Raw genomic sequence first — 56,811 nt, 5'->3', positions numbered from 1 at the left:
GGTGCTGGAGCGGGTCCGGGAGATCGCGGCGCTGCGCGCGGACCTCGACTTCGGCATCGACGGCATCGTGATCAAGGCGGACGCCGCCGCCGACCAGGCCGACGCGGGGCTGTCGTCGCGCGCGCCGCGCTGGGCGGTCGCCTACAAGCTCCCGGCCGTCGAGAAGATCACCCGCCTGGTCGGCGTCGAGTGGAACGTGGGCCGCACCGGCGTCATCGCGCCCCGCGCCCATCTCGAGCCCGTCGAGGTGGACGGCTCGGTCATCGAGTACGCCACCCTGCACAACGCCGCCGACATCGAGCGGCGCGGGCTGCTGCTCGGCGACCACGTCACCGTCTACAAGGCGGGGGACGTGATCCCCCGCGTGGAGGCGCCGGTGGCGCACCTGCGCACCGGCGACGAGAAGCCGATCGAGGTCCCCGAGGTCTGCCCGCGCTGCGGCGACGAGATCGACGTGTCGCAGCAGCGGTGGCGCTGCGTGCGCGGCCGCGACTGCCACGCCGTCGCGTCCGTCCGCTACGCCGCCGGCCGCGACGCCCTGGACATCGAGGGCCTCGCCGGGAGCCGCATCGACCAGCTCGTCGCGGCCGGGCTCATCGCGGACTTCGCCGACCTGTTCGCCCTCACCCGCGAGCAGGTCATCGGGCTCGACCGGATGGGCGAGACGAGCACCGCGAACCTGCTCGCCGCGATCGAGGCCGCGAAGGCGAAGCCGCTGAACAAGGTCTTCTGCGCGCTCGGGGTGCGCAAGACCGGCCGCTCCCTGTCCCGGCGCATCGCCCGCCACTTCGGCACGATGGACGCGATCCGCGCGGCGGACGCCGAGGCGTTCCAGGAGGTCGACGGGATCGGCGCGGACAAGGCCGAGGTCTGCGTCGAGGAGATCGCCGCGCTCGCGCCGCTGATCGACAAGCTCGTCGCCGCCGGGGTGAACATGACCGAGCCCGGCGCGACCGGCCGGCCCGCGGCGGCGCCGTCCCAGGACGGGACGGACGGGACGGACGCGGCGGCCGGGGCGGCGGAGGGCGCGGCGGACCTCCCGCTCGCCGGGCTGTCGGTGGTCGCGACCGGCGCGATGTCCGGCCCGCTCGACGGGCTGTCCCGCAACGAGGTCAACGAGCTCATCGAACGCGCCGGGGGACGGGCGTCCTCGTCGGTGTCGGCGAAGACGTCGCTGCTCGTCGCCGGGGAGAAGGCCGGGTCCAAGCGGGCCAAGGCCGAGAAGCTCGGCGTCGAGATCGTCACCCCGGAGGAGTTCGCCGACCGCGTCGCCGCCTTCCTCTGACCCGGACCGCCCCGGACCGTCAGCGGCCGCCGCCGGACCGGACGAGCCAGCTCAGCAGCAGCATCACGTCCAGCCGGCCGTCGAGCTCGGTGAACCGGCCGCCGGTCAGTTCGTGGATGCGGCGCAGCCGGTACCGGACGGTCTGCTCGTGGATGTGCAGCCGCTCGGCCGCGACGACGGCGTTGTCGCCGGACTGCAGGTACGTCAGCAGCGTCTCCGCCAGCGGCTGCCGCCGCTGGCGGGGCAGCTCCAGCAGCGGCCCGAGGACGGCGCCCGCGGTGGCGCCGACGAGTTCCTCGGCGGCGAGCGTCGCCAGCGACGCCACGTGCTCGGCGCAGCGGACGGGCTCGCCGCGCGGCAGCATCCCCCGCTCGATCAGCGTCAGCGCGTGCCGCGCCCAGCGCAGCGACACCGCGCCCTGCGCCACCGGCACGGTCGGGCCGATCGCGGCGGTGCCGAGCCGGTGCAGGGCGGGCCACAGCCGCTCCTGCCCGGGGCCGTCCGGGTCGGGCACCACCAGGAACGGGATGGGCGCGTCCCAGTCGGCCAGCACCGACGGCGGCAGGATCCGGGCCCCGGCGGGCGCGCCCGCCGGGAGCGCGACCAGTCCGATGCTCTTCGGCAGGTCCCAGCGCGCCGCGACCGCCAGCTCGGCGATCGCCTCGTGCGCGGGGGGCGGCTCGAGGATCAGCATGTCGCGGAGCCGTTCGCGGCGCCGCTCCCGCGCGGTCGCGAGCTGGCCCTGCTCGCGCGCGTAGCCCTGCGCGGCGGCGTCGGCGATCCGGGAGACCAGCATGAACAGCGAGTCGGTGAGGCGGCCCAGCGTCTCCCGCGACCAGCCGAGCCGGTAGGCGTCCATGATGAACCGCTGGCACGCGACCTGGCAGCTCACCCGCATCGCCGTCTGCAGCGCGTCCAGGCCGCGGCCCTGCCGGGCCTCGAGCTCGCCGAGGCGCGTGTACAGCTCGGTGAGCTTGCGGGGGTCGGCGTCGGGATGGTCGACCGAGTCGACGAAGAACGCGACCGCGTCGCGGACCGCGCGCTCGACCCGCTCGGCGTACTCGCCGTCGTCGCCGGAGTACTCGGGGACCTGCTCACGGATCTCCCGCTCCATCTCCCGTACGGCTTCCTGCACGTGCTGGCGCAGCATGCCGGGCAGTTCGTCGGGCAGGGGACCGACCACGAAGACCTCCCTCCGGGGACGGGCTCACCTTAGGCGTCCCGGGTGATCGCTGTCACCCTGGGGGCCGCGTCAGCCGTTTGCCCAGCCGTTGCGCGGGCTTCTCCACGAACCGGTACGCCAGCGCGGACGCCCCGAGGACGCCCGCGACCAGCAGCGCGCCCCAGCCGAGCCGCTCCGGTACCGGCAGCGACCCCGGGTCCTCCCCGGCGGCCGACCAGACCGCCTGGACCACCAGCGGGTGCAGCAGGTACATCGAGTAGCTGACCAGGCCCGACCACACGAGCGCCCGCGGCATCGTCCGGTGCCGCAGGGCGAGGCCCGCGAGGAACGTCAGCCAGGCCGCCGCGACGGCGAGCGACCAGTCGAGGCCGAGCGACTCCGGGTACCCGTGCTGCGACCAGGTGGGCGGCGGCCGCAGCCCCGCGAGCAGCGTCAGCACCGGCACCACCGCGATCATCGCGGCGGCGGGCCAGGCCCGCAGCCGGCCGTCCTGCAGCCCGCGGACGGCGGTCCCGGCGAACATCGTCGCGATGATGCACAGGCTCTCGACCCCGCCGATGCGGCTGTTGAGCACCAGCAGCGTCAGCGCCAGCGTCGCCACCACGGCGACCCCGATCCGCCGGACGGCCGGTCCGCCGAACAGCGCCGCGAGCCCGGCCGCGAGGACGGCCGCCGCGACGAGCGTCGTCCCGTCCGGCCAGCGGGCCGCCAGCAGCTGCGACGGCAGCACCACGCCGAGCAGGGCCGCCGCGATCCCGAACCCGAGCGCGATCCGCGCGCTGGCCCGCTTCACCCCGGCGACGAACATCGCCGTCACCAGCAGGTAGAAGATCATCTCGTACGAGAGCGTCCAGAACACGTTCACGACGTTCGGCACGCCGAGGAGGTCCTGCAACATCGTCAGGTGGGCGAGCGCCGCCGTCCACGGACGGTCGCCGAGCGCGGCGGGCAGGCCGTAGCCCAAACCCGCCACGGCGAGCGCCAGCGCGAGCGCCACCGACACCGCCCACGCCGGGTACAGGCGGAAGAACCGCCCGACCCAGAACGCGCGGACGCTGCCGCGCCGCTCCAGCGAGAACGGCACCACGTAGCCGCTGACGAGGAAGAACACGAAGACGCCGTAGCGTCCGAAGTCGAACCAGGGACTCGCGGTGGCGCGGACCTCGGGCAGCAGCACGTCGAGCGAGTGCTCGAAGACCACGACCAGGGCGGCGATCCCGCGCAGGGCGTCCAGCCAGCCCATCCGCGGCCGGTTCGCCGCGGGCGCGTCGATCCGAGTGTCCGGTGGGGTCAGAGTGTTCGCCGGCATCCCGGCCACCCTAGGTGCCCTTTCCCGGTGCTCCGCCCAGCGCCCCCTGAACGTTCGCTGAACGCCAGGTCGTCGCCTTGCGGCGTGTCGCCGTCCGGTTCATACCGGGATCGACCTGTCGATGGTGGAACGTCCCCGCGGGCGGGCGGCGGTCAGCCGGGGAGGACGCCCACCGCGCCGTACAGCAGGGGCGGGCCGGTCACGATGCGCGGCCGTTCGGGACGCCACCCCGCCGCGGGGGCCACGCCGGGCTCCAGCGGCACGAACGGCCCGAGCAGCCGCCCGACCTCCGCGGCGCCGCGCGGGTGCAGCGGGACGCCCGCGTCCCGGTACAGCCGCGCCGCCTCGGCCGTCGCGGCGGGCGCGAAGTCGCCGGTGGCGTGCGCGACGACCAGCGCGCTGCCCGGCGCGGCCGCCGCGGCCAGCGCGGCGACGGGCCCGTACGGGTCGGCCAGGAAGTGCAGGACGGACGCGAACACGAGCGCGACCGGCTCGGTGGGGTCGATCAGCCGGCGCACCTCCGCGCTGGCCAGGATCGCCGCCGGGTCGCGCAGGTCCGCCCGCAGCGCCGCGACGCCGTCGGCGGCGAGCCGGGCGCGGGCGTGCGCGATGACCAGCGGGTCGGCGTCGACGTACACGACGCGGGGGCCGTGGACGTACCGGGCCGCCATCTGGTGCAGGTTGTCGTCGGTGGGCAGCCCGCAGCCGAGGTCGAGGAACTGCCGGACGCCGCGCGCGGCGAGCGTCCGGACGGCGCGGGCGACGAACGCGCGGCCGTCCCGGGCCGCCGCGGCCGCGCCCGGCAGCACGTCCAGCAGCCGGTCGGCGAGATCGCGGTCGGCGGCGTAGTTGTCCTTGCCGCCGAGCAGGCGGTCCTGGACCCGGGCGAGGCCCGGGCGGTGCAGGTCGGGGACGGGGCCCGGCCCGCGCTCCGGTGGGGTCCCGGGCGCGGCGGCGGGCGCCCGCTCGTTCGCGGGGCCCCGGCCGGGGGCCCGTCCGCTCGTCGCCGTCCCTGGCATCACCTGTCGCCTTCCCCTGGGGAGCAAGTGCGGTGGCTGCCATCGACGGTAGAACGCCCGGGGCGGGTCGCGCGGGGCCCGGAGTCCGGGTGGACCGAAACGCCCGCGCCGGGTGTCCGGATCGGGTCACGCGCGTTTGTGCGGCGGTGCGGCGGGCCGGGAGAGACGAGTGCGGCGCCGCAGGTAGAGGCGGTCGCGGAGAAGGGACGAGCGCTGCGCGGCTGTGAGCGGAGGGTTCCACCGGATTGGCCGCTTCCGGCCATGACAGCGAGTTGACCGGCGGTGTGAAGGGTTGTCGAAATTCGCCGTCTGCCGCCCGCCCGTATGGCGCATCTCACCATAGGCCCCGCCGGGGCGGCGCCCCCGGCCGGGGCTCAGCGGCGGCAGCGCCCGCGGCGCCCGCGGCTCTCCTCGGCGGCCCGGCTCAGCTCCTCGAGCACGAGCGTCGCGCCGATCCCGGCCAGCCACGTGTCCTTCGCGAGCGGGATGCCGTCCTGGGTGGGGCGGATGCTCCCCTTCTCGTGCATCCCGGGCAGCCGCAGGTAGAGGCCGGTCAGGCCGCCCGCGAACGCGGTGAGCGCGGCGCCCGCGAGCGCGGTCGGGACGAACGGCGCCATCAGCGCGGCGCCGAGCGCCGCCTCGGCCGTCCCCAGCATGCGGGTGAACTTGTGCGGGTCCTTCGACGCCAGGAAGGGGTACGCCGTCTTCGCCGTGCCGTGGATGTAGTCCGCGGTCCCCGGGTCGCCCTTCAGCTTCGACAGCCCCGAGTTCAGGATGAACGCGCCCACGACCACGCGGGCCGGCATCTGGTGCGCGCGAGCAAGAAAACGCATCGTTCCCCACAAGGATCAGGTGAGTCCGGGCGCACCCTGTCATTCCCGCCGATTCCCACGGGCACCCGGAGGCGCGGTCAATTTTCGGCATCGCCGGCCCGCTACCCCGCCGGGCGCAGCCCGGCCCGGGCGCTCTGCTCCCGGCGGCGGACTCCCGGAGCATCCGCGCATCCGACGACGGCCCCCGTGCCGGCCTCGCACCATCGCAGGGTCGCACCGAGAGTGAGGAGTCGCGAGATGTCGGTACAGGAAGCCGTCCCGGGGAGGAGCCCCGCGGGACGTGCGTGGCGGCCGCGTCCGGCCGTCCGCAAGACGCTGCTGCTGGTGCACGTCCTCGCCTCCGTGGGGCTGGTCGGCGAGGTGTGGGCGCTCGTCATGCTCAACCTCGCGGCGACGGTGACGGCGGACGCCGCGCTGGTCGAGCCCGCGTACCGGCTGATGCCCGTGCTGGTGATGAGCGGCGGGATCCCGCTGAGCTTCATCGCGCTGGCCACCGGGATCGCGCTCGGCCTGGGCAGCAAGTGGGGGGTGCTGCGGCACCGGTGGGTGTTCGCGAAACTGCTGCTGCTGGTCGTGGTGATCCTGTTCGGGGCCCTGCTGGGGCAGCCCGAGGCGCTGGCGGAGGCGGCGGCCGCCGGGACCCTTCCGGACACCGCGCGCAGGTGGCGGGAGGTCGCGGTGGTCGCCGTCCAGCTCGCCATGCTGCTGGCGGCCACCGGCCTGTCGATCTTCAAGCCGCGCGGCCGAATGCCCTGGCCGCGCCGCCCCGACCGCCGCCCCTGACCCCGGCCCCGAGCGGCACCGCGGGCTCAGCCCGGTTCGTCGGCGAGGCGCTCCGCCACCGCGCGCAGCGCCTCGACGCACGCCCGCACCGCCGGCCGGTCGGCGTCCGTCCGCCAGACCACGTAGATCGCGCGGCGGACGGCCGGGCGGGTGGCGAGCATCCGCACCCCGGCGGGGACGGGGTCGCGGCCGAGCCGGGGGACCAGCGCGGCGGCCAGGCCGGCCGCCACGAACGCGAGCTGCGTGGAGTAGTCGGCGACGTTGCAGACGATCTCCGGGTCGGCGCCGTGCTCGCGCAGCGTGTGCAGCAGCTGCCGCTCGCAGGTGCCGCCCGCCGTCCACGCCGCCCACCGCAGCCCGCCCAGCTCGGCCAGGTCGACCGTCCGCCGCCGGGCGAGCGGATGCCCGGCGGGGAGCGCGAGGTCGATGACGTCCGACGCCAGGAGCAGCCGCGACACCGCGGCGGGCAGCGGCGTCGGCAGCGTGTCCCAGCTCTCCACCACCGCGACGTCGATGTCCCCGCGGTCCAGGGCGGGCAGGACGGTCTCGGCCTCGCCCTCGTCCAGGGTGGGCGACAGGCGCGGGTGGCGCTCCCGCAGCGCGGCGAGCGCCTGCGGCAGCACCGCGCGGGCCGCGGTGACGAACGAGCCGAGCCGTACGGGCCCGACCGCGTCCTCGCGCAGCCCGTCCAGCTCCGCGCGGGCGGCCGCGAGCTGGGCCAGCACCCGCGCGGCGTGCCCGGCCAGGACGTGCCCGGCGCCGGTGAGCCGGACGCCGCGGCCCCGCGGCTCGAGCAGCCGGTGCCCGGTCTCCCGCTCCAGCTTCGCGAGCTGCTGCGACACCCCGGACGGCGTCACGTGCAGGGACTCGGCGGCGGCCGCGATCGTGCCGTGGACCGAAACCGCGTGCAGGGCCCGCAGCCGTTCGATGTTCATCGTCACGGTAGGAATGCTACCGATTTGGACTTAAAAAGCGTTGCTTGTGCTAAATGTTGCGCTGCGGGAGCGTGGAGCGCGTGCGAAGGACCGACCCGCGGCTCCAGGTGATCGCCGGCGCCGCCTTCATCTCCGCCTCCGCGATCTTCGTCGGGCTTTCCGGCGTATCCGCCGCGACGGCCGCGTTCTTCCGCTGCGCGCTCGCCGTGCCGCTGCTGGTCCCGCTCGTCCGGTGGGAGCGGCGGCGGGCGGGCCCGGGGCGCGGCGGGGCGGCGCACGTCGCCGCCGGGCTCCTGCTCGGCGCGGACCTGGTCCTGTGGGGCGCGGCCATCGAGGGCGTCGGCGCGGGCATCGCGACCGTCCTCGTCAACGTGCAGGTCGTGGTGGTGCCGCTGCTCGCGCTGGCCGCGTTCCGCGAGCGCCCGTCGCGGGCGTTCGCGGCGGCGCTCCCGGTCATGCTCGCGGGCGTCGCTCTCGCGGCCGGCCTCGCCGACCAGGGGCCCCGCGCCGCCGACCCGGTGCGCGGGGCGCTCTACGGTGTCGGCGCCGGGGTCGCCTACGGCGGATACCTGTTCCTGACGCGCGTCGCCGGGCGGCACGAGCCCCACCGGGCGCGGCCCGTGCTGCTCGCGACGCTCGGCGCGGGCGCCGCGTCCGTCGCGGTCGGCGCCCCCTGGCACGGCGTCGACCTCGCCCCCGGCTGGGCCGCGTTCGGCTGGCTGGCCGCGCTGGCGGTGACCGGCCAGGTCTGCGGCTGGCTGCTGATCAACGCCGGGCTGCCGCGGCTGCGCGCCGAGGTCGGCGGGGCGCTGCTGCTCCTCCAGCCGGTGCTCGCCGTGCTGCTCGGCGCCGCGGTGCTGGCCGAGCGGCCCGCGCCGGCCCAGCTCGCCGGCTGTGCCCTGGTCGTCGCCGCCGTCCGGCTGGCCGGGCGCCGCGAGCCCCCGCCGCCGCAGGACGCGGTGCCCGCGGTCCCCGCCGGGACGGAACGGGCGGCCGCCGCGCGGCCCGCGCGCTAACGTCGGGCCCATGGAGTGGGCGGCGGAGCACGAGATCACGTCCGGCGCCGCGGCGGCGCTCGTGGGGGAGCGGTTCCCCGAGCTGCGCGGCGCGCCGGTCGAGCCGCTCGCGACCGGCTGGGACAACACGGTGTTCCGCGTCGGCGGCGACTGGGCGTTCCGGTTCCCGCGCCGGAAGATCGCCGTGCCGGGCGTCGAGCGCGAGATCGCGACGCTCCCCGCGCTGGCACCCCGCCTGCCGCTGCCGATCCCCGTGCCGCGCTACGTGGGCGGGCCCGGCGGCGGGTTCCCCTGGCCGTTCTTCGGCGCGCGGCTCCTCCCGGGGCGGGAGCTCGCCGAGGTCCGGCCGCCGGACGGGCGGCGCGCGGGGATCGCCGCCGCCGTCGGCGGCTTCCTGCGGGCGCTGCACGACCCCGCGCTCGTCCCTGCCGCGGGCGCCGGACTGCCCGTGGACCCGCTCCGGCGGAGCGATCCCGCCCACCGGGCCGCGGCGGCCGCCGAGCGGCTGGCCCGGCTCGCCGCGCTCGGCCTGTGGGAGCCGGACGCCGCCGTCCGCGGCTTCCTGGACGCTGCCCGCGACGCCGCACCGCCCGCCGGGGAGCCCGTGATCGTGCACGGCGACCTGCACGTCCGGCACGTCCTGGTCGGGCCCGCGGGGGAGGCCGCGGGCGTGATCGACTGGGGCGACGTCTGCCGCGCCGACCCGGCCGTGGACCTGTCCCTGGCGTACGCCGCGTTCACCGGCGGCGACCGTGCCGCGTTCCTGGACGCCTACGGGCCCGTGCCGCCGGACCGGGAGCGGGCGGCGCGGGTGCTGGCGCTGTTCATCGCCGCCGCGCTCGCCGAGTACGCCGCGTCCGAAGGGCTCGCGGCGCTGCTGGCGGAGTCGCTCGCCGGGATCGGGCGGGCGCTCGCGCACTGAGCCGCCGCCCCGGCGCCGCCGGGTGCGGTCAGGTGCGCATGTAGACGCGGATCGCGGTGCCGTCCGGGCCGGTGTGCACGCGCACCAGGTCGGCGAGGTGGTTGACGAGCAGAATCCCGCGGCCGCCGTGCGGGCTCATCTCCACCGGGATCCGCCCGGCGAGCGGATCGGCGATCGTCCCGGCGTCCCGCACCTCGCAGACGACCCGGCCGTCCTCGGCCCAGATCCGCGCGGTGCCCGTCCCGCCGCCGTGCAGGCAGGAGTTCGCGGCCAGCTCGTTGACGGCCAGCTCCATGTCGCCCGCCGCGTCCGGGGCGAGGCCGAGCCGCGTCGCCCAGGCCCACGCGAACTCCCGGACCATCGGCAGCGCGTCGAGATCGAAGTCGATGCGGTACGCCTCGGCGGGCGGCGGCAGCGGCCGGTTGTAGTCGCTGACGATCCGGTCCGGCGCGTAGTCGCCGCTCTCGCGCTCGCCGTCCGCGTCGATGAGCACCGGGTGCGTGGCGCGGGCGTCGGCGAGCGCGCGGTCGTCCAGCCGGGTCGCGTCGTACGGGCACAGTATCGTCACGCGCCGTCCCGCGAACGCGAGGTTGATCAGCGCCTCGTGCTGGGCGCAGGCCGGGTACTCGGTCTCCGACCGGCCCGGCCAGATCGGTTCGCCGATGATCCGCACCCGCGCGGCCCGGTGCCGGTCGGCGAAGTCGCGCAGCACACCGGGGATGATCCGTCCCGGGTTGCGCCCCGCCTCGGTCATGTCGAGCCAGGTGACGGACGCCGCCGCGGCGCCCGGGGCGTCGCCGCCGAGAGCGTCCCGCAGCGTCGCCAGCTTCTCGCCCGGCACCGCCACGGCGACGGGCTCGCCCTCCGCGACGCCGTCCCGGACGAACGGCACGGTCCCCGCGAGGTACTCCTCGTCGCTCCCGTAGAACAGGGCGGGGTGGACGAACGCGTCGGCGTCCGCGCCGCGGTCCGTCGCCGCCGTGCCCGTGAAACCCGTGCCCGTGAAACCCGTGTCCGCGGAGCTCATCGCGTCGCCGCCCCGCACGGCGCCCCCATCTCGTCCATCGGCCCGAGCGTACGCGCCCTGCGGCGGCGGTTCGGTATGGCCCCCGTCGATGATCTGCCCCCTGACTCGGTGAACGCCGTTCACCTAACGGTTACCCCGCAGCGAAACGCAAAAACGGGAGGTTTCGCATCATTTCCGCTACGTTACCTGCCGGAAGCGCGCTGTCGCCTCCGCCGGCTCCGGCAGCAGCGCGGCGTCCACGACGTCCGTCAGCCGGTCCCGCCTGCGGTGCGCGGCGCGCTGCCGCTCGGCGCCCGTCCCGCCGGCCAGCAGCCGCCCGACCCCGCGCGCGACGCTGTCCGCGTCGCCGCTGTCGCGCAGCGCGGGCGCCGCGCGGGCGAGCAGGGCGGCGGCCAGGTCGCGCTGCGCCGCGGGACGCCCGGTCCGCACGTCCAGGCCCGTCCCCGCGGTCCCGTCGCGGGCCGCCAGCCAGTACGCGGCGCGCAGCATCTCCTGCGGCGGGGCGGGCGCCGGATCGCCCGCGTCGACGGCGGCGGCGGCCGTCTCCACCAGCGCCCGGATCAGCCCGGCGAGCGCCGCCGCGTCCGCCGCCGTCAGCGCCACGTCGGCGACCCGCACCTCCACCGTCGGGAGCCGCGCGGACGGCCGGACGTCCCAGAAGATCGTCCCGGTGTCCATGAGCGCGCCGCACTCCAGGAGGGACGCGACCAGCTCCTCGTAGTGGGACAGCGACGCGAAGTAGGGCGGGGGCCCGGCCACCGGCCAGCGCGCCCACGTCAGCGCCCGCCAGCAGGCGTGCCCGGTGTCGCGGCCCGCCCAGAACGGCGAGTTGGCCGCCAGCGCCAGCAGCGTCGGCAGCCAGGGCCGCAGGTGGTTGCCGACGAGGACCGCGCGCTCCCGGTCGGGCATCTCGACGTGCACGTGGCACGAGCAGATGCTCTGCTCGTCGTCCAAACCGCGGTAGGTCGCGACGCTCTCGGCGTACCGGGCGCCCGCGGTGATCGGCGCCGGCACGAGGTCGCCCAGCACCGGCGTGCCGGTCGCGGCGAGCCGCAGCCCCTCCGCCGCGGCGGCGTCCGCCATCGCGGCCCGCATCTGCCGGACCTGCTCCTCGAGCTTCACCAAGTCGTCGCAGGGCGGGGTCTTGGCCTCGGCGAGGAACCCGACCAGCTCGGTGGACGCCCGCTCGCCCAAAGTCGCCGCGGCGCGGCGCACCACGTCGGCGGCGCGGGGGACGACCTCGCGCGTGCCGGGATCGACGACGAAGTACTCTTCCTCGATTCCGAAACGCGGCGCCATTCCCCCACCTCGGCTCGTGCGCGCCGCGGGCCGCCTGTCACGTCACAGCCGCGTCACCGCGACGGCACATCACTTCGACGTTACGTGACGGACGGCGGCTTGGCACGTGCCTTTTCGGTGTGTCAGGGCCCCGAGTCGACCCACAGGACCGCGAGAGCCGCGAGGTGCGTGATCACAACGATGCCCAGGCTCACGATGAACAGCATCTTCGCCGGGCCGTGCGGGAAGTACTTGCCCTGCTTCAGCGGGCCGAGTTCACGCTGCCGGGCGGCGATCCGCTCCTCGAGCGGCGGACGGCCGAACACCGCTACGCCCGGGGATCGTCGACGACGACGTCGCTCATGATGTCGACGGCGAGGGCGACCACTCCGCCGAGGGCGACCACCGCGGCCCCGGCGCCGAAGACCACCCAGCTCGGCCCCATGACGAGCCCCGCGCCGCCGATGGCGAAACCGATGAAGATGATGCTGACGGCGACCCAGGACTTCGGGCGCCCGGCGTGGCTGCCGCTCGACATGCGCGTTGTCTTCCCTCTAGCAGGTTCCGGTGGGGATTCGATCTACGTGGCCGAACTCTAGCAACGACCCTCCGCACCGGCGTTTCCGGGGTGCCCGTACCGCCCCGCGAGCCGTCACACGAGCCCCTCACACGAGCCCCTCACACGAAGGCGCCGTGGCCGGTCGCCGCGCGGCCGACGATCAGCGTGTTGATCTCCCGGGTGCCCTCGTAGGAGTACAGCGCCTCGGCGTCGGCGACGAACCGCCCGATGCCGTAGTCCAGGACGATGCCGTTGCCCGCCATCAGCTCCCGCGCCCAGCCGACCGCCTCCCGCATCCGGGTGGTGCAGTACGCCTTCGCGAGGGCCGAGTGCTCGTCGCGGTACAGGCCCGCGTCCTGGAGCTGCGCGAGCCGCACGACCATGCCGAGGGAGGCCGTCGCGTTGCCCAGCATCCGCACCAGCAGGTCCTGGACGAGCTGGAACTCGGCGATCACCCGGCCGAACTGCTCCCGCTCGACCGCGTAGCGGCGGGCGATCTCGTACGCCGCGAGCATCACCCCGACCGCCTGCCACGCGACGCCGCTGCGCGTCCGGCGCAGCACGGCGGCGGTGTCGCGGAACGTGCGGGCGTCCACCAGCCGGTCCTCCTCGGGCACCCGGCAGTCCTCGAGCACGATGTCGGCGTTCTGCACCGTCCGCAGCGCGATCTTGTTCTCGATGCGGGTGGCGGTGAACCCCGGCGTGTCCTTGCCGACCACGAACCCCTTCACCTGCCCGTCGTCGGCGTCGCGCGCCCACACGACGGTCAGGTCCGCGAACGTGGCGTTGCCGATCCACCGCTTGGCGCCGTTCAGGATCCAGTGGTCCCCGTCGCGGCGCGCGGTCGTCCGCAGGCCCAGTGCGACGTCCGACCCGCCCTCCGGCTCGGTCAGCGCGAACGCCCCGATCTTCTCCATCCGCCCCATCGCGGGCAGCCACCGGGCGCGCTGCTCCGGCGACCCGCACCGGCCGATGCTGCCCATCGCCAGCCCCGAGTGGACGCCGAAGAACGTGGCCATGGACGGGTCGACGCGGGCCATGTCCATCGCGAGGAACCCGGTCAGCAGGCTGCTGGGCCGCTCCCCGGGGCACTCCTCGTAGGGCAGGCCGGCGACGCCCAGCTCGGCGTACCCGGGGATCAGGTCGAACGGGAACTCCGCGCGGGCCCAGCAGTCGTTCGCGATCGGCGCGACCTTCTCCTCCAGGAAGGCCCGCACCCGCCCGACGATCTCCTGCTCGCGCTCGTCGAGGAGGTCCTGCATGCGATAGAGGTCACCGGGAAGGGAATCCAAGGTCATGCGGGCCACCTTCCCGGTGGCCGGGCTCCTAACCTGAGCCGCCGGGCGTCCGGCGCGCGCCCGCGGACGGGTCTCCCGGCCACCGGGACCCCGCCCGCGAACGCCCGGTATGCGCTCGCTTACCATCCAGGGCATGACGGTGCCGCCTGAAGAACTCGAACTGGCCGCCGCCTTCCCCCCGGCCGAGCGGGACCGGTGGCGGGAGATGGTGAAGGGGGTGCTGCGCAAGTCCGGCGCGGCGACCGACGACACGCCCCCTGAGGAGATCGAGGGTCTGCTGACCCGCGAGTCGTACGACGGCGTCCCGATCGGCGCCCTGTACACCGCCGAGGACGCCCCCGCCGGACGCCCGGGGCTCGCCCCGTACGTCCGCGAGGTGCGGCCCGACGGCGAGGGCCTCGCGGGCTGGGACGTACGGCAGCGGCACGACCACCCCGACCCGGCGGTCACCCGGGAGGCGATCCTCGCCGACCTGGAGAACGGCGCGACCTCGATCTGGCTGCGGCTCGGCGAGGCGGGCCCGCCCGTCGCCGCGCTGCCCGAGGCGCTGCGCGGCGTCCTGCTCGGGCTCGCGCCCGTCGTGCTGGACGCGGGGGAGCAGGCAGCCGACGCCGCCGAGGCGTTCCTCGCGCTGGCGGCGGAGCGCGGCGACGCCGACGCCGTCGCCGGGAACCTCGGGCTCGACCCGCTCGGCCTCGCCGCCCGCACCGGCACGGCCCGGCCGCTCGGCGCCGCCGCCGCGCTCGCCGCCCGCTGCGCCCGCGAGTTCCCGCGGCTGCGCGCGGTCGTCGCCGACGGCACCCCGTACCACGACGCGGGCGGCTCGGACGCCGAGGAGCTGGGCGCCGCCGTCGCCGCCGGAGTCGCCTACCTGCGGGCCCTCACCGACGCCGGGCTCGGCGTGGACGAGGCGTTCGCGCAGATCGAGTTCCGGCTCGCCGCCAACGCCGACCAGTTCTCCTCCATCGCCAAGCTCCGCGCCGCGCGCCGCCTGTGGACCCGCGTCGCCGAGGCGAGCGGCGCGGCGGAGGGGACGTCCGCGCGGATCCACGCGGTGACGTCCGCGGCGATGATGACGCGCCGCGACCCGTGGGTGAACATGCTGCGCACCACCGTCGCCGCGTTCGCCGCCGGGGTCGGCGGCGCCGACGCCGTCACGGTCCTGCCGTTCGACGCGCGCCTCGGCCTGCCGGACGACTTCGCCCGGCGCATCGCCCGCAACACGCAGACGCTGCTGCTGGAGGAGTCGAGCCTGGCCCGCGTCGTCGACCCGGCGGGCGGCTCCTGGTACGCCGAGCGCCTCACCGAGGACATCGCGCAGGCCGCCTGGGACCGCTTCACCGAGATCGAGCGGGCCGGCGGCCTCGCCGCCGCCCTCGAGTCCGGGCTCGTCGCCGGCCGCATCGCCGCGACGTGGGAGCGGCGCCGCAAGGACATCGCCCGGCGCACCGCGCCGCTCACCGGCGTCAGCGAGTTCCCGAACCTCGCCGAGCGGCTCCCCGAGCGGGAGCCCGCGCCGGCCCGTCCCGGCGGCGGGCTGCCCGTCGTGACGTACGCGCAGGACTTCGAGGCCCTCCGCGACCGCTCCGACGCGCACGCCGACGCGACCGGCGCCCGTCCCGCGGTGTTCCTCGCGACGCTCGGGCCGGTCGCCGTCCACACCGCCCGCGCGTCCTTCGCCGCGAACCTGTTCCAGGCCGGCGGCGTCGAGACCGTGGCCGGGCCGCCCGAGGAGTTCGCCGCGTCCGGCGCGCCGGTCGCGTGCGTCTGCTCCAGCGACAAGGTGTACGCCGAGCGGGCCGCGGACGCCGCCCGCACGCTGAGGGACGCGGGCGCGAAGCGGGTCTGGCTCGCGGGCAAGGGAACGTACGAGGGCGTGGACGCCAACGTGTTCGCCGGATGCGACGCGGTCGAGGTGCTGGAGACGACCCTCCACGATCTGGGAGTGAAGTGATGATCCCCGACTTCAGCGACATCGAGCTCGGGACGCCGCCGCCCGCGGCCGGCGCCGCCGCCCGGTGGCGCGCGGCCGTCGCCGAGGCCACCGGCAAGGAGCCCGAGGCGCAGACGTGGGACACCCCGGAGGGCGTCGACGTCCTGCCGCTCTACACCGCGGACGACCTCGGCGGCGTCGACTTCCTGGGCACCCTCCCCGGCATCGCGCCGTACCTGCGCGGCCCCTACCCCGCCATGTACGCGACGCAGCCGTGGACGATCCGCCAGTACGCCGGGTTCTCCACCGCGGAGGAGTCCAACGCCTTCTACCGGCGCAACCTCGCCGCGGGGCAGAAGGGCCTGTCGGTCGCGTTCGACCTCGCCACCCACCGCGGCTACGACTCCGACCACCCGCGCGTGGCCGGGGACGTCGGCATGGCCGGGGTCGCGATCGACTCGATCTACGACATGCGGCAGCTCTTCGACGGCATCCCGCTCGACCGGATGAGCGTGTCGATGACGATGAACGGCGCCGTGCTGCCGGTGCTGGCGCTCTACATCGCCGCGGCCGAGGAGCAGGGGGTGAAGCCGGAGGCCCTCGCGGGGACCATCCAGAACGACATCCTCAAGGAGTTCATGGTCCGCAACACCTACATCTACCCGCCGCAGCCGTCGATGCGGATCATCTCCGACATCTTCGAGTACACCTCGCAGCGGATGCCGAAGTACAACTCGATCTCGATCTCCGGCTACCACATCCAGGAGGCCGGGGCCACGGCCGACCTGGAGCTCGCCTACACCCTCGCGGACGGCGTCGAGTACATCCGCGCCGGGCGCGAGGCGGGCCTCGACATCGACGCGTTCGCGCCGCGGCTGTCGTTCTTCTGGGCGATCGGCATGAACTTCTTCATGGAGGTCGCGAAGCTCCGCGCCGCGCGGCTGCTGTGGGCGAAGCTCGTCAGGGGCTTCGATCCGAAGAACCCGAAGTCGCTGTCGCTGCGGACGCACTCGCAGACGTCCGGCTGGTCGCTGACCGCGCAGGACGTCTACAACAACGTCGCCCGCACCTGCATCGAGGCGATGGCCGCCACGCAGGGCCACACCCAGTCGCTGCACACCAACGCGCTGGACGAGGCACTCGCGCTGCCGACCGACTTCTCCGCCCGCATCGCCCGCAACACGCAGCTGCTGCTGCAGCAGGAGTCCGGGACGACCCGCGCCATCGACCCCTGGGGCGGCAGCGCCTACGTCGAGCGGCTCACCTACGACCTCGCCCGCCGCGCCTGGGGCCACATCGCCGAGGTCGAAGAGGCCGGCGGCATGGCGAAGGCGATCGACGAGGGGCTGCCGAAGCTGCGCATCGAGGAGGCCGCGGCCCGCACCCAGGCCCGCATCGACTCCGGGCGGCAGCCCGTCATCGGCGTCAACAAGTACCGCGCGGACGCCGAGGAGCAGATCGAGGTCCTCAAGGTCGACAACGCGTCCGTCCGGGCGCAGCAGCTCGACAAGCTGCGGCGGCTCCGCGAGGAGCGGGACGACGCCGCGGTCGGGTCGGCCCTCGCGGCGCTGACCGCCGCCGCCGACGCGGCGACGAACGGGAACCGCCCGTCCGGGCTGGAGCACAACCTGCTCACCCTCGCGATCGACGCCGCCCGCGCCAAGGCGACCGTCGGCGAGATCTCCGACGCCCTGGAGCGGGCGTGGGGGCGGCACGCCGCGCAGATCCGTACGATCTCCGGTGTGTACCGCGACGAGGCAGGGCCCGCCGAGGGCATCGAGCGGGCGCGCGCCGCGACCGCCGCCTTCGAGGAGGCCGAGGGGCGCCGCCCGCGCATCCTGGTCGCCAAGATGGGGCAGGACGGCCACGACCGCGGCCAGAAGGTGATCGCGACCGGGTTCGCCGACCTCGGCTTCGACGTCGACGTGGGCCCGCTGTTCCAGACCCCCGCCGAGGTCGCCCGGCAGGCGGTGGAGGCCGACGTGCACATCGTCGGCGTCAACTCGCTCGCGGCCGGCCACCTCACGCTGGTGCCCGCGCTGCGCGAGGAGCTGGCCGCGCTCGGCGCCGAGGACGTCATGATCGTCGTCGGCGGGGTGATCCCGCCGCAGGACTTCGACGAGCTGCGCGCCGCCGGAGCGTCCGCGATCTTCCCGCCGGGGACCGTCCTCGCCGACGCCGCGCAGGGCCTGCTGGACGAGCTGGCGGCGCGGCTGGGCCACGAGAAGGCGGGGGAGAACGGCGACCGGTGAGGCCCCTGGAGGACTACGTCGCCGGGGTGCGGGACGGTTCGCGCGCGTGGATCGCGCGGGCCATCACGCTCGTCGAGTCGGCCCGCCCCGACCACCGCGCGCTCGCGCAGCGGCTGCTGGTGGAGCTGACCCCGCACGCCGGCGGCGCCCGGCGCGTCGGCATCACCGGCGTGCCGGGGGTCGGCAAGTCCACGTTCATCGACGCGCTCGGCACCCTGCTCACCGGGCGCGGGCACCGGGTCGCCGTACTGGCCGTCGACCCGTCGTCCACCCGGACCGGCGGCAGCATCCTCGGCGACAAGACCCGCATGCAGCGGCTCTCCGCCGACGAGAACGCCTTCATCCGGCCGTCGCCGACCGCCGGCACGCTCGGCGGCGTCGCCAAGGCCACCCGCGAGGCGATGGTCGTGATGGAGGCCGCCGGGTACGACGTCGTCCTCGTGGAGACGGTGGGGGTCGGGCAGTCCGAGACGGCCGTGTCTGAGATGGTCGACGCGTTCCTGTTCCTGACGCTCGCCCGCACCGGCGACCAGCTCCAGGGCATCAAGAAGGGCGTCCTCGAGCTGGCCGACGTCATCGCGGTGAACAAGGCCGACGGCGACCACAAGATCGAGGCGAAGCGGGCCGCGCGGGAGCTGTCGGGCGCCCTGCGGATGCTGCGCGGCGACGAGCACGCCCGCGACATCCCCGTCCTCACCTGCAGCGCCCGCGAGGGCACCGGCCTCGAGCGGGTGTGGGACGAGATCACCGCCCATCAGGACGCCCTCCGCGAGAGCGGCGAACTGGACGCCCGGCGGCGCCGCCAGCTCGTCGGCTGGGCGTGGGCGATGGTCCGCGACCGGCTCCTCGCCGACCTGCACGCCGATCCGGACGTCCGCACAATCGCCCCCGAGGTGGAGCGGGAGGTCGCGGATGGCGCGCTCACCCCCGCGCTGGCCGCCGACCGCATCCTGGAGGCGTTCGCGCGGGGCCGCTGAGGTCCGGCCGCCGGGGACCGCGCGTGCGTCCGAAACCACGCGTTGTCACGAGGGCCCGGGTCCGGCGGGCTCCGATCCGGTACAACAGTCGGATGGACGTCATCGCGCTCGACGACCCGACGGACGCGCAGATCAGGCAGTGGCACGGGGTGCTGGCCGCCGTGCACGCCGACGATCCGGCGGCCGAGCCCGCGCCCGAGCCCGCCCACACGGCCGCGCGGCTGCTGGGCGGCGTCCCCGCGGGCCGGCAGCGGCTCTGGGCGGTGCCCGCCGGGGACCCCGCGGCCGGCGGCGGCCCGGACGGCGGCCTCGCCGCCGTGGCCGCCCTGCTGCTGCCCGGCGATCCGGGGACCGGACGGCCGGGAGAGATCGACATCCGGGTGCGGCCCGAGCACCGCCGCCGCGGCCTCGGCCGGCGGCTGCTGCGGGCGGCCGCCGCGGGCCTGCGCGCCGACGGCCGCACAAGCGTGATCGCGCAGGTGCTCGCGGGCACCCCGGCCGTCCCGTTCCTGGAGTCGCACGGCTTCGAGTGCGTACTGACGCTGCGCGGCATGGTGCTCGACCTCGACGGGCTCCCGGCGGAGCGCGTCGCCCGCCTGGTCGCGGACGGGCCCCCGGGGTACCGGCTCGTCCGCTGGCGCGGCGTCGTCCCGGACGGGCGGGCCGCCGCGCTCGCCCGCGCCAAGACCGCGATGGCCGACCTCGCCGAGTACGAGGGCGCCCCCTGGGACGCCGCGCGCGTCCGCGAGATGGCCGAACTGGTCGCCAAGCGCGGCGACGACCTGTACACCGTCGCGGCCCTCACCGGCGACGGCGCGTCGATCGCGGGTTTCACCGAGACGGTCGTCCCGGCCGGGGCGGCGGGCCGCGCCATGCAGTACGACACCGCGGTGGTGCCCGAGCACCGCGGCCGCCGGATCGGCATCTGGGTGAAGGCGGAGATGCTGCGCTGGCTCGCCGCCGAGCGTCCCGAGGTCCGCGAGATCGAGACCGACAACGCCGGCGACAACGTCCACATGATCGCGGTGAACGAGGAACTGGGCTTCCGGGTGGAGCGCGAGTCCATGGAGTACCAGGCCGCGGCGGCCGACCTTCCGTCCTGAACGGCCGGAAAATGCGTTGCCCGCCCCGCCGGGAATCGGCAGGCTGATAGCGGCTTCCGGGAAATGCCCGGAAGTCAGCAGAATTGCCGGACCTTTTCCTCGTAGTTCAACGGCAGAACGCCGCACCGTTAATGCGGATGCTCCAGGTTCGAATCCTGGCGGGGAAGCGGCAGGGGCAGGGGAGGTGTCGCATGCACGTGCTCGTCCTGAACGCGACGTACGAGCCGTTACAGAAGGTCGACCTGCGGCACGCCATCCGCATGCTGGTGCGCGAGGTGGCGGTCGTCGAGGAGGTCGAGGAGGGCCGGACGATCGGCGCGTTCCCCGTCCCGCGCGTCCTGCGCCTCGTCCGGTACGTCGCGATGCGCTGGCGCCACGGCCGCCGCCCGCCGTGGAGCAAGCGCGGCGTCCACCTGCGCGATCGCGGCCGCTGCGCGTACTGCGGGCGCCGCGGCGACACCGTCGACCACGTCCACCCGCAGTCGCGCGGCGGCGGGGACACGTGGGAGAACACCGTCCTGGCGTGTGGGAAGTGCAACAACCGCAAGGGGAACCGGACGCCGGCCGAGGCCGGCCTCCGGCTGCGCGGCACCCCCCGCGTGCCGCGCTGGGAGGAGCTCATGGGCCTGTGACGCCGGGCTTCCCGCTCCGGGCCGGGGCCGCGCGCCCCGGCCCGCACCCCGGATACCGTACACCTTTCGTTACGCTATGTAATTTTCGCATCAACTGAGACAAAATGGTCGTATGTGGTAGCGTGCCGCCAATCTTGAGGCGTGTTATCTAGGAGTGATCTGTGGCGGCCCTCGTTCCCTCCGGCGGCACGGAGCGTCCTGCCGGCGGACGCCCGACGGCTCGGCGCGCGCGGACCGGCGCGCTGGCGCTCGCGCTCGCGCTGGGCGTGACGGCCGTCCCGTCCGCCCGCGCCGCCGCCGTCCCCCGCGCCCCCAAGGATCCGGCGGCCAAGTACGCCGAGCTGAAGAAGCGCGCCGACAAGCTCTCCAAGGAGTACCGCGGCGGGCTGGTCACCCTCGAAGACGCCGAGAAGGGCGCCGAGAAGGCGCGCTCGGCCGCCGAGCGCGCCTCCGGCGACTACGACCGGGCCCGCTCGTCCGTCGCCGCGATCGCCTCCACCGCCTACATGACCGGGCGCTACGAGTCGATCCCGATCGTCACCGACGGCGATCCGCAGGCCGCGCTGCGCGCCGCGAGCGGCCTCGAGCACATCAGCCGCAACAACGGCCGCCGCGTCCAGGCGCTGCGGGCGCTGGACGCGCAGGCCGAGCAGGCCCGCGAGAAGGCGGAGGCGAAGCTCGAGAAGGTCGAGAAGGAGATCGAGAAGCTCGAGAGCCAGCGCGAGCGCGTCAAGAAGCTGCTCGCGAAGTACAAGCCCGAGACGCCCACCGCGTCGGCTTCGTCGGGCTCCGGTTCCGGGTCGGCCCGGCCGGACGGGGCGTCCGGCACCAAGTCGCCCGTCACCGGCAACTCGATGACCGCGCGCATGCGCACCGTCCTCCAGGAGGTCGACGGCAAGTTCGGGCCGTTCCCCACGATCGGCTGCATGCGCCCCGGCGACCCGCAGGACCACGGGTCCGGGCACGCCTGCGACTTCATGGAGAGCACCGGCGGCCAGATGCCGAGCTCGTCGGCCAGCGCCCACGGCGACCAGGTCGCCCAGTACCTCATCGACAACGCGAGCCGTCTCGGCATCAAGTACATCATCTGGAAGCAGCGCATCTGGGACTCGCGCAGCGGCGGCGGCTGGAGCCAGATGGAAGACCGCGGCAGCGTCACCCAGAACCACTACGACCACGTCCACGTCTCCGTCCTGTGACGCCGGACGCGCCGTGACGGCCGTGCCCGGGGACGCGCTCAGTCCAGCGGCACCGTCGCGCGGTCGCGGGCGGACAGCAGCGCCGCCTCGATGACCTCCAGGCCGGTGATCGCGTCGGCGAGGTCGACCGGCGGGGGAGCACCGTCCCGCAGCGTGCGCGCCACGGCGGCGTAGAAGTCGTGGTAGGCGCCCGGCGCGGTCGGCTCGGGCCGCTCGTCGCCCGGGACGCCGACGCGGCCGTACGACTCGGGCGGGGCGATGCCGTAGCCCGGATCGTTCGGGACGAGCCCGGCGCGGAGCGCGTCCTCCTGCACGTCCATGCCGTGGACGGTGTACGCGGCGCGCGACCCGAGGACGCGGAACCGCGGGCCGAGCTGCGCGGCGGTCGCGCTCGCCCACAGGTGCGACCGGGTGCCGCCGCGGTGCTCGAGGGCGACGAACACGTCGTCGGGGGCCGTCGCGCCGCTCCGCCGGACGTCGATCTCCGCGTGCACCCGGACCGGGCGCCCGAACAGCGCGACCGCCTGGTCGATCAGGTGCGAGCCCAGGTCGTACAGGATGCCGCCAGCGTCCCGCGGGTCGGCGCTCTCCTTCCACCCGGGCTTGATCGTCGGCCGCCACCGCTCGAACCGCGACTCGAAGCGCAGCACGTCGCCGAGCGCCCCCGACCCGACGAGGCGCTGCGCGGTCAGGAAGTCGCCGTCCCAGCGGCGGTTGTGGAACGGGACGACCGGCAGGCCCCGGACGGCGCTGAGCGCGGCGAGGGAGCGGGCGTCGGCGGCGGTGGCCGCCGCCGGCTTGTCCACGACGACCGGGACGCCCGACGTCAGCGCCGTCCGGGCGAGGGCGACGTGGTACCGGTTCGGCGCCGCGACCACCACCAGGTCGTAGGCCCCCGACACCTCCCACAGCCGGTCGGCGTGGTCGAGGACCCGCGCGTCCGGGTACCGCTCCTCGACGGCCTTGCGCCGCTCGGGGTCCCCGGTCACGACCGCCGCCAGGCGCATCCCGGGGACGGACGAGATGAGCGGGGCGTGGAAGACCGCGCCCCCGGTGCCGTATCCGATCAAGGCAACACGCAGGTCCATGCCACGATCATGGCCGATGCCGCCCGGGCCGACCGGCGGCGGGGTGGGCCCTGGCCTGCGGCGCACGGCATTCCGCCCGCGCACCGGACGCGGCGAGGACCCCCCCGGGGCGGCGTCAGTCGAACAGGTCGGGCTGCTCGCGGGTGATCTGGTCGTACAGCGGCTGGTAGTTGATCCAGCCGACCAGGTCGTTGCCGATCTGCTCGTGGGTGAGGACGGCGTTGTCGTGCTCGATCGGGACGACCGGGCCCGCGGCCTGCGCGAGCAGCTGCACCTGGCAGGACCGCTCCATCGTGATGAACCACCAGGCGGCGGCGTCCACGGTGTCGCCGACCGTCAGCAGGCCGTGGTTGCGCAGGATGACGGCCTTGTGCCCGCCGAGGGCGGCGGCGATCCGCTTGCCCTCCTCCAGGTCGGTGACGACGCCGGTGTAGTCGTCGAACAGGCCGTGGTCCTGGTAGAACGCGCACACGTCCTGCGTGATCGGCTCCAGCTTGCGGCCGAGCGCCGACATCGCCCGCCCGTACGTCGAGTGGCTGTGCGCGGCGGCCACCACGTCCGGCCGGGCCTGGTGCACCTGCGAGTGGATCGCGAACGCCGCCTCGTTCACCGGGTAGCGGCCCTCGACGACCTTGCCCTCGTGGTTCACCAGGATCAGGTCGCTGACCTTGATGTGCTTGAAGGACATCCCGAACGGGTTCACCCAGAAGTGGTCGGTGCGCTCGGGGTCGCGCGCGGTGATGTGCCCGGCCACGCCCTCCTCGAAGCCGAACTTGCCGAAGATCCGCAGCGCGGCGGCCAGCCGCTCCTTGCGGTGCCGGCGCTCGTCCTCGACGCTGTCGAAGTTCGGCGGCAGCCGGAAGATCAGGTCGGTCGGCAGCTTCTCCAGGAACTCTTCGTCCTCGGCCATCGGTCGCTCCTCGGGTGCTCGGCTGCCTCCACCGAACACCACCCGGCCGCCGTCCGGCTAGATCCGCGCCGCCCAACCCCGGTGCGCCCGGTTGTCCGGCGGGGACAACGAGGCCGCACAATGGCGGCATGGAGCCACGAGAGGGCGACCGGTTCCTGCGGCTGCTGGTCGAGCGCAGCGCGGACCCGGCGGTGCTGGACGCGACGGTCCGCGCCGCCCGCACCCGTTCGGAGCTCGTCGCGGCGCTGCCGGAGGAGGAGACGCGGCGGCACACCGCCGCGCTCGTCCGGGGCGTCCTCGCCGCGCTCGAGGAGGGCGGTCCGGGGCCGGAGGTGCTCGCGGCGGCGGAGCGGCTCGGCTCCGACCGCGCCCGCCAGGGGGTGCCGGTCGCCGCGTTCCTGGACGGCTTCCAGGCGGGCCGCGCCCACCTCGTCCGGACGCTCATCGCCGACGGCCGCCGCCTCGGCGTCCCCGACGCGCAGCTCCTCGACGGGGTCAGCCGCATCGACGAGATCACCACCGCGCTCGTCCACCGGATGGTGCACGCGCACCGGGTGGCCGAGCTGGAGGCGGCCCGCACCGCCCGGGAGAGCACCCTGCAGACGCTCCGGCAGCTGCTGCACGGCGAACCGGTCGCCGTGCCCGCCCCGCTGGACTCCCGCGCCGCCTACCACTGCGTCGTCTCCGACGTCAGCGACCCGGCGGTCGCGGCGCGGCTGGAGGCCCGCCTGACGGCGGCCGGGCCGGGCCTGTGCGGGCTCGTCGACGGCCGCTTCGCCGCCCTCGTCGCCCGGCTGCCCGACCCGCCGCCCGCCGGGCCGCTGCTGGTGGCCGCGCCGCCCGCCCGTCCCGGCGGCGTCGCGCCGCTGTACGCGCTCGGACGCCGGGCGCTGCGGGCGGGCGCCGCCGCGGGCCTGACCGGGCTGCGCGACCTCGCCGACCTGGCCCTCGCCACGGTCACCGACGCCGAACCCGAGCTGGGCGGGCTGCTGGCGGCCGCGCTCCTGCACGGGCTGGACCCCGGCGACCCGTTCCACCGGGAGCTCGCCGAGACCGCCCTCGCCTACCTCGACCACGGCGGCCGCATCGAACCGACGGCCGCGTCGCTGCACGTCCACGGCAACACGGTCAAGTACCGGGTGCGGCGGCTTCAGGAGCTGACGGGCCGCCCGCTGCTCGACCCGTCCGACGGCGCGGCGGTCGCCCGGACCGCGCACCTGTGGTGGGCGCTGCGCCGCTGGCTGGCCGACGCCCGCGCCCGCTGACCCGCGCCCGCCGACCCGGGCCGGTCCGCCGCCGGACGGGCGGGGCGCCGGTTCGTGATCTCATGGGTGCGGCGCTCCGCGGCGGGGCGCCCGCGGCGAACGGAAGGAGAGCCGGTGAGCGGACCTCGGATCGGCACGGTGGTGTGGCCCATGCAGTCCTGGCCGGAGGCGGGGGAGACGTGGCGGCGCGCCGAGGAACTGGGGTTCCACCACGCCTGGGTGTACGACCACCTCGCCTGGCGCGGCGCGACGCCCTGGTACGACGCCTACACCACGCTCGCCGCCGCGGCCGCCGTGACGTCCCGGGTGCGCCTCGGGACGATGGTGACGTCGCCGAACTTCCGCCACCCGGTGCCCACCGCGCACGCGATCAAGACGATCGACCACGTGAGCGGCGGGCGGCTCACCGTCGGGATCGGGTCGGGCGGGACGAACCGGACGTCGGACGCGGGCGTCCTCGGCGGCCCCGAGTGGACGCGCGCCGAACGCGCCGCCCGGTTCGCCGAATGGGTCGGGCTGCTGGACCGGCTCCTGCGCGGACCCGAGACCACCGTCGAGGGCGAGTACTACTCGTCCCGCGAGGTCGTGACGGAGCCCGGATGCGTGCAGCGGCCGCGCGTCCCGTTCCTGATCGCGGCGGACGGGCCGCGCGGGATGCGCGTGGCGGCCCGGCACGGCGCCGGATGGGTCACCACCGCCGTCGCCCCGGGCCGCGCGCCGGACGAGGTCGTCCGGTCCCGGCTGGACGCGCTGGGCGCCGCGTGCGAGGCGGAGGGGCGGGAGGCGCGCGACCGCGTCCTGCTGACGGGATTCACCGACGAGCCGTGGCTGGAGTCGCCGCAGGCGTTCGCCGACCTGGCGGGGCGGTACGCCGAACTCGGCGTCACCGACATCGTGCTGCACTGGCCCAGGCTCGGAACGCGGTGGGACGCCGACATGGCCGTGTTCGAGGCGATCGCCGCCGAGCACGGAACCGGCGGCTGAGGAGCCCCGGAACCGCGGCGCAAGGCACGCCCGGCGCCCGCGGCGCGGCGGACGCGCCGAGAGCGGCATGGCGGGGTTCGGCTCGCGCGCGGCGGGGCTCGGTTCGCGCGGTGGTGTCAGGGCGGCCGGGTGCGGCGTGGCGGCGAAATTCGGCTCGGGCCCAGCGGAGTTCGGTGGCGCCAGGGCGTCTGGGAGCGGCGCGGTGGTGGAGTTCGGTTCGTGCGCGGTGGCGTCAGGGCGGGCTGGGGGCGTCGCCGCTTGTGAGGAGCTGCGGTTCGGCGCCCTCGGCGCGGAGGGTGGTCGGGGTGCAGCCGGCGAGCGTTCGGAACTCGCGGTTGAGGTGCGCCTGGTCGTAGTAGCCGCAGGCTGACGCGGTGGCGGCCAGGTCGCCGCCGCGCGCCAGCATCCCGACGGCGCGCTCGAACCGCAGCACCCGGCCCATGACCTTGGGCGGGAGCCCGGCCTGCTCGCGGAACCGGTGCGTCAGGTGCTTGCGGCTCCAGCCGACGTCGGCGGCGAGTTCGGCGACGCCGGCGGTGCCGCCGCTGCGCAGGAGCAGGTCCCACGCGCGCCGCACCTCCGGATCGGGGACGGGCCCGGTCTCGAGGCGGCGCAGCAGGTAGGCGTCGAGCAGGTCGAACCGGTCGCCCCAGCCGGGCGTCCCGGCGAGCCGGCCGGTGAGGGCGGCGGCGCTCGGGCCGAGCAGGTCGGGCAGGTCGGCGGCGGAGTTGGCCAGCCGCGCCATCGGCACGCCGAGCAGCGTGTAGGCGCCGAGCGGCGTGAGGTCGAGCTGGACGCCGAGCTGCCCGCCCGGGTGCTCGTACAGGCCGGGGCCGTCGTACATGCCCGCGGCGAACGAGCCGAAGTCGCGGTTCCCGCCGGACGGGTCGGGGGTCCGCAGGAACATCGGCGGGCCCAGATTGAAGATCACGACGACGGTGCGGGTCGGCAGGGTGCGCATCCGGGAGGGGAGGGCCTCCGTCTCCCAGTAGCCCGCGTAGGAGCGCAGGAACGGGCGGAGGGCCGGGTGCGGGCGCCCCGCGGCCAGGCACCAGCCGCCCCGGTCGGAGATCGCGACCGGCCTCTCGCTCATGCCCCCACTACTACCACCCGGGACCGACGGTCCCCGGCCGCGCGGCCCGCCGGACCGGGGCGCTACTCGTACACCTGCCCGCACACGGCGATCCGGGCCAGCTCGGCCCAGCTCATCGCACGGATCTCCCGGACGTAGGACCGGACGGCCGGGGCGCCGGGCGCGGCCGGCAGCGGCACCCGCGCCCCGTCCGCGGCGTCCCAGCCGCCGAGGCTCCCGGCGACCGCGCACTCCAGGTAGGTCGCCGGGTCGAAGTTGTACCAGCGGGCGGGCGTCGCGCGGGCCCCGGAACCCGGCGGGCGAGGCGCGTCCACGCCGAACCGGGCCCGCGGGCCGGGCGGGGCGGCGAGGAAGTCCTCCAGGTCGGCGACCTGCGAGAGGACGACCCGTTCCCAGTCGGCGTACCCGCCGGGCTCGGGACCCGGGAGCGCGAGGTCCCGGGCGCTCCACGCGGGGTCGAACGGGGCGGGCGGCACGGTCGCGGCGGCGGAGAACATCGCCGCGACGTCGTCGGGCTCCAGGTCCGTCCGGTCGCGGAGCGGGACGCTCACCTTCCACAGGGCGCGCAGGAACGCCGACAGCGACCAGGACGCCGCCCGCGCCTCCTGCCCGAGGTGCAGGAACACCAGGTACAGGTCCCGGTTCGTCCGGACGACCGGGCTCGCCGGGCCGTCGACCCAGTACGTCTGCTTGTGCCGGACGCCGCTTTCCATCGCCAGCACGTGGGCGAGCGCGGAGATCCGGGAGTCGTGCGCCGCCATGTGGACCCGGTTGCCGTTGTCGTCCTGGCGCATGACGTCCCACGTGTGCATTCGTCCTCCGCGGTCGGCTGTGCTGCTCGGCCCCCGTTGATCAAGTGTCGGTGGCCGGCCCCCGGACCGCCAGTAGCGGACATATCACTTTCCGGACTCGAAGTCGTGACCTTCCGCGCAAGCGGCGCGGACCGGGCCCGCACCCCGTCCGCCCGGCGCCGCCGCCCGCGGCGCGGCGGCGGGCGGCGGCGGGTCGGCCGGGTCAGAGCTTCGAGCGGTGCACCACCTGGAGCTCGGTGAACGCCTGGAGGCCCCACGTCCCGTTCTCGACGCCGAGGCCGCTCCACTTGAACCCGCCGAACGGCTGGTTCGGCGCGAGCGCGAGGTGGGTGTTGACCCAGGCGGTGCCGCACTCCAGGCGTCCCGCGACCTCGGCGGCGCGGTCGGCGTCGGCGCTCCACACCGAGCCGGACAGGCCGAAGTGCGTGCCGTTGGCGCGGTCGACCGCCTCGTCCAGGTCGCTGTAGCGGATCACCGGCAGCGCGGGGCCGAACTGCTCCTCGTCCACGATCCTGGTGCCGTCGGAGACGTCGGCGAGGATCGTCGGCTGGAAGAAGTATCCCGGCCCGTCGATCGGCGCGCCGCCCGCCGCGGCGCGGGCGCCCCCGGCGATGGCGTCGGCGACCAGCTCCCCGACCCGCTCGAACTGCGGCTTGTTGTTGATGGGCCCGTACTGGACGCCCTCCTGCGTGCCGGGTCCGACCTTGGCGGCCTTCGCGCGCTCGGCGAGGGCGTCCACGACGTCGTCGTACAGCGCGTCCGGCGCGTACACCCGCTTGATCGCCGAGCAGACCTGGCCGTTGTTCTGGAAGGCGCCGCCGAACAGCCGGTCGGCGACCGCGGCCGGGTCGGCGTCGTCCAGCAGGATCGCCGGGTCGTTGCCGCCCAGCTCCAGCGTCACCCGCTTGAGGTCGGGCGCGGCCGCCGCGGCGACCCGCTTGCCGGTGGCGACGCTGCCGGTGAAGCTGATCTTGCGGGGGACGTCGTGCGCGGTCATCCAGGCGCCCAGCTCGTCGCCGCCGGTCACCACGTTGAGCACGCCGGGCGGCAGGACGTCGCGCAGCTCCGCGCCGAGCTTCAGGCTCGACAGCGGGGTGAACGGCGACGGCTTGAGGACCATCGTGTTGCCCGCCAGCAGCGCGGGCGCGATCTTCCAGGTCGCCAGCAGCAGCGGGAAGTTCCACGGGGTGATCGCCGCGACCACGCCCATCGGCCGCCGCAGCACCTCGACGCGCGCGTTGTCGTCGTCCTGGATCACCTCGACGGGCAGTTCCAGGTCCGCGAAGTACTTGAGCCAGACGCCCGCCCCGACGACCTCCATCGTCGCGTCGGCGAGCGGCTTGCCCTGCTCCAGCGTGATGACGCGGCCGATCTCCTCGGACTTGGCGAACATCAGGTCGGCGGCGGCCCGCAGCGCCTCCCGCCGGACGGACTCGTCCCGGCGCCACTCGGCGTACGCGGCCCGCGCCGAGTCCATCGCCGCGTCCAGCTGCTCCCGGGACGCGTCGGGGGCCTGCTCCGCCACCTCGCCCGTGGCGGGGTCGATCACGCCGAAGGTGGCGGGCGCGTCCACCGCCCGGCCGTCGATGGTCATCGAGAACTCGTCGGACACCGTTGATCCTCCACTCCCGGGGCTAACCGAACGGGATTCAGTATTCACCGTGGGGCGGTGCTTTGACGAGGCGCCCCGCGGACCGAAAAGCGGCGGGCGCCCCGTGGGAGCACGGGGCGCCCGCCGGTGCGGGGGGCGGTCAGAGCCCGGCGACGCGGTCGAGAAGGTCGCGGTAGGCGCGCAGGGCGAGCCGCAGCCGCTCGGTGTCGGGCCCGCCGGCGTCCGCGTCCGGACCCGTGCCTGTGCCGAGGCCGCCGGCGAGGGCCTCGCGGCGGCCGGCCAGCGCGCGGGCGAGAGCGTCGGCGGCCTCGGTCACGAGGCCGTCCGCGTCCCGGACGGCCGTGCGCGGGTCGTCGACGAACGCCGCCTGGAGCTCCCGGAAGCGGGCGCGGAGCCGGTCGGCCTCCGCCGGCTCCAGCAGCCGGTCGGGCGCGGGCGCCCCCGCGGCCCCCTCCGGCCCGCCGGACTTCTCGAGGCCGCGCCCCGCGTCCGCCCCCGCTTCGGCCGCCCCGCCGGCGAACCGACCGTGCGTCCCGCCGGGGGACCCGCCGGTGGTGCCGGCGGGGGATCGGCCGGGCGCCTCGCCGGGCGACCGGCCGGGCGCCCCGCCGGGAGACCCGCTGGGGGTGCCGCCGGTGGACCGGCCGGGCGCCCCGCCGGGGGATTGGCCGGGCGCCCCGCCGGGGGATTGGCCGGGCGCGCGGCCGGGCGCGCCGCCGGGAGATCCGGCGGGGGTGCCGGCGGGGGATCGGCCGGGTGACGCGTCCGGCGCGGTTCCGGGCCGGGCATCGGGCCTGGTGTCCGGGCCGGCGGCGGTCCCGCCGTCGCGGGGCGCGCCGGCGGGCCGGGGCGGCGCGGGCCGTGCGGCCTCGGCCGGCCGGGCCGGGGTGGAACGCGGGCCCGCGACGTGCGTGTCGCCCGCCACGCCCGGATCGGCCGTGCCGGCGGCGCGGGCGCGCTCGTCCTCGGTGACCGGCCCGCCCGGGGCCGGAGCGTCGGATCGCCTGTGCACCATCGGGTCACCTCCTCGGGTCTCGGGCAGGACCGGCGGCCGGTTCCGCGACCGCCTCCCCGGCGGGCGCCGCGGGGGCGGCGGGGGCGGCGCGGCGGTCCTCGCCGGGCGCCCTCAGCAGGTCCTCGAACAGGGCGCGGTAGTGCACCATCGCCTGCCGCAGCTCCTCGGTCGACGCCTCGCCTGCCGCGGCCTTCCCGCCGATGGCGTGCGCGCTGCGGTAGTGGTCCAGCGTCCGGGCGTGCTCCACCGACAGGTGGGCGATCTGGTCCTCGAAACCGCGCGTCGGGTAGCCGCGCTCGCCCATCACCACCCGGACGAGGTCGTCGGCCTCCTCGACGGCCTGGACGGGCGCGTCCACGAACCGCTCCTGGACGCCGACCCACCGCGCGCGGAACTCCTCGCGGCGCTGCGGCTCCCGCTCGCGCAGCTCCAGCTCGCGGTGCTTGCGCTCGCGGCCGAGCAGGTCCTCCTCGGCGGCCGCCCGGCCGCCGTGGCGCTGCACGGCCCGGTCGTACTCGGGGCCGAAGCGCCGCCGCAGCCGCCGGGTGCGCGCCCGGGTCCGGCCCAGGAACGCGACCGCGGCGACCGCGGCGGCGACGATGATCACGGCGATGACGACCATCACCACGGTCGACATGTCATCCTCCAACGTGCGTCGGATCGAACGACACGCCGATGCCCGGGTAAAGGGCGGTCAAACGGGCGAAGCAGGTGGTCGGCCCTTACTACCGGCCGCCACCTGGGAAAACGCACGCAAGCGAGCCGATGCGCCGCGCGCCGCCGTACCCGGCGGCTTGCAGGAGGTGCAGGCCGCGCCCGTCCCGCCGGTACGCGCACGCCACCCGGACGTCCAGGCGCCGCAGCGCCTCCGCGACCTCCGCCGGGGCGGGCTTCTCGCTCCGCGCCGACCGGACGGCCGCCGACAGCAGCTCCCGGTCGTGGATCGCCCGTTCCGGCGCGGGCAGCATCGACAGGTAGTGCGAGTTCGGGTTCACCGCGTGCGTCTCGGTGGTCAGCAGCGGGACGAGCCGCATGTACCGGCCCGGCATCAGCACGATCCCGCCCGGCCCGGCCGCCTCGACGACCTCGCGCGCCGTCCCCAGATGGGCCGGGTACGCCTTCCAGGACGGCCGGTCCGCGAGCACCGACCCGTTCGACTCCGCCCAGACCGGGGTTCCGCCCACGACGATCGCGGCGGCCAGGACGGCCGCGGGCGCGCCGGCCGCGGCGGCCCGCGCGCCCCGGCCGGAGATCCGCGGGCGCACCGCGCCGGGGAGCCGCACGGCGGCGAGCAGGCCGATCAGCGCGGGCGCGGGCACCAGCCACATCGTCCGCCACAGCACCTGCCCGGCGCCGGTGACGTCGGCGGCGAGCGCCAGCACCCCCGGCAGGATCAGCAGCGTCAGCAGCGCGGCGGCGCCCCCGCAGATCAGCGCGGGCACGCCGGGCCGGACCGTCCACGGCCCGAGCCACAGCGCGCACCCGGCCAGCACCCCCAGGGCGGCGTACAGCAGGACGGCCCGGTAACTGGCCGGGGCGTCGTGGACGGTGCCGTGCACCGACACGCTGTCGTACAGCAGGATGACCGCGAGGCCGGCCGCGACCGGGTACGCCATCGCCGCGCACGCCGCCAGGCCCGTCCGGACCCGTCCGGCGACGACGAGCGGCGCGGCCGCCGCGAGCACGACCAGCGACACCACGAACGCGGCCGTCGAGGTCAGCCCCACCGCCGCGACGCCGGCGGCGCCCAGCAGCACGAGGTCGCGCCGGGTGCGCCGTTCCGCCCAGTGCGTCAGATAGGCGAACAGCAGCGGGACGAGCAGCGACACCAGCACCGCCTTGCCCTGCCACATCCGCAGCAGGTGGAACGAGCCGAGCGACGCCGGGCTCAGGCCCGTCCACAGCAGGTAGACGACGCCGACGGCGAGGCAGAGCGCGGCGCGGCGCGGCGCCCACGCCCGCACGAGGCGCCACAGCGCCCAGACCGCCAGGAACGTGACCGCCGGCAGCAGCACGTACCAGACGAACGACGCGCCGGGCACGCCGAGGATCCGTGCGAGCGCTCCGGCGAACACCTCGATCGACGACACCGGGGGCTCCCCGGCGATCGGGTCGGTGGCACCCCGGGTGAAGATGACGTCGTTCATGGGGATGCGGCCCGTCTCGGCCGTCGCCACCGACCGGGACACGAAGTAGGCGTCGTCCCCGTCGGAGTTGAGGACGAACAGCGACGCGACCGCGAGCCCGGCCCCGGTGAGCAGCGCGAGCGGCGTGCCCCACCGGGCGGCCTCCTCATCGCCGCGGTCCCCGGCTTCGCCGCGTGCCCCGTCCCCGCGGGGCCGCCCGCCGCCGTCCCCGTCCGCGCCCCCGGCCCGCTCGGCGGGGCGGCGCAGCAGCGCCGCCGCGGTCGCCGCGACGCTGACCGCGCCCGCCGCCCACGTGCACCACCACGGGACGCCCTCCCCGTGCAGGCCCGCGCTCGTCCCCGCCGCCACCGCGGCCGCGACGGCGACGCCCGCCAGGACCCGGTGCACGGCCGCCGCCGCGACGCGGTCGTCCCACAGCGGGCGTCCCGCCGGGAGGCGGAACCACACGGCGGTCCCGGCCGCCGACACCGTCGCCCAGCACGCCAGCATCGCCCAGGTCGGCGGCTGGAGCGCCAGGCACACGTGGTAGACGACGGTCCACGCCGCGAACGCGAGCACCGCCGCGTCGACGAGCCCGTCCACGGCCCGCGTGACCCGTGTCCACGCGCCCGGTCTCCGGCCCCCGGCCGCGCCGCGGCCGTCCCCGGTCCCCGGTCCGGCCACGCGGTCCCTCACCTCGGTCATCCCTTGTCCCCGATCCGTGCGTACCTCCGGTGCCGGGTCGGCACCGGGCCGCTTCCGCGATGCTTCAGAGACGCGGGTGCGGGGCCCGAAGTTGTCCGCGCCGACGATCTTGGCGGATTCCGGTCTGTTTCCGTTCCCGCGACCGTCCGCTCCATGCGCGGGCGGACACGCCGCGTCTCCCGCTAGTACTTGCCCGAAGGCCCGTCCGCGTTTCAGGGGGCGTTGGTTTCGACGGATGTACGAACCCGGTGGGGACCGGGCGCGGGTCACTCGGCGGCGAGCGCCTCGGCGGATCCGACGGCGCCGGACGCCCCGGGCTCCGCGGCCCCCGGAGCGCCGTAGGCGTGCTCCCCCCGGTACAGGCCCGCCAGGACGTCCTCGATGCCGGCCTCCCGCAGCGCGATGTCGCGGACGTCGTGGTCGTGCGCGATCGCGGCGACGACCGCCGCCGCGTTGGTCGACCGGGGCAGCCGCAGCCACTGCCGGGGACCTTCGGTCCGCTCGGCCGCGACCCGCTCGGGCCCGGCGCCGTCCACCGTGATCGGCGGGCCGGGCCGGGCCAGCTCGACGACCAGCATCCGGTCGGCGTCCACGGTCCGGCGCAGCTCGCCGAGACCGCCGTCGAACGCCAGCCGCCCCCGGTCGATGATCATGACGCGGCGGCAGAGCCGCTCGATGTCGCCGAGGTCGTGCGTGGTCAGCAGGACCGTGGTGCCGCGCTCGGCGTTCGTCCGGGCCAGGAACTCCCGGACGGTGGTCTTGCTGACGACGTCGAGGCCGATCGTCGGCTCGTCCAGGACGAGCACCTCCGGATCGTGCAGCAGCGCCGCGGCCAGGTCGCCCCGCATCCGCTGGCCCAGGCTGAGCTGCCGCACCGGCGTGTCGAGGAACGGGCCGAGCTCCAGCAGCCCCGTCAGCTCCGCGAGCCGGGTCCGGTGGGCTTCCGGCTCGACCCCGTAGAGCCTCCGGACGAGCGCCAGGCTGTCGCGCAGCGGCAGGTCCCACCACAGGGTGGTGCGCTGCCCGAACACCACCCCGATCCGGCGGGCGAGGGCCGTGCGCCGCCGCGACGGGTCCAGCCCGCACACGCGCAGCGTCCCGGACGAGGCCGTCAGGATGCCCGTCAGCATCTTGATCGTCGTGGACTTCCCCGCGCCGTTCGGGCCGAGGTACCCGACGAACTCGCCCCGCCCGACGGTGAACGACACGTCGTCCACCGCCCGCACCGCCGTGCGGACGCGCCGGCGGCGGCCGTCGCGCCGCGCGCGCACCGTGAACGCCTTGCCGACCCGCTCGGCGACGATCATCGCGTCGCCCTCTTCGTCCCCGCCCATCCCGTTGCTCCCTCCGCCGTCTCGCCCGGTCGTTCCGTTCGTTCGTTCCGCTCGGCGGGCCCGGCCCCCCGGCGCCCTAGCTGCCCGTCGACCGGTAGCGCCGCAGCCCCGCCCGCCACGCGAGCGCCGCCGCCGCGCACACCGCGAGGGCGACGGCGGGCGACGCGAACCGCGCCGCGTCCGGCAGCCCCAGCGGATCGGGGCGGTCCAGGACGTACAGCGCGGGCTGCCAGTTCACGAAGGCGAGCGGCACGACGAACGTCGCCCCGCGCACGAGGTCGCGGGCGAACATCGTCGGCGGGTACTGCGTCAGGAACGCGCCCCCGTAGGTGATCGCCTTGGTGGCCCCGTGGCTCTCGACGAGGAAGAACTGCGCCGCCCCCACGACCACCCACAGTCCCGCGAAGATCGCCGCGCCTGCCGCGATCATCAGCGGGACCATCGCCGCGCGGCCGGGCGTCCAGTCCGCCTCCAGCCGCGGCAGCGCGAACGCCAGGACGAGCAGGGCCGGGACGAGCTTGCCGACGCGGCGGGGCGTGAACTCCTCGGTCGCGACCTGCACCAGCGGGCTCACCGGACGCACGAGCATCGCGTCCAGCGTCCCGTTCCGCACGTGCTCGCCGAGCCGGTCGGCGGTGCCGAGGACGCAGTCCGACAGCGCGAACGCCAGCGCGGACGTCCCGTACAGGAACAGGACCTCCTCCGCGCGGAACCCCGCGATGCTCTCGGCGTGCGCGAACAGCAGCACGATCGCGAGCGCGTCCAGCCCGGTGATGGCCGCCGTCGCGACCACCATCAGGACGAGCGACACCGGGTACTGCGCCGCGGCCCGGACCCACGTCCACGCCAGCAGCGCGTACATGCGCACCTCGCGCGTCACCGGATCAGCCACCGTGCACCACCAGCTTCCGCCGCGCCGCCCGGGTGAGCAGCGCCCCGCCCGCGAGCAGCAGCGCCGCCCAGCCCGCCTGGAACGCCAGCGCGGCCGGGACGTCCGCGCCGAGGCCGCGGCCCAGCCACACGTCGGCCGGCACCTGGATCAGCGCCGACCACGGCATCGCCGCCGCGACGTCGCCGAACGCGCCGGGGAACGCCACCAGCGGCAGGATCATCCCGGAGAAGAACAGCGACATCACCACCGCGACCGTGCTCAGCCCGCGGTCGTCGTGCAGCCAGAACGTCCCCAGCGCCACCAGGTAGCGCAGCGCGAACCCGACGAGGAACGCCAGGACGAGCGACACCGCGAACGCCGCCGCCGCGGCCGGGCCCGGCCACCGGAACGGGAACACCAGCGCCCCCGCCAGCAGCGGCGGCCCGCCGCGCAGGAGGAGCGCGGCCGCCGCGCGGCCCAGGTCGTCCGCGAGCCACCACGCCTGGAGGCCCACCGGACGGTGCAGGTCGATCGCCACGTCGCCGTCCCGGATCCGCCGGCTCAACTCCATCCCGCCGAAGATCTGGACGGGGCCGATGAGCGCCTGGGTGAGGAAGCAGAAGGTGACGGCGTCGGCCGCGTCGTAGCCGCCGAGGCCCGGCCGCGCGTCCCACAGCGCCAACAGGACGTACGCGCGGATGAAGCCGAAGACCGTGTTGGTGACCGCTTCCGCTGCGGATGCGAGCGGATACGCGGTGTGACGGCGGTAGCCGTACAAGTAGACCCAGGGGAGAACGCCCACTTGCCGAGAGCCTAGAGGTCGCGAAACGCCGGGGCCACAGGTTTCGCGAGGACGGGCCGGAACGGGCGGCGCGCCGGGTCCGGGGACGGCCGGGCCGCGTACGCGGCCCGGCCCGTGGTGCCGTCGAGAATGTCCCGGGACACGGAAAGGCCCCCGCGGGTGTAGGGACGCGGGGGCCTTCCGTGGGGGAGGAAGGTTCAGCCGGCGAGGATCAGTGGAACTGGCCCTCTTCCGTGGAGCCCTTCAGGGCGGTGGTCGACGAGTCCGGCGCGATCGCGGTGCTGACCATGTCGAAGTAGCCGGTGCCGGCCTCGCGCTGGTGCTTGACCGCGGAGAAGCCCTTCTCCGTCGCGGCGAACTCGCGCTCCTGCAGGTCGACGTAGGCCGTCATGCCCTCGCGGGCGTAGCCGTGCGCCAGGTCGAACATGCCGTAGTTGAGCGCGTGGAAGCCCGCCAGGGTGATGAACTGGAACTTGAACCCCATGTGGCCGAGCTCGCGCTGGAACTTGGCGATGGTGGAGTCGTCCAGGTGCGCCTTCCAGTTGAAGGAGGGCGAGCAGTTGTAGGCGAGCATCTGGTCCGGGTACTCGGCCTTGACCGCCTCGGCGAACTTGCGGGCCTGCTCCAGGTCCGGGGTGCCGGTCTCCATCCAGATGAGGTCGGAGTACGGCGCGTAAGCCTTGGCGCGGGCGATGCAGGGCTCGATGCCGTTGCGGACCCGGTAGAAGCCCTCGGCGGTGCGCTCGCCGGTGATGAACTCGCGGTCGCGCTCGTCCACGTCCGTCGTGATCAGGGTCGCGGCCTCGGCGTCGGTCCGCGCGATGATCAGCGAGGGAACGTTGGAGATGTCGGCCGCGAGACGGGCCGTGTTCAGGGTCTTGATGTGCTGCGAGGTCGGGATGAGGACCTTGCCGCCGAGGTGGCCGCACTTCTTCTCGGAGGCGAGCTGGTCCTCCCAGTGCACGCCCGCGGCGCCCGCGGCGATCATGCCCTTCATCAGCTCGAAGGCGTTCAGGACGCCGCCGAAGCCGGCCTCGGCGTCGGCCACGATCGGGGCGAGGTAGTGGGTGTCGCCCTCGCCCTCGGCCCACTGGACCTGGTCGGCGCGCAGCAGCGCGTTGTTGATGCGGCGCACGACGGCCGGAACCGAGTTCGCCGGGTAGATGCTCTGGTCCGGGTAGGTCTGGCCCGCCAGGTTGGCGTCCGCCGCGACCTGCCAGCCGGACAGGTAGATGGCCTTCAGGCCGGCCTTCACCTGCTGGACGGCCTGCATGCCGGTGAGCGCGCCGAGCGAGTGGACGTAGTCCTCCTCGTGCAGCAGCTTCCACAGGCGCTCCGCGCCGAGGCGCGCGAGCGTGTGCTCCTCCTGGACCGACCCGCGGATTCGGACGACGTCCTCGGCCGTGTAGGTCCGCTCGACGCCCTTCCAGCGGGCGTCGGTCTCCCACTGACGCCGCAGCTCCTCGGCTGCGCCCTTGAGGCGACTGTCGCTCATTGTTCTGCCCTTCCGTGTCGTCCCCTGGGTGCTTGGAGACGACTATGCCCCGGTTCGCCAGGCTTAATGAACTCGTGAGTAACAGAAGAACTGCGAAATTTCCGCTAATATGAAGCCGTGACGACCTTGCAGCCAGAAGAACCCCTCAACTTGACGAGCGACGTAGACCTCGTCACCTTCGGGCAGCGGCTCCGCCACCTGCGGCGCGCCCGCGGCATGACCCTCGCCGACCTCGGCGAGCGCGTCGGACGCGCCCCCTCCCAGCTCTCCCTGCTGGAGAACGGGCGGCGCGAGCCCAAGCTGTCGCTGCTGCAGGCGCTCGCCGCCGCGCTGGAATGCCCCGTCGAGGAGCTCCTGCGCCGCCAGCCGCCGAGCCGCCGCGCCCAGCTCGAGATCGCCCTGGAGGAGGCGCAGCGCGACCCCCTCTACCGGACGCTCGGCCTGTCGCACCTCAAGGTCGGCAAGCGCATGCCGAACGAGGTCATCGAGCACATCCTCGCCCTCTACGGGGAGCTGAAGCGCAGCCGCACCAAGCCCACCGCGAGCCCGGAGGAGGCCCGCAAGGCCAACGCGGAGCTGCGCCGCCAGATGCACGAGCGGGGCAACCACTTCCCCGGCATCGAGAAGATCGCCGCGCAGACGCTCGACGCCGTCGGCTACCGGGGCCGCGCCGTCTCGCAGGGCACCCTCATGTCGCTGGTCGGGCACTTCGGCTTCAGCCTGCAGTACGTGCAGGACCTGCCGCGCTCGGTCCGGTCCGTCACCGACCTGCGCCACCGCCGCATCTACCTCGAGCGCGAGCAGCTCGGCATGCACACCCCCCGGACGATCCTGCTGCAGACCCTCGGGCACATCGCCCTCGACCACGACCAGCCCCGCGACTTCGCCGACTTCCTGAGGCAGCGCGTCGAGGCCAACTACTTCGGCGCCGCGATCCTGATGCCCGAGCGCAGCGTCGTCCCGTTCCTGCAGGAGGCCAAGGCCGCCCGGGAGCTCTCCGTCGAGGACCTCGCCGACGTCTTCTCCGTCTCCTACGAGATGGCCGCGCACCGCTTCACCAACATCGCGACCCACCACCTGGGCCTCCAGCTGCACTTCACCAAGAACGACGAGAGCGGCACGATCTACAAGGCGTACGCCAACGACGGGCTGGAGTTCCCGCAGGACGAGGACGGCGCGATCGAGGGCCAGCGGATGTGCCGCCAGTGGGCGGGCCGCCACGTGTTCGGCGCCGAGGACCGCTTCTCCGTCTACTACCAGTACACCGACACCCCGAACGGGACGTACTGGTGCCTGTCGCACATCGACCCCAGCCACGAGCGCGACTTCGCGATCACGCTCGGCGTCCGCTTCGAGGACTCCCGCTGGTTCCGCGGCCGGGAGACGACCCGCCGGGTCAAGTCGGCCTGCCCGGACGGCGACTGCTGCCAGCGCCCGCCCAAGGCCCTCGCCGACCGGTGGGAGGGCATGGCCTGGCCGTCCGCCCGCGCGCACTCGCACGTCCTGTCCGTCCTCCCGCCCGGCGCCTTCCCCGGCGTGGACGACCGCGACGTCTACGAGTTCCTCGACCGCCACACCGACTGACCTCCGCCGCCCCGGCCGGCGGCCCGGATTCTTTTTACGATGGCGCACGCCCCTGCACGGCAGGGCGATTGGTCCACTGTCGTCCCGACAGGGAATGATTTGGGGTGTCCGGTGTGCCTTCCGGGGGATGTCCGGTTTTCAGAGCTCGTCGTCGGAGGGAGAGCGCGTGCTTCCTGAGGTGGCTTCGTGGCTGCGCCGCCGCACGAGCACGGCGGAGGACTGGCCCCCGCACGTCCTGCTCGCCGCCAAGGGGACGAGCAGGATCAGCGTCGTGCTGCCGGCGCGCGACGAGGAGGCGACCGTCGGGACCATCGTGGAGTGCATCCGCGGCGACCTGGTCCGGCGCGTCCCGCTCGTCGACGAGATCGTCGTGATCGACTCGCGGTCCACCGACCGGACGGCCGCCGTCGCGCGCGCCGCGGGCGCGCGGGTGGTGGCGCAGGACTCGGTGCTCCCCGCCCTGGGCCGCATGTCCGGGAAGGGCGAGGCGCTGTGGAAGTCCCTCGCCGTGACGTCCGGGGACATCATCGTGTTCGTGGACGCCGACCTGCGCGAGTTCACCTCGTCGTACGTGACCGGGCTGCTCGGGCCGCTGCTGACGGACCCGTCCGTCGGCTACGTCAAGGCGTGCTACGACCGGCCCCTGGTCGACGGGCGGCGCAGCGTGGAGGGCGGCGGCGGGCGGGTGACCGAACTGGTCGCCCGCCCGCTGATCAACATGCACTGGCCGCTGCTCGCGGGCGTGATGCAGCCGCTCGGCGGGGAGTACGCGGGACGCCGCGCGCTGCTGGAGCGGCTGCCGTTCGTCACCGGCTACGGCGTGGAGATCGGCCTGCTGGTCGACATCTACCGCGACTCGGGGCTGGACGCCATCGCGCAGGTCGACCTCGGCCGCCGGGTGCACACCAACCAGGGCACCGAGGCGCTCGGCGTCATGTCCGGGCAGATCATGGTGACCGCCTGGTCGCGGCTGGAGCGGCACGGCCGGATGGTTCCGCTGGGCGCCCCCTCGACGGCGCTCACCCAGTTCCGGCGGTCCGCGGACGGGCACGATCCCCGCACGGCCGACATGGGCGTGGGGGAGCGCCCGCCGATGATCGAGGTGCCGGGCTACGCGTCGTCCCGGCCCGTCACGCCGGGCCGCCGCTGACTCGGGCACGCTCTCCGCGCCCTTCTCCCCTGTGACTCCGGCCACCGTGTTACCCGCGGTAACGCCGGGTGGTGCTACCGTGGGTAACACAGGCTTATTGGAGAAGGGGTCAATTGGCATGACGAGTGTGGAGACGGCGCCGTTCTCGCTGGAGCCCAGCGAGGACGTGCGCGAGGTCAGGGATTGGGTGCACGAGTTCGCCCGGGACGTCATCCGTCCCGCGGCGGAGGAGTGGGACGAGCGCGAGGAGACCCCCTGGCCGCTGATCCAGGAGGCGTCCAAGGTCGGGCTGTACTCGCTCGACTTCTTCGCCACCCAGTGGCTCGAGCCGACCGGGCTCGGCATCCCGGTCGCCTTCGAGGAGCTGTTCTGGGGTGACGCCGGCATCGCGCTGTCCATCGTCGGCACCGGCCTGGCCGCCGCGTCCGTCGCCGCCGTGGGGACCCAGGACCAGGTCGCCGAGTGGGTGCCGCAGATGTTCGGGACGTCCGACGACGTGCGGCTCGGCGCGTTCTGCGCCTCCGAGCCCGACGCCGGCAGCGACGTCGGGTCGATCCGCACCCGCGCGGTGTTCGACGAGGCCAAGGACGAGTGGGTGCTGAACGGCACCAAGACCTGGGCGACGAACGGCGGCATCGCCGACGTCCACGTCGTGGTGGCGTCCGTCCATCCCGACCTGGGCAGCCGCGGCCAGGCCAGCTTCATCATCCCGCCGAACACGCCCGGCCTGCGGCAGGGGCAGAAGTTCAAGAAGCACGGCATCCGCGCCTCCCACACCGCCGAGGTGATCCTCGAGGACGTGCGCATCCCGTCCGGGCTGATCGTCGGCGGCAAGGAGAAGTTCGACGAGCGCATCGCGCGGGCCCGGGAGGGCAAGAGCTCCAAGGGCCAGGCCGCGCTGAAGACGTTCGAGACCACCCGCCCGTCCGTCGGCGCGATGGCCCTCGGCGTCGGCCGCGCCGCCTACGACTACGCCCTGCAGTACGCGCGCGAGCGCGAGCAGTTCGGCAAGAAGATCGGCGACTTCCAGGCGATCGCGTTCAAGCTCGCCGACATGAAGACCCGCCTGGACGCCGCGCGCCTCATGGTGTGGCGGGCCGCGTGGATGGCCCGCAACGGCAAGGACTTCGAGAACGCCGAGGGCTCGATGGCCAAGCTCGTCGCCAGCGAGATGTCGGTGTACGTCACCGAGGAGGCCATCCAGATCCTCGGCGGCAACGGCTACACCCGCGAGTACCCGGTCGAGCGGATGCACCGCGACTCCAAGATCTTCACAATCTTCGAGGGCACGTCGGAGATCCAGCGCCTGGTCATCGGCCGCACCGTCACCGGCCTCCCGGTCCGGTAGCGGCGGCGCGGAGGTGGGACGGCCCATGATCGGCGCGCGGGCGAACCCGGGGCGGCCGCGCCCCGGCGGTGCCCTCACCGGTGCCGGGACGGCGGTGTTGTCACCCGGTAACACCCCCGATACGGTTCGGGGCATGCCCGACCGTCCCGGCCGATTCCGGTCACCCTGCCGCCGTCCCGCCCGCGGGCCGGGCGTACGGTGAACGGATCATGACGGGCACGGCGGGCGGCGGACCGGGATCGAGGCGCGATCCCGGCCGCCGGCGCGCCCTGCTGGAGGCCGCCGACCGGGTCATCCAGCGGGAGGGCCCCGAAGCGTCCATGGCCGCGATCGCCGCCGAGGCCGGGATCAGCAAGCCGATCCTGTACCGGCACTTCGGCGACAAGAGCGGCCTGTACCAGGCGCTGGCCGAACGGCACATCCGCCGGCTGATCGGGACGATCCGGGACGAGTTCTCCCGGGACGATCCGATCCGGCAGCGCACCCGGTCCACCATCGACGCCTACCTGTCGACGATCTCCAAGAACCTCAACCTGTACCGGTTCCTCATGCACCGGGCCGGGGCGGAGGACGCCGCCACGCACAGCGTGATGAGCACGATGATCCGCGACCTGAGCCGGGAACTGGCCGAGGTCATGGTCGCCCAGGGCGAGATGACGGACCGGACCCGCGCCTACGTGTGGGGCCACGCGATCGTCGGCATGGTGCAGACCGCCGGCGACTGGTGGCTCGACCACGACGCCGAGGTGCCGAGGGAGGCGGTGGTGGACGGCCTCGCCGACCTCATCCTCGGCGGGCTGCCGGCCGCCGCGACCGGCGCCCGCGCCCAGCAGTTGTTCAGCGTCCGCCACGCCATGCGCAGCCGCACCCCGAGGGACGCCTCGTCCGCACCGTGCCCGCTGACGTCGCCGATGATCGCGTGGACCGTCCCGTCCGCGGTCTCCACCGTGTCGTGGAAGTCGCCGCCGAGCAACGCGCGGTCGCGGCCCGGCCGGTAGCGGGTGCAGTGCCGCACCGACCCGTCCTTGAGGATCGGCACCGGCAGCAGGCCGCGCTCCAGCCGCGCGTTCTCCCGCGCCACCACCCGCGCCTCGACGAGCTGCTTCTCCGACTCGTCCGCCCGCTTGCGCTCGATCGCGTAGCTGATCGCGCGGCTGAGCAGCGCGCCGTCCACGTCCTGCTTGACCAGGTAGTCCTGCGCGCCGGCGGCGACGGCCTCCACGCCGACGTGCGTGTCGGCGAGGCCGGTCAGGACGAGCACGGCGGTGTCGGGCGCGTGGTCGAGCACCTGCCGCAGCGCGTCGAGCTCCTGCGCGTCCGGCAGGGACAGGTCGACGATGATGCAGTTCAGGCCCGGGTGGATCGCGTCCAGCGCCTCGGCGAGCGTGCGGGCCACCGTGATGTCGACGCCCGGTCGGACCTCCGTCAGGAGCTCCTCGAACAGGAACGCGTCGCCCGGATCGTCCTCGACGAGCAGCAGGCGGAGGGAGCCTGTGACGCCTAGCAGACGTTCGGCGCCGCGACTGGGCATCGCGGTCATGGCTCAGCTCCTTAGCCCCAGGGGGAGGACTCGGCGAACAGGCTCTTCCTTGCAGTCGAGCAAATATTAGAGGCAGTGCCCGCGAGTCCGGGACACCCCCGTAACGATGGTGCCCCCCGTGCCACTACCTCGTGACGGAACACACACCTGGCGGACGGAGGAGCCCACGGTGGCGGACGAAGCCCCCGATCAGGACGCCGACCGGCGGCGGTTCACCGCGATGTACGACACGTGCAGGCAGCGCGTGTGGGCGTACGCGGCGAGCCGTGCCGGGCGGCAGGTCGCGGACGAGGTGGTGAGCGAGACCTTCACGGTGGCGTGGCGGCGCCTGGCCGACGTGCCCGACCCGCCGCTGCCGTGGCTGCTCGGCGTCGCGCGGAACGTGCTGCGCGCCGACCACCGGGCCGAGGCCCGGCGCGCGGCGTTCGCGGCGGAACTGGAGCGCCGGGCGCCGCGGCCCCGCGGCGACGTCGGCGAGGAGGTGGCCGAGCGCCTCGCGGTGCTGCGCGCGATGGCCGCGCTGCCGGACGCCGACCGGGAGGTGCTGATCCTGGTCGCGTGGCAGGGGCTCGCCCCGAGGGACGCGGCCAAGGTGGTGGGCTGCTCGGCGGCGGCGCTGCGCGTGCGGCTGCACCGGGCGCGGCGGCGCCTGGTCAGGGCGGTCGAGGAGGGCGCCGAACCGGACCGGACGGGACCGGGGGAGCGTCCGCGAGTGGGGATCATCAGGGAGGAACTGTCATGAGCGACGTGCTGCGGACGCTGCGCGAGGCGCGCCCGGACGAGCTGGCCCCGGACGCTCCGGTCGACCCGGAGGTCCGGCGCGCCGAGCTGGCGCGGGCGATGGCGGGCGGCCCCGGCGGGGCGGCCGGGCGGGCGGTGCCGCTCCCCCGCACGGCGGCGCGCCGGTGGCGGCCGGTGTGGGGGCTGGGCCTCGCGGGCGCGGCGGTCGCCGCCGCGCTGGTCGCGGTGTCCCTGCCCGCGGCCGACGACGCGGACCCGGGCGCCGGGACGTCCGTCGCCGGGGGCCCGGTCCGGACGCTCGACGCCGGGACGGTGCTGCTCGCGGCCGCCGCGAAGACCGAGGCCCGGCCCGCCGGGGCGGGCGCGTTCTGGCGGGTGGCCAAGGTCGACACCCGGTACTACGAGGTGGGCGAGCCGGGGGCGCGGTACACGATCGCCGTCGGCTCCGAGCACGAGTCCTGGACGCCGCGGGAGCCGGGGGGCGAGGTCCGGTCGCGGCAGCGGGAGCTCGGGGCGCGGGCGGCGACGCCGGCGGACGCGGCGGCCTGGCGGCGCGCGGGGTCGCCGTCGGCGTTCTCCGTCGAGGTGCCCACCACGCCCGGCGGGGGGAAGCTGAAGCCGCTGCGGGTGACGACCGCGCCCGGCCGGGTGGAGACGTCCAGCTCCCCGCTCGTCGACGGGGACAAGGTGTTCTGGCTCGGCCGGAACGTGACGATGAAGGACCTGCGGGCGCTTCCGGCCGACCCGGCGGAGCTGAAGGCCGAGCTGCTGCGCTGGTACGAGGGGCACGACACGGAGTCGTCGTCCCGGCCGATGGAGGCCGACGCGTGGCTCTTCCGGACGTCGGTGGGGCTGGTGACGGACATGCCGGTCGAGCCGCGGGTGCGGGCGGCGGCGTTCCGGATGCTGGCCGGGCTGGAGTCCGTCGAGGGTGCGGGCGAGGTCACGGACTCGCGGGGCCGGACGGGCCAGGGCGTGGCGATCGACGAGGACACGCCGCTCGGGACGATCCGGCACCGGCTCGTCATCGACCCGGCGTCCGGCCGGGCGCTGGCGGACGAGCAGGTGCTGCTGAAGCCCGCGGCGGGCGTGGAGCGGGCCGCGGGAACGGTGCTGAGTTCCGCCGCCGTCACGGCGATGGAATGGACGGACTCGGCACCGCGCTGATCTGTTCCGGGCATCGGTAATCGCAGGGGCGGTGCCTCGGCCACCGGCCGGGCGCCGTCCCTTGGCGCGTCAACTCTCGCGGCCGCTCGCGCGGCTGCGTGATCGGTATGTGATCAGGCGCTCTTAGGGGTCGGAGTCGTGGCCCGGGCGCGGTGCCGGGCGGATTTCTGTGCGGCCCTGCGCTGGGCCGCGGCGGTGCGGGCGCGGTTCAGACTTTCCCTCGCCTTGGCGGCGCCGCGGGCGGCGGTCGCGGTGTCGACGGCGCGCCCGGCGTATACCGCGAGCACCTCGGAGACGGGGGGAGGCTGCCATTCCTCCTTGAGGACGACGGGGAGTGCGGGGCCGGTCGTGCCATTTGCGGACAGGGGGACGAGCGCGAGATGTGTTCGGCAGTGCGGGCACTGCGCCCCCGGATGGGTGTCTCTGCTCATAACAAAGATGATTACCCAAGGGTCTGACAAAACGGCACCCTTGTTTTAGAAGGCGCGCAAGCCCGCCCGGCGCGACCGGGCATGCAGGGCCTCGCCGGGCCGCCGCCGGGCCGTCGCCGGGGGACGGTCCGGACGGTCCCGGGGCGCGGAGTCGGCGCGCGAGCGGGCGGCGACGTTCCGTATCGGCGGCCGGGCGGCGGAGTGATCAGCGGGAACCACGGGCACGATCTACGGTGTCTGACTCTTCGGCACCCCGCGTGTTCCGCAGCCGTTCATCTTGGTCAGGGAAAATACGAACATGACCGTCAACCCAGGACACATCCCCCGTTCCGGTGAGGCGCTGCCCGACGACCGCTTCCTCGACCGGGAGGAGAGCTGGCTCCGCTTCAACCAGCGCGTTCTGGAACTCGCCGAGGACCCGGCGCTCCCCCTCCTGGAACGCGTCCGCTTCCTGTCGATCTTCTCCAGCAACCTCGACGAGTTCTTCATGGTCCGGGTCGCCGGCCTCGCGCGCCGGATGGCGACCGGCCTGGCCGTGCAGTCCGCCAGCGGGCGGCAGCCGCGCGAGGTGCTGGAGCGCACCGGGACGGTCGCGCACGAGCTGATGCTGCGGCACGCGGCCTGCTTCCGCGACGAGATCCGCCCCGCCCTCGGCAAGGAGGGCATCGACCTGCTGCGCTGGGACGAACTGGCGGAGACCGAGCAGGAGCGGCTGCGGCGGTTCTTCCGCGACCGCATCTACCCCGTGCTGACGCCGCTGGTCGTCGACTCCGCGCACCCGTTCCCGTACATCTCGGGCCTGTCGCTGAACCTGGCCGTCATCGTCCGGGACCCGGAGACCGACGCCACGATGTTCGCGCGCGTCAAGGTCCCGCCGCTGCTGCCCCGCTTCATCGAGGCGTCCCCCGACCGGTTCACCCCGCTCGAGGACGTCATCGCCGCGCACCTCGGGCAGCTGTTCGTCGGCATGGAGGTCGTCGAGCACCACGCGTTCCGCGTCACCCGCAACCAGGACCTCGAGATCGACGAGGACATCAGCGAGGGGCTGCTGCAGGCGCTCGAGCGGGAGCTGCTGCGGCGCCGGTTCGGGCCCGTCGTCCGGCTGGAGGTCGAGGAGTCGATCTCCGCGGGCGTCCTGGAGCTGCTGACGACCGAGCTGGCGATCGAGGAGGGCCAGATCTACCGGGTGGGCGGGCCGCTCGACCTCGGCGGGCTCGCCGCGATCGCCGACCTCGACCGGCCGGACCTGAAGTACCCGCCGTTCGTCCCGTCGAAGGAGGCGCTCCCCGAGGACGCGAGCGTCTTCGGCGCGATCCGCGAGCGGGACGTGCTCGTCCAGCACCCGTACGACTCGTTCACGACGACCGTGCAGCGGCTCATCGAGGACGCCGCGGCCGACCCGCGCGTCCTGGCGATCAAGCAGACCCTGTACCGGACGAGCGGCGACTCCCCGATCGTGGACGCGCTCATGAGTGCGGCCGAAGCGGGTAAGCAGGTCGTCGTGGTGGTGGAACTGAAGGCGCGGTTCGACGAGCGCGCCAACATCGCGTGGGCGCGCAAGCTGGAGACCGCGGGCTGCCACGTCGTCTACGGGTTCGTCGGGCTCAAGACGCACTGCAAGCTGGCGCTCGTCGTCCGGCAGGACCCGGACGGCGTCCTGCGCCGCTACTGCCACATCGGCACCGGCAACTACCACCCGAAGACGGCCCGCCTGTACGAGGACTTCGGGCTGCTGACGGCGGACGCGGAGGTCGGCGAGGACGTCAGCGCCCTGTTCAACCACCTCACCGGCTACTCGCGGCAGGGCTCCTACCACCGGCTGCTGGTCGCGCCGCACAGCCTGCGGTCGGGGCTCGTCCAGCGCATCGAGCACGAGATCGACAACCACCGCGGCGGGCATCCGGCGCGGGTCCGCGTCAAGTGCAACTCGCTCGTCGACGAGGTCGTCATCGACGCGCTGTACCGGGCGTCGCGCGCGGGCGTCCCGGTCGACGTGTGGGTGCGCGGCATATGCGCGCTGCGGCCCGGGGTGTTCCGCGAACCAGAATCCCCGAGGTGACTGTGCAGACCGACCTGCGACCCGACCCGGCCGCCGACGCCGACCTGCGCCCGGCGCCGGAGATCGAGACCGAGCGGCGGCCCTGGGGCGGCTTCGAGCGCTTCACGCTCAACGAGCCGTCCACGGTGAAGCTGATCCACGTGGAGCCGGGGCAGCGCCTCAGCCTGCAGCGGCACCGCGACCGCGACGAGCTGTGGGTCGCCCTCGACCCCGGCGCGGTCTTCGAGGTGGCGGGCCGCCGCATCCTGCCGCAGGTGGGGGAGCGGGTGTTCATCCGCGCCGGGGAGACGCACCGGCTGAGCTCGGACGGCCCCGCCGTGCGGGTCATGGAGATCGCGTTCGGGCACTTCGACGAGGACGACATCGAGCGCCTCGAGGACTCCTACGGCCGCGCCTGACCCGGTCCGCGCGGGGCGGTGCCGCCGGAGGAGTCCGCGAAATGGCAGGCCACCTCCTGCGGCAGCCCGTCCCGCCGGACCGGTTCCGGCGCCCGCTCGGCGCACACCGCGGCGGCCATGTAGCAGCGGGTCCGGAACCGGCAGCCGCCCGGCGGCGACGCCGGCGACGGCACCTCCCCGCCGAGGACGATCTCCCGCGCGTCGTGGTCCGGCCGGTCGTGGACGGACGGCGCGGCCGACACCAGCGCCCGCGTGTACGGGTGCTGCGGGTCGCCGAGCACGTCCGCGGCGGTCCCCTGCTCGACGATCGTCCCGAGGTACATGACCGCCACGTCGTCCGCGACGTGCCGGACCACGTCCAGGTCGTGGGAGATGAACAGGTACGCGACGCCCAGCTCGGCCTGCAGGTCGGCGAGCAGGTTGAGGATCTGCGCGCGGACCGAGACGTCCAGCGCGGACACGGCCTCGTCGCACACGATCAGCTTGGGCCGCAGCGCCAGCGCCCGCGCGATGGCGACGCGCTGGCACTGGCCGCCGGACAGCTCGTGCAGGCGCCGCGACCCGTGGTCGGGACGCAGCCCGACCATCTCGAGCAGCCGCGCCACCTCGGCGGCCTCCCGCGCGCGCGGCACGATCCCGGGATGGACGCGCCAGCCCTCCGCGACGACGGCGGCGACCGTCATCCTCGGGTTCAGCGACGTGTAGGGGTCCTGGAACACCATCTGCAGGTCGCGGCTCAGCCGGCGCCGCCGCCGCGCCGGGACGGACGCCAGGTCGGTCCCGGCGAACTCGATCGACCCGGCGAACGCCGGCCGCAGCCCCACGACGGCCCGCGCCAGGGTCGACTTGCCGCACCCCGACTCGCCGACGACGCCGAGCGTCCGGCCCGCCCGGACGGCCAGGTCCACGCCCGCGACGACCGGCACCCGCCGCCGCCCGAAGCCGTGCCGGCCGGGCCGCTCGTACCCGGCCACCAGGCCGCTGACCTTCAGGACGTGCCCGGTGTCCCGCGCGGTGGTCGTCATCGTGGCTCCTCGGTGCTCCGGGCGGCCGCGGGCCGGGACGCGGTCACCTCGTCGGCGTGGTGGCAGGCGACGGCGCGGTCGCCGTCCTCGGTGGCGGGCGGGTCCTCGGTCCGGCACACGTCCGTCGCGAACGGGCAGCGCGGGTGGAACGCGCACCCGCCCGGCGGGCGGCGCGGGTCCGGCGGCGCGCCCGGGATCGGCTTCAGCCGCCCGCCCTCCCGCGCGTCCGGCATGGCCTCCAGCAGACCGAGCGTGTAGGGGTGCGCGGGCCGGGTGTAGACGGCGTCCAGCGGGCCCCGCTCCACGATGCGGCCCGCGTACATGACGGCGACCTCCTGCGCCACCTTCGCGACGACGCCGAGGTCGTGCGACACCAGCAGCGTCGCGAGGTCCGACTCCTGCTGCCGCCGCGCGAGCAGCCGCAGGATCTGCGCCTGCACGGTGACGTCCAGGGCGGTGGTGGGCTCGTCGGCGAGCAGGACGGACGGGCCGAGCGCCAGCGCCATCGCGATCACGGCGCGCTGCCGCATGCCGCCGGAGAACTCGTGCGGGTGGTCGTCGTAGCGGGACTCGGCGTCGGCGATGCCGACCTCGCGCATCAGCGCGACGGCCCGCTCGCGGGCCTCGCGCCTGCCGAGGCCGAGCCGCCGCCGGAACGGCTCGGCGATCTGCCGGCCGACGGTGAAGCCCGGGTTCAGCGCGGCCATCGGGTCCTGGAAGACCATCGCGACGCGGTCGCCGCGCGCCTCCCGCCACCGCCGGGCGGAGAACCCGGCGGTGTCCTCGCCGTCGAGCAGGACGGCGCCCGCGGTGATCTCGGCGCCGGGCGGCAGCAGGCCGATCAGCGCGAGGGAGGTCAGGCTCTTGCCGCTGCCGGACTCGCCGACCAGGGCGAGCACCCGGCCGCGCCGCAGGCGCAGCCCGACGCCCCGGACGACCGGGACGACGTCGCGCCCCGACCGGAACCCGATGTGCACGTCGCGCAGTTCCGCGGCGACGTCCGCGGCGTCCGGCGGCCGCGGGGGACGAACGGCTGGAACGGTCATCGCGGTTCCTCTCAGATCTGGGCCCGGGGGTCGGTCAGGTCCCGGAACGCGTCGCCGACGACGCCCACCGCGGTGACCACCGCGGCCAGCGCGAACGCGGGCATCGTCGAGATCCACCACGCGGAGCCGAGGTAGTCGCGGCCCGCCGACACCGTCGCGCCCCACGACGCCCGGTCCGGCGGGATGCCGAGGCCGAGGAAGCTCAGCGACGCCTCCGCGACCATCACCAGGCCGATCTGCACGGTCGCGGCGACCAGCAGCGGCTGCCAGCAGGACGGCAGGACGTGCCGGAACAGGATCCGGGCGTGCCCCGCGCCGAGGACGCGCGCCGAGTCGACGAACTCGAGGCCGCGGGTGGCGAGCGCGGACGCCCGCACCACCCGGGCGAAGACCACCCAGCGGGTCACGGCCAGCGTGATGACGATGTTGGTGATGCTCGGGCCGAGGACGCCCGCGATGAGGATCGCGAGCAGGATCGACGGGAACGCGAGCTGCACGTCCCCGAAGCGCGACAGCAGCGTGTCGATCCGGCCGCCGAAGTAGCCCGAGACGAGCCCGGCGACCAGGCCGGCGGCGCCGCCGATCAGCACGGTCGCCGCGCCGACCAGCAGCGATACCCGGCTCCCGGCGAGCAGCGTCGCGAGCATGTCGCGGCCGACCTGGTCGGTGCCGAGCCAGGCGATCGACCCGTCCGCGAGCCGCGACCCCGGCGGCAGGAGCCGGTGCGGCAGGTCCGTCGCCACCGGGTCGTACGGCAGCAGCAGCGGCCCGATGAGCGCGGCCAGCACGAACAGGCCGACGACGGCGAGCCCGGCCCACGCGCGCGCCGGCAGCGCGGGCACCCGGAAGCGGGACTTCGGGGCGGAGGTGGCGGTGGGGGCGAGTGCGCTCATGCCGACTCCGGGGTGAGACGAGGGTCGAGGGCGACGCAGAGGACGTCCACGAGCAGGTTCAGCGCGATGTAGGACACGGTGATCGTGACGATCGCCGCCTCGACGACCGCGTAGTCGCGGTTCGTGATCGCGTCGACCATCAGCGAGCCGATGCCGGGCCAGGAGAAGACGACCTCGATGATCACGGCGTTGGCGATGAAATTGCCCATCAGCAGCCCGAGCACGGTGACGACGGGGAGGGCGATGTTGCGGGCGACGTGCACGTACAGCACGGCCCCCTCGCCGGTGCCCTTGGCGCGGGCGGTGCGGACGTAGTCCTTGCCGCTCTCCTCCAGGGCGCCGTTGCGGACGAGCCGCGCCAGCCATCCGACGAACGGCAGGGCGAGCGTCACCGACGGCAGGATCACCGCCTCGGGGCCGCCGCCGGCCGTGCTCGGCAGCCAGTTCAGCTGCCGCGCGAACAGCAGGATCAGCACGATGCCGAGCCAGAACGACGGCAGGGCCTGGCCGACCAGCGAGCCTGCGGACACCAGCATGTCCAGGATCCCGCCCGGCCGGCGGGCGCACAGCATCCCGAGCGGGTACCCGGCGGCGAGGGTGATGACGAGCGCGAGCGCGGCGAGCGCCAGGGTGGCGGGGAACCGCTCCAGGACGGCCCCCATCGCGCCGCCGCCGAGCCGCCACGAGTCGCCGAAGTCGCCGCGCAGCACCTCGCCCATGTGGACGGCGTACTGCCGCCACAGCGGGTCGTCGAGTCCGAACCGGGCCCGGACCTCGGCGAGCTGGTCGGCGGAGGCGTCCGGCCCGAGGATCAGCGCGGCCGGGTCGCCGGGGACGACGCGGACGACGACGAACACGAGGGTGACGGCGCCCCAGGCGACGATCACCGCCTGCCACGCCCGTTTGAGCAGGAACCGTCCCATCAGATCCCTCCCTCCGGGGGCGCGGACGACGCGCGGACGACCAGTTCGGCGGGCAGCAGTGTCCGCCGCGGCCCGTCCGCGGCCGGCCCGCCCGCGGCGGGCCCGTCGCCCATCCGCTCCAGCAGCCGGTCCACGGCCGCGGCGCCGACCTCGGCGGCGGGCAGCCGGACCGTGGTGAGCGGCGGCGCCAGGTAGGCGGCGAAGGGGTGGTCGCCGTGGCCCGCCACGCGGACGTCGCGCGGGACGCTCAGCCCGTGCTCGGTGAACGCCCGGTACACCCCGAGCGCGAAGTAGTCGTTGCCCGCCAGGACGGCGGCGCCGGGCCCGATGCGCGCGGCGAGCCCCCGCCCTATCTCGTAGGAGTCGACGGGGTCCCACGGCTGCGAGCTGGCCTCCCGCCGCCGCGTCGGGACCTTGACCATGTGGTCGTCGCGGAGCGGCACGCCGTGCTCGGCGAGCACCGCCCGGAACCCCCGGACGCGCTCCGCGACGGGGGAGATGTCCAGGTCCTCCTCGACGAGGAACAGCTCGCGGGCCCCGCCGGCGAGCAGGTGCTCGGTGGCCAGCCGCGCGCTGCCGTAGTAGTCCACGCCGATCAGGTCGGCGTCGAGCCCCGGCAGGTCGCGGTTGACGAGCACCACGGGCGTCCCGGCCGCGCCGAGCCGCGCCCAGTGGTCCGACCCGTGCTGGACGGGCACGGCGAGCACGCCGTCCACGCCCCAGCGCATCAGCTCGTCCACCACGCGGCGCTCGTTGTCGACGCTGTCCTCGGTGACCATCAGCATCAGCGAGTAGCCGCGGACCCGGCCGCGCTCCTCGATGGCGCTGATCAGCCGGGTGTAGAACGGGTTCGACGGGTTGGTGATGACGAGCCCGATCGTCATCGCGTTCCCCTGCACCAGGGAGCGCGCCATCGTGTTCGGCACGTAGCCGAGCCGTTCCGCCTCGGCGCGCACCCGCTCGCGGGTCTCCGCGCTCACCGCGTCCTTGCCGGCGAGGGCGCGGGACACGGTGTTCACCGAGAGGTCGAGCGCGGCGGCGATGTCGCGCAGGGTGGCCCTGCGGCGCGGTGTCATGGCGTTCCCGCCCTCCTTCCGACCGTCGACAGGTCGGGCTGGTTGTTGGCGGCCGCGGTGAACCCGGTGAGCCCGGAACGCAGGCCGTACGCGGTGGTCAGCGCGGCCGGGAAGATCCCGACCGCGTCCTCCCAGATGGTGCCGCACGCCCGCGCGTACAGCTCCCGGCGCCGCGCGGGGTCGGCGCTCTCGCCCGCCTCGGCGAGGACGGCGTCCAGGTCGGGGTTGCGGTACCCCATCCGGTCGGCCTCCGAGGTGTAGAGGCGGCCGAGGGTGAACGCCGCGTCGCCGGTGGTGACGGTGTTGGTCTGCAGCTCCATGTCCCAGTCGAGGGAGTTGAGGCGCTGGAGCCACTGGGCCTTCTCGATGCTCTGCGGCCGGACCCGGACGCCGACCGCGTCCCAGTCCGAGATCATCGACTGGGCCAGCTCGCGGGCGAGCGGCCCGGTCGCGTCGAACCACATCATCGTGGTGTCGAAGCCGTCCCCGAGGCCGGCGTCCCGCAGCGCCCGGCGCGCGGCGTCCGGGTCGTACCGGTACGGCGGCTGCTCGGCGTACCCGAACACCGTCGACGGGATCGGCGCGCGCATCCGCTCGGCGCCCCGGCCGAACAGCCGCCCGACGATCGTCTCCAGGTCCAGCGCCTGCCACATCGCGCGCCGGACGCGCGGGTCGGTGAACGGCTCGCGCCGACAGTTGAACCACGCCAGGTAGTACGTCCAGCTCGGCACCGTCTCGACGCGCACCCCGCGCCGCCCCTCCACCTCGCCGAGCTGGTCGGACGGCACGGGCCACAGCAGGTCGACATCCCCGTTGCGCAGCGCGGTGACGGCGCTGGACGTCTCCCCGATGTACGGCATCGAGACGCCGGGGAGCGCGGCGGGGCCGCCCCAGTAGCCGTCGAAGCGGGCGAGCTCGACGGCGGTCGACGGGGTGAACCCGGTGACCCGGAAGGGCCCCGAGCCGACGGGGCGGCGCTTCTGCGCCGGGTCGGCGACGAGCCGCGCGGGGACGACGAACAGCAGCGTCAGGTTCACCGGCAGCGTGCCCATCGGGCCGTCCGTGGTGAACGTGACGCGCCGGTCGCCGTCCGCGCGCACCGACGCGACGGGCGCCCACAGCGCGGACTGGGCCGACTTGACCGCCTTCGTCCGCTCGACGCAGGCGACGACGTCCCGCGCGGTGAGCGGGCTCCCGTCGTGGAAGCGGACGCCCGGACGCAGGTCGAACACCCACGTCGTGTCGTCCGCCCGCTTCCACGAGGTCGCCAGACCCGGTACCAGCCGCCCGTCCTCGTGCCGGACGAGGGTGTCGAACACGAGCCGCTTGACGATGAGCGACGCCTCGTCCACCGCCGTCCCCGCGTTGTAGGGGTCCAGGTCGGTGACCGGCTGCCCGAACGCGGCGCGCAGCGAGCCGTCCGGCGCGGACCCGCCGGCCCGGCCGCATCCGCCGAGCGCCACCGCCGACGCGGCCAGGCCGGTCAGCGCGAGGAACTCGCGCCTGCGCAGGTCCATGACGGGCCCCTCCTAGCTCTTCAGCGCGAGGTAGATCATCACCTTGGCGGCGGGCGCGTCCGCGCCGTCCGCGCCGTCCGCGGCGTCGGTGCCGTCGGCGGCGTCGACGACGCCCTTCAGCCGCAGCCAGCCGCCGAACCCGGTCGACTCCCAGCTCACGAGGTCGCCGGCGATCTCGCGCTCCGCGTCGAGGTCGCACCAGTGCAGCCCGTCGGGGGAGACCTGCGTGGTCACCCGCATCCGCGCCGCCGCGCCCGTCCGCTCCAGCGTCCGGACGAACCAGCGCGCCTCCGCGGCCCACGCCGCCTCATAGGGTTCCGTCGCGAACTCGCCCGCCAGGGTGCGGTTGCGTTCCAGGACGGCCGTGAACGATTCGCGCATCGTGCCGGTGCTCCTCACCAGTCCACCGAAATCAGTACCGAGTCCAGGTACAGGAAGTTCCGCACGTCCGTGTGCGTCCTGACCGAGACGTAGAAGTTGAGCAGATTCTGCAGCGAGCCGTACTCCTCGTCGTACGGGGGGACGGGCACGTCCCGCATGTCGTAGACGGTGTCGTTGACCTGGAGTTCGATGTTCGACCTGGTGCTCGTGTCGATCAGCCACCGCACGTAGTGCCAGTTCACCTTGGTCGGCACCTCGTTGTAGCAGAGCTCCTGCGGGCCGCCGAACGGCTTCCAGTCGTCCGGCTCCGGCGCGGTGAAGTCGGCGGTCGGCGGGAGCTTGATCTTGCCCTCGAAGTGCTCGCGCGGGGTCGGCTCCGGCACCGTCGGGTACACCCACTCGCGGCGGAGCCGGTTCTCCAGGTCGGTGTTCAGGTAGCGGGCGACGCAGTGGTACCGGACGCCGTCGCAGATGTCGGTCGCGATCGTGAAGGCGCCGAACTGCTGCTCGGACGGGTGCAGGTTCGCGTCCCACGGCCCGGCGCCGGCCTTGTCGGCCGCCCGGTTCTCCTCCGACGCCGCCTCGGTCTTGAACGTCAGGTACGCCTCGAACTGGACGCGGCCCCGCCCGGCCATCGTGAGCCGCCGGATCGCGACGCCGGTGTGCCCGGCCAGCGGGCGCGTGGCGACCTTCAGCGCGTACGTCCCCGACATCGCGCCGTGCGTGCCGACGTCGAAGAAGTTGCACGAGCTGAGCTGCGGCGGCCGGAAGTCGCGCATGTGGTCGTCGACGGTGTCGAGGTTCCCGTGCCCGTCGTAGTTGCCGAGCAGCTCGATCCAGCCGTGCGTGCCGGTGTTGAAGTCGTCGTGGACGAGGATGCGCTCCAGCGGGTTGAAGCGCGACAGGGCCGGGTCGGCCCGCCGGAGTTCCGCGGCCAGGGACCGCTCGCTCGGGGTAACGCTCATCGGGTGGGCTCCTGAATCCTGACGGTGGCGTGCACCATGTTGTGGTCGGAACGCAGCAGGTCGCGCGGCTCGCCGGCCTGCGCGTCCGTCTGCGGGACGAGCGTCCACTGCAGGACGCGCGTCCCGTTCCGGACGAAGATGCGGTCGATCTTGTCCGCGGAGCGCGGCAGCGGGATCCGGCCGCCGTTGAACGACGCGTACTCGGCGCCCGTGCGCCGCGCGGCGGGCGCGGACTCGAAGGCGTCGGCGTAGCCCGCGTCGGCGAACGCGTCGTGCGGGCTCGCGCCGTCCGCCGTCGAGGCGGAGTTCATGTCGCCGGCGAACACGATCGGCAGCCGCCGCGTGTACGGGTTGTCGCGGGTGAGGTACCGGGCCGTGCGGAGCGCGTCCGCGTACCGGACCTCGTCCCAGTTCTTCGTCCAGCCGTTCGGGTCGGTGGCGCCGTTCTTGCGGTACTCCAGGTGCATGTCGACGACGACGAAGCGCGTCCCCGTCCGCAGGTCGCGGAGGGTGTTCCAGGTCATCGTCTTGCCGTAGATCTCGGTGGAGTCGGGCAGCCACAGCAGGTCGTGCGGCAGTTCCCGGCCGCGCTCGTCCAGGTGGGAGAACCGGCGCGCGTCGTAGTAGGTGAAGCGGCCCGCGCCCGACTTCAGCGGATAGCCCTCCACCGGGTGGCGGGTTCCGGCGTAGTCGGCGGGCGCCTCGGCGTAGCCGCGTTCCCGCATCGCCTCGGTCAGCGGCGCCCGGAACGACTCGACGTCCACGCCCGGCTGCGTCGGCGTCGCGTTGTTGCCGATCTCCTGGGTGACGACGACTCCGGCGCGGGCCCGCGCCACGTCGTCGGCGACCTCGGCGGCGCGGCCGCCGGCCCACGGGGCCAGCTTGGTCGCGCAGTCGCGGCCGATCGTGTCG

At 74.8% G+C, this 56,811-nt stretch carries 50 protein-coding genes, 1 tRNA gene and 2 pseudogenes (2 of these 53 only partly in view); 21 read left to right on the top strand and 32 right to left on the bottom strand.

The features are described 5' to 3' along the window. Positions 1-1,285 carry the 3' portion of an NAD-dependent DNA ligase LigA gene (gene ligA, locus H505_RS52885; RefSeq protein WP_026406231.1) on the top strand. The gene continues 830 nt to the left of window position 1, outside the view, so only the last 1,285 of its 2,115 coding nucleotides appear in the window; the start codon falls outside the window, past its left edge; it ends in the stop codon at positions 1,283-1,285. A gap of 19 nt (positions 1,286-1,304) precedes the next feature. On the opposite strand, the gene H505_RS0138555 is transcribed toward ligA, so the two are convergent. From H505_RS0138555 to H505_RS0138540, 4 genes are all read right to left on the bottom strand, one after another. Beyond that, positions 1,305-2,468, bottom strand: coding sequence for a PucR-like N-terminal domain-containing protein (locus H505_RS0138555; RefSeq protein WP_026406230.1), 1,164 nt, complete (start codon positions 2,466-2,468; stop codon positions 1,305-1,307). 52 nt (positions 2,469-2,520) lie between these two features. Further along, positions 2,521-3,777, bottom strand: coding sequence for an acyltransferase family protein (locus tag H505_RS0138550; protein ID WP_084551311.1), 1,257 nt, complete (start codon positions 3,775-3,777; stop codon positions 2,521-2,523). Between the two features lie 152 nt (positions 3,778-3,929). Beyond that, positions 3,930-4,796 carry an SAM-dependent methyltransferase gene (locus H505_RS47070; protein WP_051301628.1) on the bottom strand — a complete coding sequence of 289 codons (867 nt, stop codon included), beginning with the start codon at positions 4,794-4,796 and terminating at the stop codon, positions 3,930-3,932. 374 nt (positions 4,797-5,170) lie between these two features. Next, positions 5,171-5,629, bottom strand: a complete 459-nt coding sequence (locus H505_RS0138540; RefSeq protein ID WP_026406228.1) for a hypothetical protein — start codon at positions 5,627-5,629, stop codon at positions 5,171-5,173. A 237-nt stretch (positions 5,630-5,866) separates the two neighbouring features. Between H505_RS0138540 and H505_RS47065 the strand changes: the two genes are divergently transcribed. Then, positions 5,867-6,412, top strand: a complete 546-nt coding sequence (locus tag H505_RS47065; RefSeq protein ID WP_051301627.1) for a hypothetical protein — start codon at positions 5,867-5,869, stop codon at positions 6,410-6,412. Positions 6,413-6,438: 26 nt separating this feature from the next. Here H505_RS47065 and H505_RS0138530 read toward each other — a convergent pair whose 3' ends face one another. Then, positions 6,439-7,347 carry a LysR family transcriptional regulator gene (locus H505_RS0138530; RefSeq protein WP_034521883.1) on the bottom strand — a complete coding sequence of 303 codons (909 nt, stop codon included), beginning with the start codon at positions 7,345-7,347 and terminating at the stop codon, positions 6,439-6,441. Between the two features lie 80 nt (positions 7,348-7,427). Between H505_RS0138530 and H505_RS47060 the strand changes: the two genes are divergently transcribed. Both H505_RS47060 and H505_RS0138520 read left to right on the top strand, forming a co-directional pair. Then, positions 7,428-8,363 (top strand): DMT family transporter, encoded by a 936-nt coding sequence (locus H505_RS47060; RefSeq protein WP_233617583.1) that lies wholly within the window; start codon positions 7,428-7,430, stop codon positions 8,361-8,363. Positions 8,364-8,373: 10 nt separating this feature from the next. Further along, positions 8,374-9,285, top strand: coding sequence for a phosphotransferase (locus H505_RS0138520; protein WP_026406226.1), 912 nt, complete (start codon positions 8,374-8,376; stop codon positions 9,283-9,285). Positions 9,286-9,313: 28 nt separating this feature from the next. Here the strand turns inward: H505_RS0138520 and H505_RS47055 are convergent, their stop codons facing one another. From H505_RS47055 to H505_RS0138495, 5 genes are all read right to left on the bottom strand, one after another. Further along, positions 9,314-10,312, bottom strand: coding sequence for a sensor histidine kinase (locus H505_RS47055; RefSeq protein ID WP_084551335.1), 999 nt, complete (start codon positions 10,310-10,312; stop codon positions 9,314-9,316). Between the two features lie 177 nt (positions 10,313-10,489). Next, a complete protein-coding gene (locus H505_RS47050) occupies positions 10,490-11,611 on the bottom strand; it encodes a carboxylate-amine ligase (RefSeq protein ID WP_034521881.1) in 1,122 nt (373 codons plus the stop codon). A gap of 122 nt (positions 11,612-11,733) precedes the next feature. Then, positions 11,734-11,916 carry a hypothetical protein gene (locus tag H505_RS0138505; RefSeq protein WP_026406225.1) on the bottom strand — a complete coding sequence of 61 codons (183 nt, stop codon included), beginning with the start codon at positions 11,914-11,916 and terminating at the stop codon, positions 11,734-11,736. 2 nt (positions 11,917-11,918) lie between these two features. Next, positions 11,919-12,128, bottom strand: coding sequence for an HGxxPAAW family protein (locus H505_RS0138500; RefSeq protein WP_026406224.1), 210 nt, complete (start codon positions 12,126-12,128; stop codon positions 11,919-11,921). A gap of 140 nt (positions 12,129-12,268) precedes the next feature. Further along, positions 12,269-13,447: an acyl-CoA dehydrogenase family protein gene (locus H505_RS0138495; protein ID WP_026406223.1), complete on the bottom strand. Its 1,179-nt coding sequence runs from the start codon at positions 13,445-13,447 to the stop codon at positions 12,269-12,271. 133 nt (positions 13,448-13,580) lie between these two features. Here H505_RS0138495 and H505_RS0138490 point away from each other — a divergent pair, with 133 nt between their 5' ends. From H505_RS0138490 to H505_RS0138460, 7 genes are all read left to right on the top strand, one after another. Continuing rightward, on the top strand, positions 13,581-15,401 hold the full coding sequence (locus tag H505_RS0138490) for a methylmalonyl-CoA mutase subunit beta (RefSeq protein WP_026406222.1): 1,821 nt from the start codon (positions 13,581-13,583) through the stop codon (positions 15,399-15,401). Next, positions 15,401-17,632, top strand: coding sequence for a methylmalonyl-CoA mutase (gene scpA, locus H505_RS0138485; protein WP_157433278.1), 2,232 nt, complete (start codon positions 15,401-15,403; stop codon positions 17,630-17,632). The genes H505_RS0138490 and scpA overlap by 1 nt, the downstream gene beginning before the upstream one ends. Then, the gene (meaB, locus tag H505_RS0138480; RefSeq protein WP_026406220.1) at positions 17,629-18,609 is read left to right on the top strand and encodes a methylmalonyl Co-A mutase-associated GTPase MeaB; all 981 of its coding nucleotides are present in this window, start codon (positions 17,629-17,631) and stop codon (positions 18,607-18,609) included. The genes scpA and meaB overlap by 4 nt, the downstream gene beginning before the upstream one ends. Before the next feature lie 92 nt (positions 18,610-18,701). Next, the gene (locus H505_RS0138475; protein ID WP_026406219.1) at positions 18,702-19,712 is read left to right on the top strand and encodes a GNAT family N-acetyltransferase; all 1,011 of its coding nucleotides are present in this window, start codon (positions 18,702-18,704) and stop codon (positions 19,710-19,712) included. Between the two features lie 95 nt (positions 19,713-19,807). Beyond that, a tRNA-Asn gene (locus tag H505_RS0138470) sits at positions 19,808-19,879 on the top strand. 24 nt (positions 19,880-19,903) lie between these two features. Next, on the top strand, positions 19,904-20,344 hold the full coding sequence (locus tag H505_RS0138465; RefSeq protein WP_026406218.1) for an HNH endonuclease: 441 nt from the start codon (positions 19,904-19,906) through the stop codon (positions 20,342-20,344). A gap of 161 nt (positions 20,345-20,505) precedes the next feature. After that, entirely contained in the window at positions 20,506-21,543 is a 1,038-nt protein-coding gene (locus H505_RS0138460; protein WP_125614506.1) for a coiled-coil domain-containing protein, read from the top strand. Between the two features lie 38 nt (positions 21,544-21,581). Here the strand turns inward: H505_RS0138460 and H505_RS0138455 are convergent, their stop codons facing one another. Together H505_RS0138455 and H505_RS0138450 are read right to left on the bottom strand one after the other, a co-directional pair. Beyond that, positions 21,582-22,631, bottom strand: coding sequence for a Gfo/Idh/MocA family oxidoreductase (locus H505_RS0138455; RefSeq protein ID WP_034521878.1), 1,050 nt, complete (start codon positions 22,629-22,631; stop codon positions 21,582-21,584). 115 nt (positions 22,632-22,746) lie between these two features. Continuing rightward, complete coding sequence (locus H505_RS0138450; RefSeq protein WP_034521876.1) at positions 22,747-23,541, bottom strand: class II aldolase/adducin family protein; 795 nt, start codon at positions 23,539-23,541, stop codon at positions 22,747-22,749. A gap of 128 nt (positions 23,542-23,669) precedes the next feature. Here H505_RS0138450 and H505_RS0138445 point away from each other — a divergent pair, with 128 nt between their 5' ends. Both H505_RS0138445 and H505_RS0138440 read left to right on the top strand, forming a co-directional pair. Beyond that, positions 23,670-24,806, top strand: a complete 1,137-nt coding sequence (locus tag H505_RS0138445) for a helix-turn-helix domain-containing protein (RefSeq protein ID WP_026406214.1) — start codon at positions 23,670-23,672, stop codon at positions 24,804-24,806. A 114-nt stretch (positions 24,807-24,920) separates the two neighbouring features. Next, on the top strand, positions 24,921-25,790 hold the full coding sequence (locus H505_RS0138440; protein ID WP_211238643.1) for an LLM class flavin-dependent oxidoreductase: 870 nt from the start codon (positions 24,921-24,923) through the stop codon (positions 25,788-25,790). 232 nt (positions 25,791-26,022) lie between these two features. Here H505_RS0138440 and H505_RS47045 read toward each other — a convergent pair whose 3' ends face one another. From H505_RS47045 to aceA, 10 genes are all read right to left on the bottom strand, one after another. Next, positions 26,023-26,883 (bottom strand): helix-turn-helix domain-containing protein, encoded by an 861-nt coding sequence (locus H505_RS47045; protein WP_034521873.1) that lies wholly within the window; start codon positions 26,881-26,883, stop codon positions 26,023-26,025. 62 nt (positions 26,884-26,945) lie between these two features. Then, complete coding sequence (locus H505_RS0138425; RefSeq protein ID WP_026406212.1) at positions 26,946-27,695, bottom strand: hypothetical protein; 750 nt, start codon at positions 27,693-27,695, stop codon at positions 26,946-26,948. 202 nt (positions 27,696-27,897) lie between these two features. Further along, positions 27,898-29,307 carry an aldehyde dehydrogenase family protein gene (locus H505_RS0138420; protein ID WP_026406211.1) on the bottom strand — a complete coding sequence of 470 codons (1,410 nt, stop codon included), beginning with the start codon at positions 29,305-29,307 and terminating at the stop codon, positions 27,898-27,900. Positions 29,308-29,446: 139 nt separating this feature from the next. Then, complete coding sequence (locus H505_RS48455) at positions 29,447-30,322, bottom strand: hypothetical protein (RefSeq protein WP_051301626.1); 876 nt, start codon at positions 30,320-30,322, stop codon at positions 29,447-29,449. A gap of 4 nt (positions 30,323-30,326) precedes the next feature. Further along, on the bottom strand, positions 30,327-30,959 hold the full coding sequence (locus H505_RS47025) for a hypothetical protein (protein ID WP_064743792.1): 633 nt from the start codon (positions 30,957-30,959) through the stop codon (positions 30,327-30,329). A gap of 88 nt (positions 30,960-31,047) precedes the next feature. After that, a complete protein-coding gene (locus H505_RS0138400) occupies positions 31,048-33,153 on the bottom strand; it encodes a DUF6077 domain-containing protein (RefSeq protein WP_026406210.1) in 2,106 nt (701 codons plus the stop codon). 266 nt (positions 33,154-33,419) lie between these two features. Beyond that, positions 33,420-34,487 carry an ABC transporter ATP-binding protein gene (locus H505_RS47020; protein WP_157433277.1) on the bottom strand — a complete coding sequence of 356 codons (1,068 nt, stop codon included), beginning with the start codon at positions 34,485-34,487 and terminating at the stop codon, positions 33,420-33,422. Positions 34,488-34,563: 76 nt separating this feature from the next. Further along, on the bottom strand, positions 34,564-35,349 hold the full coding sequence (locus H505_RS0138390; protein WP_157433287.1) for an ABC transporter permease: 786 nt from the start codon (positions 35,347-35,349) through the stop codon (positions 34,564-34,566). A gap of 22 nt (positions 35,350-35,371) precedes the next feature. Further along, positions 35,372-36,160: an ABC transporter permease gene (locus tag H505_RS0138385; RefSeq protein WP_026406208.1), complete on the bottom strand. Its 789-nt coding sequence runs from the start codon at positions 36,158-36,160 to the stop codon at positions 35,372-35,374. Between the two features lie 211 nt (positions 36,161-36,371). Further along, positions 36,372-37,655 carry an isocitrate lyase gene (gene aceA / locus H505_RS0138380; RefSeq protein ID WP_026406207.1) on the bottom strand — a complete coding sequence of 428 codons (1,284 nt, stop codon included), beginning with the start codon at positions 37,653-37,655 and terminating at the stop codon, positions 36,372-36,374. A gap of 150 nt (positions 37,656-37,805) precedes the next feature. Here aceA and H505_RS0138375 point away from each other — a divergent pair, with 150 nt between their 5' ends. From H505_RS0138375 to H505_RS47015, 4 genes and pseudogenes are all read left to right on the top strand, one after another. Further along, on the top strand, positions 37,806-39,239 hold the full coding sequence (locus H505_RS0138375; protein ID WP_026406206.1) for an XRE family transcriptional regulator: 1,434 nt from the start codon (positions 37,806-37,808) through the stop codon (positions 39,237-39,239). Between the two features lie 166 nt (positions 39,240-39,405). Continuing rightward, entirely contained in the window at positions 39,406-40,389 is a 984-nt protein-coding gene (locus tag H505_RS0138370; protein WP_026406205.1) for a glucosyl-3-phosphoglycerate synthase, read from the top strand. A 118-nt stretch (positions 40,390-40,507) separates the two neighbouring features. Next, positions 40,508-41,737, top strand: a complete 1,230-nt coding sequence (locus H505_RS0138365; RefSeq protein WP_026406204.1) for an acyl-CoA dehydrogenase family protein — start codon at positions 40,508-40,510, stop codon at positions 41,735-41,737. Between the two features lie 209 nt (positions 41,738-41,946). Next, positions 41,947-42,552 (top strand): annotated as a pseudogene (locus H505_RS47015) (TetR family transcriptional regulator); the annotation flags it as partial. Positions 42,553-42,920: 368 nt separating this feature from the next. Here H505_RS47015 and H505_RS52880 read toward each other — a convergent pair. Beyond that, a pseudogene (locus tag H505_RS52880) lies at positions 42,921-43,268 on the bottom strand (response regulator); the annotation flags it as partial. A 178-nt stretch (positions 43,269-43,446) separates the two neighbouring features. Between H505_RS52880 and H505_RS47010 the strand changes: the two are divergent. The 4 genes from H505_RS47010 (at position 43,447) to H505_RS0138330 (ending at position 48,073) form a co-directional block, all read left to right on the top strand. Beyond that, positions 43,447-44,019 carry an RNA polymerase sigma factor gene (locus H505_RS47010; protein WP_233617730.1) on the top strand — a complete coding sequence of 191 codons (573 nt, stop codon included), beginning with the start codon at positions 43,447-43,449 and terminating at the stop codon, positions 44,017-44,019. Beyond that, entirely contained in the window at positions 44,016-45,185 is a 1,170-nt protein-coding gene (locus H505_RS0138345) for a CU044_5270 family protein (RefSeq protein WP_026406202.1), read from the top strand. The genes H505_RS47010 and H505_RS0138345 overlap by 4 nt, the downstream gene beginning before the upstream one ends. Before the next feature lie 729 nt (positions 45,186-45,914). Then, entirely contained in the window at positions 45,915-47,675 is a 1,761-nt protein-coding gene (locus H505_RS47000; protein WP_245592739.1) for an RNA degradosome polyphosphate kinase, read from the top strand. Continuing rightward, positions 47,672-48,073, top strand: a complete 402-nt coding sequence (locus H505_RS0138330; protein ID WP_245592738.1) for a phosphomannose isomerase type II C-terminal cupin domain — start codon at positions 47,672-47,674, stop codon at positions 48,071-48,073. The genes H505_RS47000 and H505_RS0138330 overlap by 4 nt, the downstream gene beginning before the upstream one ends. On the opposite strand, the gene H505_RS0138325 is transcribed toward H505_RS0138330, so the two are convergent. The 9 genes in view from H505_RS0138325 to H505_RS0138285 are tightly spaced (at most 14 nt apart) and all read right to left on the bottom strand, a layout consistent with a single transcriptional unit that may run on beyond the window. Further along, positions 48,058-49,098 carry an ABC transporter ATP-binding protein gene (locus tag H505_RS0138325; protein ID WP_026406200.1) on the bottom strand — a complete coding sequence of 347 codons (1,041 nt, stop codon included), beginning with the start codon at positions 49,096-49,098 and terminating at the stop codon, positions 48,058-48,060. The two genes, H505_RS0138330 and H505_RS0138325, sit on opposite strands and share 16 nt — an antisense overlap. Further along, positions 49,095-50,144 carry an ABC transporter ATP-binding protein gene (locus tag H505_RS0138320; protein WP_084551303.1) on the bottom strand — a complete coding sequence of 350 codons (1,050 nt, stop codon included), beginning with the start codon at positions 50,142-50,144 and terminating at the stop codon, positions 49,095-49,097. Before H505_RS0138320 ends, H505_RS0138325 begins: the two co-directional genes overlap by 4 nt. 11 nt (positions 50,145-50,155) lie before the next feature. Then, a complete protein-coding gene (locus H505_RS0138315) occupies positions 50,156-51,037 on the bottom strand; it encodes an ABC transporter permease (protein ID WP_026406198.1) in 882 nt (293 codons plus the stop codon). Continuing rightward, positions 51,034-51,960, bottom strand: a complete 927-nt coding sequence (locus tag H505_RS0138310; protein ID WP_026406197.1) for an ABC transporter permease — start codon at positions 51,958-51,960, stop codon at positions 51,034-51,036. The genes H505_RS0138315 and H505_RS0138310 overlap by 4 nt, the downstream gene beginning before the upstream one ends. Further along, a complete protein-coding gene (locus H505_RS0138305; RefSeq protein ID WP_026406196.1) occupies positions 51,960-53,036 on the bottom strand; it encodes a LacI family DNA-binding transcriptional regulator in 1,077 nt (358 codons plus the stop codon). The genes H505_RS0138310 and H505_RS0138305 overlap by 1 nt, the downstream gene beginning before the upstream one ends. Continuing rightward, positions 53,033-54,553: an ABC transporter substrate-binding protein gene (locus H505_RS0138300; protein WP_026406195.1), complete on the bottom strand. Its 1,521-nt coding sequence runs from the start codon at positions 54,551-54,553 to the stop codon at positions 53,033-53,035. Before H505_RS0138300 ends, H505_RS0138305 begins: the two co-directional genes overlap by 4 nt. A gap of 12 nt (positions 54,554-54,565) precedes the next feature. Then, positions 54,566-54,934 (bottom strand): hypothetical protein, encoded by a 369-nt coding sequence (locus H505_RS0138295; RefSeq protein ID WP_026406194.1) that lies wholly within the window; start codon positions 54,932-54,934, stop codon positions 54,566-54,568. 14 nt (positions 54,935-54,948) lie between these two features. Further along, a complete protein-coding gene (locus H505_RS0138290) occupies positions 54,949-55,899 on the bottom strand; it encodes a DUF6772 family protein (protein ID WP_034521866.1) in 951 nt (316 codons plus the stop codon). After that, positions 55,896-56,811, bottom strand: the 3' portion of a protein-coding gene (locus H505_RS0138285) for an exonuclease/endonuclease/phosphatase family protein (RefSeq protein ID WP_034521864.1). Its footprint extends 197 nt past the window's final position; the window shows 916 of its 1,113 coding nt (coding positions 198-1,113); its start codon lies off the right edge, out of view — the gene reads right to left on this strand; it ends in the stop codon at positions 55,896-55,898. Before H505_RS0138285 ends, H505_RS0138290 begins: the two co-directional genes overlap by 4 nt.

The sequence above is a fragment of the Actinomadura rifamycini DSM 43936 genome (assembly GCF_000425065.1).
Taxonomy (GTDB): Bacteria; Actinomycetota; Actinomycetes; order Streptosporangiales; family Streptosporangiaceae; genus Spirillospora; species Spirillospora rifamycini.
The sequence above is the reverse complement of the archived record's forward strand: the minus strand, read 5'-3'. Positions and strand labels throughout refer to the sequence as shown.

Bases quoted from the DNA above. Each gene is read 5' to 3' on its own strand.
- H505_RS47000 (WP_245592739.1), top strand. From the start codon at position 45,915: ATGACCGTCAACCCAGGACACATCCCCCGTTCCGGTGAGGCGCTGCCC.
- H505_RS47025 (WP_064743792.1), bottom strand. From the start codon at position 30,959: ATGTCGACCGTGGTGATGGTCGTCATCGCCGTGATCATCGTCGCCGCC.
- H505_RS0138295 (WP_026406194.1), bottom strand. From the start codon at position 54,934: ATGCGCGAATCGTTCACGGCCGTCCTGGAACGCAACCGCACCCTGGCG.
- aceA (WP_026406207.1), bottom strand. From the start codon at position 37,655: ATGAGCGACAGTCGCCTCAAGGGCGCAGCCGAGGAGCTGCGGCGTCAG.
- H505_RS47045 (WP_034521873.1), bottom strand. From the start codon at position 26,883: ATGAGCGAGAGGCCGGTCGCGATCTCCGACCGGGGCGGCTGGTGCCTG.
- H505_RS0138325 (WP_026406200.1), bottom strand. From the start codon at position 49,098: ATGACGACCACCGCGCGGGACACCGGGCACGTCCTGAAGGTCAGCGGC.
- H505_RS0138495 (WP_026406223.1), bottom strand. From the start codon at position 13,447: ATGACCTTGGATTCCCTTCCCGGTGACCTCTATCGCATGCAGGACCTC.
- H505_RS0138315 (WP_026406198.1), bottom strand. From the start codon at position 51,037: ATGAGCGCACTCGCCCCCACCGCCACCTCCGCCCCGAAGTCCCGCTTC.
- H505_RS0138425 (WP_026406212.1), bottom strand. From the start codon at position 27,695: ATGCACACGTGGGACGTCATGCGCCAGGACGACAACGGCAACCGGGTC.
- H505_RS0138465 (WP_026406218.1), top strand. From the start codon at position 19,904: ATGCACGTGCTCGTCCTGAACGCGACGTACGAGCCGTTACAGAAGGTC.
- H505_RS0138400 (WP_026406210.1), bottom strand. From the start codon at position 33,153: ATGACCGAGGTGAGGGACCGCGTGGCCGGACCGGGGACCGGGGACGGC.
- H505_RS47070 (WP_051301628.1), bottom strand. From the start codon at position 4,796: ATGCCAGGGACGGCGACGAGCGGACGGGCCCCCGGCCGGGGCCCCGCG.
- H505_RS0138300 (WP_026406195.1), bottom strand. From the start codon at position 54,553: ATGGACCTGCGCAGGCGCGAGTTCCTCGCGCTGACCGGCCTGGCCGCG.
- H505_RS47065 (WP_051301627.1), top strand. From the start codon at position 5,867: ATGTCGGTACAGGAAGCCGTCCCGGGGAGGAGCCCCGCGGGACGTGCG.
- H505_RS0138305 (WP_026406196.1), bottom strand. From the start codon at position 53,036: ATGACACCGCGCCGCAGGGCCACCCTGCGCGACATCGCCGCCGCGCTC.
- H505_RS0138445 (WP_026406214.1), top strand. From the start codon at position 23,670: ATGGAGCCACGAGAGGGCGACCGGTTCCTGCGGCTGCTGGTCGAGCGC.
- H505_RS47055 (WP_084551335.1), bottom strand. From the start codon at position 10,312: ATGAGCTCCGCGGACACGGGTTTCACGGGCACGGGTTTCACGGGCACG.
- H505_RS0138540 (WP_026406228.1), bottom strand. From the start codon at position 5,629: ATGCGTTTTCTTGCTCGCGCGCACCAGATGCCGGCCCGCGTGGTCGTG.
- H505_RS0138450 (WP_034521876.1), bottom strand. From the start codon at position 23,541: ATGGCCGAGGACGAAGAGTTCCTGGAGAAGCTGCCGACCGACCTGATC.
- H505_RS0138290 (WP_034521866.1), bottom strand. From the start codon at position 55,899: ATGAGCGTTACCCCGAGCGAGCGGTCCCTGGCCGCGGAACTCCGGCGG.
- H505_RS48455 (WP_051301626.1), bottom strand. From the start codon at position 30,322: ATGGTGCACAGGCGATCCGACGCTCCGGCCCCGGGCGGGCCGGTCACC.
- H505_RS0138365 (WP_026406204.1), top strand. From the start codon at position 40,508: ATGACGAGTGTGGAGACGGCGCCGTTCTCGCTGGAGCCCAGCGAGGAC.
- H505_RS0138490 (WP_026406222.1), top strand. From the start codon at position 13,581: ATGACGGTGCCGCCTGAAGAACTCGAACTGGCCGCCGCCTTCCCCCCG.
- H505_RS0138530 (WP_034521883.1), bottom strand. From the start codon at position 7,347: ATGAACATCGAACGGCTGCGGGCCCTGCACGCGGTTTCGGTCCACGGC.
- H505_RS0138320 (WP_084551303.1), bottom strand. From the start codon at position 50,144: ATGACCGTTCCAGCCGTTCGTCCCCCGCGGCCGCCGGACGCCGCGGAC.
- H505_RS47050 (WP_034521881.1), bottom strand. From the start codon at position 11,611: ATGGCGCCGCGTTTCGGAATCGAGGAAGAGTACTTCGTCGTCGATCCC.
- H505_RS0138455 (WP_034521878.1), bottom strand. From the start codon at position 22,631: ATGGACCTGCGTGTTGCCTTGATCGGATACGGCACCGGGGGCGCGGTC.
- H505_RS47020 (WP_157433277.1), bottom strand. From the start codon at position 34,487: ATGGGCGGGGACGAAGAGGGCGACGCGATGATCGTCGCCGAGCGGGTC.
- H505_RS0138500 (WP_026406224.1), bottom strand. From the start codon at position 12,128: ATGTCGAGCGGCAGCCACGCCGGGCGCCCGAAGTCCTGGGTCGCCGTC.
- H505_RS0138475 (WP_026406219.1), top strand. From the start codon at position 18,702: ATGGACGTCATCGCGCTCGACGACCCGACGGACGCGCAGATCAGGCAG.
- H505_RS0138310 (WP_026406197.1), bottom strand. From the start codon at position 51,960: ATGGGACGGTTCCTGCTCAAACGGGCGTGGCAGGCGGTGATCGTCGCC.
- H505_RS0138390 (WP_157433287.1), bottom strand. From the start codon at position 35,349: ATGTACGCGCTGCTGGCGTGGACGTGGGTCCGGGCCGCGGCGCAGTAC.
- H505_RS0138345 (WP_026406202.1), top strand. From the start codon at position 44,016: ATGAGCGACGTGCTGCGGACGCTGCGCGAGGCGCGCCCGGACGAGCTG.
- H505_RS0138520 (WP_026406226.1), top strand. From the start codon at position 8,374: ATGGAGTGGGCGGCGGAGCACGAGATCACGTCCGGCGCCGCGGCGGCG.
- H505_RS0138550 (WP_084551311.1), bottom strand. From the start codon at position 3,777: ATGCCGGCGAACACTCTGACCCCACCGGACACTCGGATCGACGCGCCC.
- scpA (WP_157433278.1), top strand. From the start codon at position 15,401: ATGATCCCCGACTTCAGCGACATCGAGCTCGGGACGCCGCCGCCCGCG.